Source organism: Gemmatimonadota bacterium (assembly GCA_022560615.1).
Classification (GTDB): Bacteria; Gemmatimonadota; Gemmatimonadetes; order Longimicrobiales; family Gaopeijiaceae; genus UBA1138.
Genome location: JADFSR010000015.1, coordinates 1 through 57,671 on the forward strand (window position 1 = coordinate 1; position 57,671 = coordinate 57,671).

Below are 57,671 nucleotides of genomic sequence, written 5' to 3' on the forward strand. Positions count from 1 at the left end.
CCGCTACCCTTCCATAAGCCCAATGCCCCTGACCGTAGCATTTTGCCACTGTTCCCGGGCGGACACCTTCCCATAGTTTTGCCGTGCAGGTCAACTCTCCTGTAGAAGATATCAACTTAATTTTGTCTCCTGTCTTTATACCCAGTTTACGGGCATCTACCGGATTTATCTTGGCTACATCGTCCCTTTTCTCATCGGAGGATCGGATGCGTAGAGCAATGGCGTTTGCGTTGTGCGGAGTGGCCGTTCTGGCGGCGACCGCAGTATGGGCTGGCGAGCCCGCCGGGCAGCCGGTGACGGAGGAGAGTGACGTCTACGCGCTGGGCATGCTGGGATACGAGCTGCTCACGGCGCGTCCGGGAAGCTTGGGGGTCGACCACCCCACAGCTGCCAGGCTGTGGAGCAACCGGACGCGCATCTCGGAGCTGAGGGGCGACGTAGACACCGGGCTCGAGGAGCTCATCTACCGGTGCCTCGCCGACAAGCCCACGCACAGGCCCACCGCGACGGACGTGGCGCACGAGCTCGTCTCGGCGACGCCGGCGGAGTCCGGCTCAACAGCGGTGGTGGAGACGGTGGACACAGAGACAGTCAGAGGTCTCTTCGCGGAGATGAGGAAGCGCAATGTCCCTGGTTTCGTGGGCGCATTCGTGGCTGCAGGGGCGATCCTCATCGGGACAGCCGAGGGTCTGACCAGCAACGGCTACATCCCCAGAATCGCTTTCCCCTTAGCCCTCGTCTTCTTCGTCGTGGGGCTTCCTGCCACGGCGGTAGTGGCGTGGTTCCACGGTGAGAGGGGACCCCAGCGCGCTTCCCTAGCCGAGGTGTGGCTCCTCAGCGGCCTGATGTTCATCTGGATCGTGGCGAGCCTCATGATCCTGATGAACTAGGCCGGACGGCACTGGGCGCTACTCCCCGTACGGCACCCAGATGTTCTTGACTTGGGTCGCCTCGCGCAGGAACTCCTGCCCTTGCCCCTGCCGGCGATCGAACCAGTCCCGCGCCCGTCCGTAGCCGACCCACGTGCGCTTCATGTTTCCGGTCGATGCGCTCTCGAGGGCGCGAGCATCTTCGGCGGTTCCGAAGTGCCAGATGCCGTCCACGTCGTCGTGGCTCGCGAGCGTCGGCACGACCTCGGACCTCAAACCTGTCACGATGTTCACCACACCGCCCGGCACGTCCGAAGTGTCCAGGATCTGATACAGGTCGGTCGCGAGTAGCGGACCGACCTCTGATGGAACCACTACGACCGCGTTTCCAACAGCGATGAGCGGCGCGATACACGAAACGAAACCGAGCAGGGGGTGCGCCTGCGGACATACCGCGCCCATGACCCCGATCGGTTCTTTCATCGCGAGCGTGACGTTGCGGAAGGGGGTGTGGTGTACCCGGCCCTCCCACTTGTCCGCCCACGCAGCGTACGTGAAGATCCTGTCGATCGTGGCTTTGAATTCCGCGCGCGCGCCCTCGGCGTCTCCGGAGAGCGCCGCCAACCGTGCGGTCAGTTCGTCGCGGCGCGCCTCGAGGTTCTCCGCAAAGTAGTAGAGAACCTGCGCTCGATTGTGTGCGGACCGGGCGGCCCATCCGGCCTGCGCCTTACGTGCTGCCTCCACCGCGTTCCGCACGTCTTTGCGGTTGCCTCGGCCAACCTCGCCCAGCGGGGAGCCGTCCGCCGCGTACACAGGCAAGCTGTAGTTCCCGTTTGGCCGGGTTTGCTTGCCACCGATGTACAACTTTGCGGTGCGGTCGATGGCCGGGGTGCCGTCCGTTGGCGCCTGCGCGACCCCGTCGTGCGGGACGGGTTCCTGTTCGAGCGGGGCTCGGTGCTCCCACGCGGGCCGCACGTAGTCCAGGAGCCCTTCCTCACCCCCTTCTCGGCCGTAGCCGCTCTCTCGGTAGCCACCGAAGCCGGAGGCCGCATCGAAGAGGTTCGTGCAGTTCACCCATACCGTTCCGGCCTTGATCTTCGGCGCGACATCGAGCGCGAGGTTGATGTTCTCGGACCAGATCGACGCCGCGAGCCCGTAACGGCTGTCGTTCGCGAGCGCGACGGCTTCCGAGGGCGTCCGGAACGTCATCATCACAACGACGGGGCCGAACACCTCGATCTGCGCCAGTGTGCCGGACGGCGCCACGTTCGTGCACAGCGTCGGGGGATAGAACCAGCCGTCACGGGGAGCACTCCACGAGGGCTGCCACACTTCTGCACCCTCTGAGCGACCCTGCTCGACGAGGCTCTCGATTCTCTCGAGTTGCACGGGGGCCACGATCGCCCCCATGTCGACGGCTTTGTCGAGTGGGTCGCCCATGCGTAGGGTCTCCATGCGTGCGCGCAGCTTCCGCTCCAGCGTCTCGGCCACACCCTCCTGGACGAGGATGCGTGAACCAGCGCAGCATACCTGGCCCTGATTGAACCAGATCGCGTCGACGACGCCTTCCACGACCGAGTCGAGATCGGCGTCTTCGAACACCAGGAACGGGGACTTGCCACCCAGCTCCAGCGATAGCCGCTTCCCGCTTCCAGCGGTTGCCTTCCGGATGATACGCCCCACGTCGGTCGAACCGGTGAAGGCGATCTTGTCTACGTCGGGGTGATCGACCAGAGCGGCGCCGGTTTTCCCGTCGCCGGTGACGATGTTCACGACGCCGGTGGGTAACCCCACCTCCTGGCACAGCTCGGCGAAGAGCAGTGCCGTGAGCGGCGTGAACTCCGCCGGCTTGAGCACCAGAGTGTTACCGGTCGCGAGCGCGGGCGCGATCTTCCAGGCGAGCATCAGCAGCGGGAAGTTCCAAGGGATGATCTGACCGATGACGCCTAGGGGTTCGTAGTCGGGGAGTTCATCCTCCATCAACTGCGCCCACCCGGCGTGGTGGTAGAAGTGCCGTGCGACCAGCGGAATATCGAGGTCACGGGACTCCCGGATCGGCTTCCCATTGTCCATGCTCTCGAGCACGGCCAGGAGCCGGGCGTGCTTCTGGATCCTGCGGGCGATCGCGTACAGGTAGCGCGCACGCCCGTGGGACCCGAGGTCCCACCAACCCGGCTGAGCGGCGCGGGCGGCGGCCACAGCCGCTCGGACGTGCTCGACGGTACCCTGGCTGACCCGAGCGATCGGTTCGGCGGTCGCCGGATTCGCGGTCTCGAACGACACGCCTGCCGAAGCGTCGGTCCAGCTGCCCCCGATGAAGTGCCCGAAGGCACGATCGTGCTTCTCGAGCCACTCGTTGACGAACTGGGCGTTCTCCGGAGCCGGACCGTATTCGAGCGTCTCGAAGACTTCGGAGACCTTGCTCATGCCAGCGGATGCCGATGGAGCGCGGAGTAGCGTCCGGTTACGTGATGTTCGAGCTGCCGTTCGATGTCCGCCAGCAGCGACGAGACGCCAAACCGGAACAGGTTGGGCTGCATCCACCCGGTGCCGAGCTCTTCCTTCATCAGGATCAGCCAGGTGAGCGCATCCTTGGCGGTTCTGATTCCACCAGCGGGCTTGAAGCCGATCGCGTACCCGGTGCGCTCAGCGTAGGCGCGTACCGCGCGCGCCATCGTCAGGCCCACGGGCAGCGTGGCGTTCACGCTCTCCTTTCCGGTGGACGTCTTCACGAAGTCCGCCCCCGCCATCATGCAGACGAGGCTCGCCTTTTGCACGTTGCGGAGCATCGCGAGCTCGCCGGTCGCGAGGATGGTCTTGATGTGGGCGTCGCCACACGCGTCCCGGAAGGCACGTACTTCGTCGTACAGCGCTTGCCAGTTCCCGGTGAGCACGTGCCCTCGGGTCACGACGATGTCGATCTCCTTCGCTCCGGCCGCCACGGACGCCTCGATCTCCGCGATACGCTGCGGGAGTGGGTTCAGCCCGTGCGGGAAGCCGGTCGATACGGCGGCCACCGGGATGTCACTTCCGGCGAGCGCCTCGACGGCGGTCGGGACCATCGCGTGGTAGACACACACCGCGCCCGTGCGCACCGAGTCGTCGCCCATGCCAAGCGCCTGAAGCAGATCGCGGCGCACCGGCTGTCGCGCTTTCGCGCAGAGTCTGCGTACACGACCGGGCGTGTCGTCACCCGCGAGCGTCGTCAGGTCGATCAACGTGATCGCTTTGAGCAACCACGCCGCCTGCCACTCCTTCTTCACGCTCCGGCGCGTGCCTAACGTTGCCGCGCGACGTTCGACAGCACTCCGATTCACGCGAATCTCCCGGATCCAGTCCAGCTCCAACGGCATTCCCGGGTTCCGTGTTCCTTCGCGTAGGTCTACCGGGCTCACCGAACCCGTGGTCGCCGCATATCTCGCGGCGCGGTCCCTCGCGATGGAGTCTGTAGTCTTCACGTCTGTCATGTGCGGTCAATCCGGCGGGAAAACTACCGACGAGGGGATGGGGATGACAGCCGAGAGCCTTTCCCGGGGCCCGCTTCGGAACCCATGTTCGCACCCGGTTGCGGAGAGACTTCCAAGGGGGAGTACGGTTGCTTCTGCCACGGGTCATCACGAAGCTGGTCGGTTGGGCCGTCTCGGTCTTCTACGACGTGGAGCGGACGGGGCCCCCGCTCGTGGACGGCCCAGTGCTCGTCACGGCGAACCACCCCAATGCTCTCGTCGATCCGCTGGTGATCTTCCGCACCGGCGGGCGCCCCTCGAGGCCTCTCGCCAAGGCCCCGCTCTTCGATCAGGCCCTCACTGGAACCCTCCTTCGCGGGCTCGGTGGCTTGCCCGTGTATCGGCGTCAAGACGACCCCGCCTTGATGCACCTGAATGAGCGCACCTTCGATGCCGCGATCGGCGCTCTCCAGGCCGGTGAGGCGGTGCAGATCTATCCAGAGGGACGAAGCCACTCCGAGCCCTCGCTCACGCCGATCCGGACCGGCGCCGCTCGCATCGCCCTCCAGGCCGAGGAGCGCTGCGACTGGGCGCTCGGAGTGCGCATCCAGCCCGTTGGGCTCACGTACACTCGCAAGCATCTCTTCCGGGGCCGGGTCGTAGCCGCCTTCGGTGAGCCGTTCTCGATCTCGGATCTCCGGTCTCGGTACGAAGAGGACGACCGGGCGGCCGTGCGCGAACTGACGGACAGGATCCGGACCGGACTCGAGTCGCTCACGTTGAACTTCGATCACCCGGACGACGGCGAGCTGGTCGAGGTCGCGGAGCGGCTGTACGCACGCCAGAAGAAACTGGTGCGCTGGCGCGAGAGAGAACGCATGGCCGACCGGCTACCGCGTCTGCGGGCGTTCGCCAGCGGGGTCCGCTGGCTGAGGGCCACCGACCCCGAGCGACTGACCGAGCTGCGCCAAGCGGTCCGGCGCTACCTGCGGTTGCTCACCCTACTGGGCGCGAGCGACGGGGATGTGCCGCCCACCTACCGGTTCGGAATCGTGCTCCGATACTCGGCGCGCCAGCTCTTCATGCTCACGTTGGTGCTGCCTGTGGCGCTACTGGGGGTGGCCATCTGGGGTCTCCCGTTCGTGCTGACGCGCCACGTCGCGCCGAAGTTTGGGGCCAAGCTCGATCAGGTCGCCACCTACAAGCTCGGGACGGCCATCCTCGTGTTTCCGCTGTGGTGGGGACTCTTGGCCCTGGCGACGTGGTTCCAGTGGGGGCTCGGCACTGCGGTCGCGGTCACAGCCGCGCTTCCCGTGGCGGGCCTTGCTGCGATCGCGTGGCTGGAGCGACAGGCCCATGTTCGCCAAGACATTCGCGTGTTCTTGCGCGCGATGAGGCACCGCCGCGGGCGTGACCGGCTAATCGAACAACGAACCGCGCTGGTCGAAGCCTTCGATGAGCTGACCGTGGCGTGGCAGGCCGACCGCGAAAGCGTCTGAGGCACTCAGGGCCACCGGGAAACCCACAGAGGCCCGACCGGCTTAGGTCGGCAGGTGCAGACACACATGGCAGGTGGGGGACGATGAAGACACGCGTACTTGGGCTCATGGTCGTGCTTTCTACCGCAATCGCGACCGCTGGTTGTGGGGACAAATCGCCGTTGGCCGACTCGGACGGGAATCCGATCTGTTCGCTCGATCCGAATCTTCTGTTTTCGAGCCTGCCGCCGGACGCGATTCCCGCATTGACGCTGCCGGAAATGGTCTCGCCCAACGATTCAGAGGCGCAGTATCTCTTCGACTTCGATCGCGTGCTGGGCGTCGTGGTCAACGGCGAGGCTCGCGCGTATCCGCACAACATCCTCTGGCATCACGAGATCGTAAACGACCGCATCGGGGACACCTGGATCTCTGCCACCTTCTGCCCGCTCACCGGCTCGGGGCTCGTCTTCGATCCCTTCGTCGATGGGAATCGCCTCGACCTCGGCGTGTCCGGGTTGCTGTTCGCGAATAACCTCGTGCTCTTCGACCGCATCACTGGCGGCGTGTACGGACCGCAGCTCTCCGTCGAAGGAAAGTGCTCGAACTTCCGTGGTGAGTCGATCGGCCTGCGGTCCGTTCAGGAGATGAGCTGGGGACGCTGGAAGGGGCTGTATCCGGACACGAAGGTCGTCGGTGGCAATACGGGCTTCGGGCGAAACTATCGCGCGTACCCGTATGGCTCCTACGACCAGATCACGAGCAACGACCTACTCTTCCCGATGGGCGGCGTGGACACTTCGCGCCCCATCAAGGAGCGGGTGCTCGCTATCCGAATCGGTGAGGGCGGGCGTGGCTATCCGTTCGGCGAACTCTTCGAGCTGGGAGAAACCTCCGTGGTCAACGAGTTGGTCGGGGGCGTACCGACCGTTGTCTTCTACGAGTCACGGGACGGCGAGACCGCTCTCGCCTTCGACGCGCGAGTCGGCGGCCAGACTCTGACCTTCAGCGCCGCCGAAGACGGCACCTGGCTCGACGAGCAGACCGGCTCCACGTGGACCGTCGACGGGTCGGCGATCGCTGGACCCATGGCCGGTGAGCGTCTGAGCGCGCGCGCGGACGCCTACGTGCTCTTCTGGTTCGCTTGGCGACACTTCCAGCCCGATGGGGATACCTTCCTCCGGTGAGCCTCGATGCCCCAGTTCGCGCTGCCGCGGCAGCGCTGGTTGCCGCGGCGGTGTTTTCTTCGCCCTTGGCGGCACAGTGGCCGGCTGGGCGGGGGAACTACTGGACCAAGATCTCCGTCTTCCACCACTCGACCACGGAGCAGTTCCGGGCGAGCGGCGAGAAGCGGCCGTTTCTGAACTCGAACGCGGAGAGTCGATCGAGCGCGCTCTTTGTCGATGCTCTGGTGGGCGTCACGGATCGCCTGGACCTGTGGCTCCAGGTGCCGTACTTCGACCTCAACTTCGACGACGACGCGGACGAGCGACACAGCTCCGGCATCGGCGACGTGCGTCTCTCGGCTCGCTACAATCTCTTTGGACTTCGTGGCGGGAGCGTTCAGGTCTCGGGCCGTTTCACGACGAAGGTCCCGGTCGTGGACTTCCCGATCGACGCTGAGGTGATTCCAGTCGGTGAGGGGCAGTGGGACTACGAAGCGTGGTTGGAGGCGGGCGTGAGCTTCTGGCCGATTCCCGCCTACGGAGTCCTTTGGATGGGGCGCCGCTGGCGAGCGATGAACACGGAGACTACGCGGGATCCGGGTGACGAGTTCACGTTCCTGGCGGAGCTCGGGGGCACGCTGGTGGGGCCACTCGGTGGAAAGATCGTGCTCGACGCGATCTTCGGCTCGAACGGCTCCGTTCAAGGCGTGAGGGTGAGCAACGACGAGCGCGAGATCGTGTATCTGCAGCCGACGGTCAACTACCAGATCACGCCCTCGTTTCTTCTCGAGGCTGCCGCTCGCTTGCCGCTGCGCGGCCAAAATTTCCCGGCCGGCCGGCAGCTCATGATCGCGGTATTTCACCGGCCGGCGAGCGGGGGCTAGCAGCCCGTGGTAGGAGCTAGAAGCCCGCGGTAGAAGCACGGGGGGCCGCCCCACCCGCAAGCGAGTACCCGGGGCGCGCGCGCGCGCGCGCCCTTGGCCGCGGCAGCGCTAGCCCCTATCGTCCGGCCCCGTCGCCAGTGCGTCACACGGCTGGCGACCACCCTGAAGGGGGGGCGGAGGGAGACTGGTGTCTTCGGCGGTCTTCAAAACCGTGCGGCCCGGCTAGAACCCGGGTAGGTGGGTTCGATTCCCACACGTTCCCGCCAGGGTGCTGTCACGCTCCTGCCGGCCTTCTAGCGACCCACCTTGATGCGAAATCCCACTTCGACGCGGCCGTTCCCCGCCGGGGCCGCCTGAATCTCGATGGGTGCGGGGAAATCCTGGAGGTGGGCGGAGACGTACGCGTCGGCGCCGCTCAGCAGGAGCAGGAAAATGCCGAGGGCGGCCCAATCTTCCCGCTGTTGGCGGCGGGACTCCTCCAGGTCGTGCAGCTCCCCCAGCGTCGCGTCGGCGTCCAGCGCGGACTCGATCTCATCGAAGTCGATGATGCCTTGGGCCGCGAGATCCTCCCGGAGGACGTTCTCCCGGAACTCGGCTCTCGCAGCGACCTCGTTGAGGCGTTTCCGGGTGCGGAGAAGGCCGTACGCGGTGGTTGCCTCGAGTGCGAAGTAGAAGCCGGCGCGCGTATGGGAACCGATCGAGGTGTGCCCCCAACCCGGCACGAGCACGGCCCGGAGGAAGGCCGTGCCTGGCGTCACTGGTATGAAGAGGGCCGTGGAGTCAGGCTCGTTCGCTTCGGGGGCTTCCTGGCCGGACAGGGGCCCGGATGCGACCATGAACGAGAGCGCGCACAGGAGGACGGCCGGGACACGCCGGACCAGAGAGGAAGCGCACGTCGTCACAGGATCGCGGTCTCCCACTGTACGAGTCTCGGATCGTCGCCGTCGCGCAGGATCACATAGCTGCGGTGGTACACCCAGTCTCCGGAGTTCACGTACCATCGGTTCTCGCCGACGCGCTCGCACGCCGGCACGTGCGCATGCCCAAGCAACACGAGATCCAGCTCCGAGCGTCTGCTCATCTCGGCGAGGGCCCACTTCCTTAGTGCTTCGGCCTTCTCGAGTTCCGCGGGTCCCGACGGCGTCCATCGCTCCTCGGTCTTAGAGATCCCCGCGCCGATCCGGTCGCCTAGGCGGCGGGGCAGCATGCCGAAGGCGAAGCGAGTCAGCCGACCCCGGAGGATCAGCCTGAGCGCGCGGTACGACAGATCACCCCTTCCGAGCCCGTCTCCGTGCGCGAGAAACGTGCGGAACCCCGCCATGTCCGTGGTGATGGGGTCTTGCAGGAACTCCACGCCCACCTCGTCACGCAGGTACGTGCCGCCCCACCAATCGTGGTTCCCGCCCATCAGCGTCACGCGCATGCCGGAATCGACGATTCGCCGGAGTTGCGTCAAAGTGGAATCGTAGCCGCGGCTGGTCCCCCAGCGGTACTCGAACCAGAAGTCGAAGATGTCGCCGTTCAGCACGATCCACGAAGCGACTTCGGCCGCCTGGTCGAGCCAAGTGGCGAAGGCGTTCTCCTGCTCGTCGGTGATGGTGCCGAGATGCACGTCGGAGGCGACGAGAACGGTCTGGGTGGGGTCGTTTCTTGGCACCTGCGAAAGTACTCGCGAACAGGGCGAGGCTGGAAGGGGTAGGACACGCATCTGAGCCCGACTAGCTTTGCTCATGCCGCTCTTCGCGATGTTCTACAGAACCCTGCGCGTGCTCCTGACCGTCCCGCTGGTACCGCTCGCGGTGTCGTCGTGCGCGGCGCGCCAGGTCGTGATCATCGCACCCGCTGTCGACGCGGAGCAGGCCGCGCTGAGGCTCGAAGATCACACGAGAGTGAGCGGTCCCGTCCGCATCATCTTCGACTGGGAGCTGAACGAGGCCGGTATCAGGGTCAAGGGGCGGGGCGTGCTTCGCATCGAGCCGCCGTACAAGGCACGCGTCGACCTTTTTCTCGGCAACGGGGAGCTGGTCCTCAAGGCCGCGCTGCTGGGCGGCACCCTGAACGTGCCTCCAGGGTCATTGCGCCAGATCCTTCCGCCGCCCGACCTTTTCTGGGGGACGCTGGGTGTCTTCCGACCCGACTACGGGGCGGAGTTCCTCGGCGGAGACGAGCTCGAGGGGGATGCGCTCCGACTGCGGTACCGCTATGAGGACGGTAAGGAGTTGCACTACCACATCGAAGGTGAATCGCTCAAGAGGCTGGAGCTGCTCGAGAGCGGTCACGTGGTTCAGTGGGTGGAGATCGAGCTGAACGCTGAGAGCAGATACCCTGTCCAGGCGACGTACCGTAACTTGGTGGCGTTCCGCGAGCTCAAGATGACGCGCGATCGACTCGAACGCGTGGAATCGTACCCACCGGACATCTGGGACCCCGTTGGCGAGCGGGGGCGGTAGAGCTCATGACCACGCGGCGGTTCACTTGGTGGCAGGGCGCGGTGCTCGCCTTTGTCATATCCGGGTGTCACTACTCGTTTCGCGCCGGTACGTTTCCGCCGGACCATATCCGCACCATAGCTGTGCAGCCGTTCGACAATGAGACGAATCGCTTTGAGATCGCGGGCGAGCTGTACGACCACCTGCTGCGCAACTTGCCGCGGGCGCTGGGGATCACAACCGCCGGCGAGGACGTGGCGGATGCCGTCGTGCGGGGCACGATCATGCGCTACGACGTCATCGCGCCCAACTACCGGGCCGCCCAGCGGGGGCAGGCCGCGCAGGTTCTCCAGCGCCAAGTGTCGATCGGCATCTCGGTCGAAATCGTCGATCTGGTGGAGAACGTGATCCTCTGGGAGTCCCGCGCTTTGGTCGCCCAAGGCGAGTTTCTGGAGGCTTCAGAGACCGAGGACGTGGGGCGCTTGGAGGCCATCGAGCTGCTGGTCCAAAAGATTGTGGACGGCGCTCAGTCTAATTGGTAGATTCGGCCGTCGTTCTTGCCGGATAAGGGTCCGCCAGCCGCCGACTCCACGAGGATCACTGCCTGGGAGACACATTGCTCCGAGCCTTCGGACTAGGCGCAATTCTCGTCGTTTTCTGGCTGCTTCTCTCGGGCCAATACACGCCGTTGCTCATCAGCTTCGGGGTCGGCTCTTCGGCACTCGTCGTCTATCTTGCGTTGCGCATGGACGTCGTCGACCAGGAAGGTGTTCCCCTCCAGTTGGGGGGACGCTTCTGGCTCTACCTCCCTTGGCTCATGAAGGAGATCTTCGTAGCCAACGTGGCGGTGGCGAAGATCATACTCGACCCCAAGCTTCCCATCAGTCCGATCAGGGTTGTCTTCCACGGGAGCCAAGAGACGGATATCGGACGTTTCATTTACGCGAACTCCATCACGCTGACCCCCGGCACGATCACGACGGGGTGCGACGGCCAGGACTTCGAGATCCACGCGCTCACGTACGCGGACGTCGACGGGCGCGAAGAAGACGAGATGGACCGTCGCGTGACCTGGGTCGAGCAGGGCTCCCCGCCAGAGCCCGCCAACTAGATGTTCGTCGCGGCCACGGCAGGGATCCTGATCAGCATGACGCTCGCGATCGTACGTGCGCTGCTCGGCCCGACGATGTACGACCGTGTGCTCGCGGTCAACACGTTTGGTACCAAGACCGTCCTGCTCATCGCGGCACTCGGCTTCCTCACTGAACGCCCTGAGTTCCTCGACCTCGCGATCGTATACGCGCTCATCAACTTCATCGGCACGATCGCCGTGCTGAAGTTCTTCGAGTACGGAGATCTCGGTCACGAGCGCCGCGACGAAGCGGTGGCCGACTGATGGAGATCGCGCTCGATGTTCTGAGCTGGCTGTCGATCGTGGGCGGGCTCTTCTTCATGCTCGTCGGGACCGTCGGCATCCTGCGCATGCCGGACGTCTACACACGTCTCCACGCCGCCGGGATGACGGACACCATGGGTGCCGGCCTGCTCATCCTCGGAATGTGCCTGCAGACCGCAAGCGGGATCATGGACGGGGACGGGCAGTATTGGTTCGTCCTGTTCCGGCTCGTGTTCGTATATGCGTTCCTGCTCTTCACGAGCCCGATCGCCACACATGCGGTCGCGCGTGCGGCGCTCCATGGCGGCTTGGAACCGTACCGCACGCCGAGGGAGTCGGCGGACTGATGGTCGAGCTCGTCGACGTCGCGCTGCTGCTACTGCTGGCTGTGACCGCGCTGACGATCATCCGTCAGCAGAACCTGTTCGCCGCCGTAATGATGGCGGGGATCTTCAGCCTGCTGTCGGCCGGGCTCCTGGTGGTGATGGACGCCGTCGACGTCGCATTCACCGAAGCTGCGGTCGGCGCCGGTATCTCGACCGTGCTCATGCTTGGCACACTCGCGCTCGTGGGTCACGAGGAGCACAAGCCGAAGCGCCGGCCCATCCTGCCGCTCCTGGTCGTCGCGGTCACCGGTGGAGTGCTCGTCTATGGCACCTTGGACATGCCTCCGTTCGGCGATCCCGCCAACCCCATCCACCACCACGTCGCGCCTCACTATTTGCAGGAGTCGGAGCACGAGATCGGGATTCCGAACGTCGTGACGTCCGTGCTCGCGTCATACAGGGGCTACGACACGCTGGGCGAGACGACGGTGATCTTCGCCGCGGTGGTCGGCGTGCTCCTGCTGCTCGCCCGAGGGCCGGGCCCGCGTCGCGTTCTTGTGAATGGGCGCTGGACCACCGTCGCACGCGAGGAGGATTCGCCTGAGATCGAGACCGACGATGGATGATCAGGTGATCCTCCGGGTCGGGGCCAAGATTCTGATCCCGTTCATTCTTCTCTTCGCTCTCTATGTGCAGTTCCACGGCGACTACGGGCCGGGCGGTGGATTCCAGGCAGGTATCATCTTCGCGGCGGGCTTCATCTTGTACGCGCTCGTCTACGGACTCGGCACCGCGAAGCGCGCTCTTCCGCCCAAGGCGGTTTACGCCTGCTCGGCGGCGGGGGTGCTGCTCTATGCCGGGGTCGGCTACCTGACGTTGGCTCTCGGCGGCGAGTTCCTCGCGTACAACGTGCTCGCGCACGACCCCGAACACGGCCAGCACCTCGGCATCCTGTTCGTGGAGCTCGGCGTCTTGATCACGGTCTTCGGCTCGATGGTCGCGATCTTCTACGCGTTCGCCGGACGCAGAAAAATCCAGACGTGATCGGGCTGGGACTCTTCAACTACTGGGTCGTCATCTTTCTGATGATGGTCGGGTTTTACACGCTCATCGCGTGCGGCAACCTCGTCAAGAAGATCATCGGTCTGAACATCTTCCAGACATCGGTCTTCATCCTCTACATCTCGATGGGGAAGATCGCGGGCGGGACCGCGCCGATCTTCGTGCACGGTGAGCAAGAGGTCGTGTACTCGAACCCCCTCCCGCACGTGCTCATCCTGACGGCGATCGTCGTCGGCGTGGCAACGTCCGCGCTCGGCCTCAGCCTGGTGGTGCGCATCAACGAGGCGTTCGGCACCGTCGAAGAAGACGAGATCGAGGACACGGCGCTGTGAGTCATCACCTCCCGGTCCTGCTCGTCGTCATCCCGCTCGCCGCGGCGCCGTTCGCAGCGTTGGTCAACCGGCCCCGCATCTCGTGGGCCATCGCGCTGGGCTCTGCGTGGTGGGCGCTGTACGCGGCGCTCGCTCTGCTCTCGCAGGTCATGGCCGACGGGCCCATCCACTACGCGTTGGGTGCCTGGGCGGCTCCCTACGGTATCGAATACGTCGTCGACCCGGTGAGTGCCTGGGTGGTGTTGATCGTCGCGTTTATCGGCGCGGTGGTGACGCCTTATGCCCGGCTGAGCATCGAGCGTGAGCTGTCCGAGGACCGGATCCCGCTCTTCTATGCGGCGTTCATCCTGTGCATGACCGGGCTGCTCGGCATCGCGATCACCGGCGACGTCTTCAACGTCTTCGTCTTCCTGGAGATTTCGTCGCTGTCCGCGTATGCGCTCATCGCGCTCGGGCCGGATCGCCGCGCGCTCACCGCATCGTTTCAGTACCTGATCATGGGAAGCGTCGGCGCGACCTTCATCGTGATCGGCATCGGGCTGATGTATGTGATGACAGGGACGCTGAACATGGCAGACCTCGCTCTGATTCTGCCGCAGCTCGAACCGAACCGCACGATTCCGGTGGCGTTCACGTTCCTGACCGTCGGCATCACGCTGAAGCTCGCGCTCTTCCCGCTACACCTGTGGCTGCCGAATGCGTACACATACGCGCCCTCCGCGGTGACCGCGTTCATCGCGTCGACGGCCACGAAAGTCGCGGTATACCTGCTCCTGCGCTTCTTCTTCACGGTCTTCGGCGCGGCGTTTTCGTTCGACGTGATGCAGCTCGACAAGATCCTCATGCCGCTGGCGCTCGTCGCGATCCTGACCATGTCGCTCGTAGCGATCTACCAGGAAAACGTGAAGCGGATGCTGGCGTACTCCAGCGTCGCGCAGATCGGATACATGGTGCTCGGCATCAGCTTCGCGTCGGTTCTGGGCCTGACGGCGGGCATTCTGCACCTGTTCAACCACGCGCTCATGAAGGGTGCGCTCTTCATGGCGATGGGTTGCGTGATGTACCGCGTGGGCTCGGTACGCATCGAGTGCATGAACGGCCTGGGACGCGCGATGCCATGGACGATGGCGGCCTTTGTCGCCGGAGGTCTCAGCATCATAGGCGTTCCGTTCACGGTCGGCTTCATCAGCAAGTGGTACTTGATTCAGGCGGCGCTGGAGCAGGGCTTGTGGCCGGTCGCCGTCGCGGTGCTCGTCGGATCGCTGCTGGCGGTTGTATACGTGTGGAAGGTCATCGAGGTTGCATACTTCCGTGACGTGGACCCCGACGCGGGCATCACGGAGGCGCCGCTCTCCTTGCTGATCCCGACGTGGACGCTCGTGCTCGCGAACTTCTGGTTCGGCATCGACGCGAGCGCGACCACCGGCGTTGCGAAGCGCGCCGCGGAGCTGCTTCTGGGGGTCGGATCATGAACCCCGGCATGCTGATCGCTCTCTGCGTGCTGCTGCCTGTCGTGGGCGCATTGGTGGCGCTCGCGTTGGGCAAGTGGCCGAACGTTCGAGAGGCCGCCACGCTCATCACGGGGGGCCTGACCTTCTGGCTCGTGCGGGGTCTGCTGCCCTACATGCGCGAGGGCGCCCGCCCGCGCCTCGACATCCTCGAGGTTGTTCCGGGCGTTCAGCTCGCGTTCGAAGTCGAGCCGCTGGGGCTGCTCTTTGCGCTCGTCGCCTCATTCCTCTGGATCGTGACGACGATTTACTCGATTGGCTACATGAGGGCGCACCACGAGGAGAACCAGACGCGCTTCTATTTCTTCTTCGCCATCGCGATCGCGGCTGCGATCGGAGTCGCGTTCAGCGCGAACCTGTTCACGCTGTTCGCGTTTTACGAGGTCCTGACGCTGTGCACCTTCCCGCTCGTCACGCACCACCAGACCGACGAGGCGCGCAAAGCCGGGCGGGTGTACCTGGGCATCCTGCTCACGACGTCGATCGCGTTCCAACTGCTGGCGATTATCTGGACCTGGCAGCTCGCGGGTACGGTCGAGTTCACGGAGGGTGGCATCCTTGCGGGCACCGCGTCGGCGGGCGTGCTGGGCGCGATCCTGGTGCTCTTCGTCTTCGGGGTCGGCAAGGCCGCGGTCATGCCGTTCCATCGCTGGCTTCCGGCCGCGATGGTCGCGCCGACGCCCGTCTCCGCGCTGCTGCACGCGGTCGCGGTCGTGAAGGCCGGTGTCTTCACCATCCTCAAGGTGTCGGTCTACGTCTTCGGTATCGATCTGCTCGGCACGCTCGCCGCGACGGCGTGGCTCGCGTGGGCGGCGGCGGCGACGATCATCCTCGGTTCGCTGGTCGCGTTCACGAAGGACAACCTCAAGGCCCGCCTCGCGTACTCGACCATCAGCCAGCTCTCGTACATCGTGCTCGGTGCGCTGCTCGCGAATCGGTGGGGCATCATCGGCGGCGGCATGCACATCGCGATGCACGCGTTCGGCAAGATCACGCTCTTCTTCGCGGCCGGTGCGATCCTGGTCGCCGCGCACGAGAAGGACATCAGCCGCATGCACGGGCTCGGCCGCACGATGCCGATCACCTTCGGTGCGTTCTTCGTCGGCGCTCTCTCGATTATCGGGCTGCCGCCGGGCGGCGGCAGCTGGAGTAAGTGGTTCCTCGGCATGGGCACGCTCGAGGCGGGGCAGGTGGGTTTGCTGGCCGTGCTCATGGTGAGCTCGCTACTCGGGCTCTACTACCTGCTCGAAGTGCCGGTGAAGGCGTTCTTCTTCAAGCCGCCCGAGGACTCGCACCACCCGGAAGGGATCCGCGAAGCGCCCACCGCATCGCTGATCGCGATGATCGTGACCGCGGCCGCGACGATCGGTCTGTTCGCCTACCCGGATCTGGCATACGAGCTCATGTCGATGGTCCTGCCGGGAGGCGCTCAGTGAGCCACGAGCGCCCCGACCAGGGGCCCAAGCAGCCGATCGGCTGGATGGATAAGCCGGATGTCGTGAAGCGGCTCTTCGGAGCGTTCTACGTGATCTGCGGCGTGCTCATCGTCGCGGAAATCGTATTCGGAAAGGCCACCGAGCACCCACACCCGTACGAAGGTCCGTTCGGCTTCTACGCCGTCTACGGCTTCATATCGTTCTGGTTCCTGGTGCTGCTCGCCAAGCAGATGCGGAAGCTGCTGATCCGCTCCGAGGACTACTACGCCGGGGACCAGCACAAGGGGGGCGACGATGCTGAGTAGCCTCCCACCATTCGTACCGTTCTTTGTCGGCGCGGTGGCCATCGGCTTCACGAAAGGACTGCCCCGCAAGGTCCTCCTGCTCGCGATCCCGCTCCTTGGCGGGTTGAACCTCTGGTTCGGCGTCGAGCCGGGTGTGCACCTGCAGTTCCAGTTCCTGGGCGAGTACACGCTGACGCCCTTCCGGGCGGACAAGCTGAGCCTGCTCTTCGGATACCTCTTCCACCTCGCCGCCTTCCTCGGATTCCTGTACGCGCTGCACCTGGGCGACGGCGACGTCGAGGGCGCCGTCGCCGAGGAGGATCAGACCGGTGGAGACAGGGCCGGCCTGCAGCACGTTTCCGCGATGCTGTACGCGGGCAGCGCGCTCGGCGCGGTCTTCGCCGGTGACTTCATCACGCTGTTCGTCTTTTGGGAGCTGCTTGCGCTGACGTCGGTTTTCCTCATCTGGGCGCGGGACTCCGAGCGATCGTACGCGACCGGGTTCCGGTATCTGATCATCCACGTAGTCTCCGGCGTGCTTTTGCTCTCGGGAGCGCTCATGCTCGCGCAGCGCACCGGCTCGATCGAGTTCGGGCACGTCGGGCTCGCGGATTCTGGACTGGCCGGGTGGGTCCTGCTGATCGCGTTCGGCATCAAGGCAGGCTTCCCGCTGGCGCACAACTGGATTACCGAGTCGTACCCCGAGAGCACGCCGACCGGCGCGGTCTTCCTGAGCGCGTTCACCACGAAGGTCGCGGTCTACGCCCTCGCGCGGAGCTTCGTGGGCGAGGACGTGCTGATCTACATCGGCACCGCGATGACGTTCTTCCCGATCTTCTATGCGGTGCTCGAGAACGACCTGCGCCGTGTGCTCGGTTACTCGATGATCAACCAGATCGGCTTCATGGTCGCGGGCATCGGCATCGGGACGGCGCTGGCGGTGAATGGTGCGGTCGCGCACGCGTTCGCGGACGTGATCTTCAAGGGTCTGCTCTTCATGTCGATCGGCGCCGTCATGACGATGACCGGGCGGACGAAGGGCACCGATCTGGGCGGGCTCTACAAGACGATGCCGTTCACGGCGACGCTGTGCATCGTGGGCGCTATGGCGATCTCCGCGTTCCCGCTCTTCAGCGCCTTCGTGACGAAGTCGATGATCATGGTTGCCGCGATCGAGGAGCATCACTACATCGTGTGGCTTTTCATGCTCTTCGCTTCGGCGGGCGTGCTCGAGCACGCGGGCATCAAGATTCCGTTCTTCTCGTTCTTCGCGCACGACTCTGGTATCCGTGCCAAGGAGCCGCCGAAGAACATGCTGGTCGCGATGTCGATCGGGGCCGTGCTGTGCGTGCTGATCGGCATGTTCCCGAGCCAGCTCTACGCGCTGCTCCCCATGGAGATGGAGTACCACCCGTACGACACGACGCATGTCCTGGTCCAGCTCCAGCTTCTGTGCTTCGGTGCCCTCGGCTTCATCACGCTGATGAAGACCCGCGTTTATCCCGACGAGAAGCGCGCGGTACACATCGACGCCGAGATCCTGTACCGGAAGCTGGGCCCCTGGCTGGTCCGCACGGTGGGAGGCGTCGTCGCGCGCATCGACGCGTACGTGCGAGCGTCGGTGCTCGAGCTCGTTACGTCCGTCCTGCACGTGGCAGCTAAAGCTCACGGTCCCGTCGGACCGCTCGCGCGTAGCTGGCCGACTGGCAGCATGGTGCTGTGGGTGGCCATACTGCTCGTCGCGTACCTGCTCTTCTACCTCTGACCATGCCTCCGAGCTGGGTAAACGTGCTCTCACGTGCGGAGTTGATCGCCCGCTACGGGCGACCCCGCGACAAGCCACTCGTGTTCACGAACGGGTGCTTCGAGCTGTTGCATCCGGGTCACGTGACCTATCTGGCCGCTGCGCGGGCGTTGGGGGGGCAACTCGTTGTCGCGGTGAATACCGACGACTCGGCGCGCCGACTAGGCAAGTCGGAGCGCCGCTTGGCCAAGAGTGACGACCGGCCGTTCGTAGGCGAGCGAGATCGCGCCGTCGTGGTCGCCGCGCTCGACTCGGTCGACGCCGTGTGCCTGTTCGACGAGGACACACCCCGCGAGCTCATCGCCGAGCTGCTCCCCGATGTGCTCGTGAAGGGCGGTGACTACGCGCTCGCAGCGGTGGTCGGTCGCGACGAGGTGGAAGCTGCGGGGGGGCGGGTGGAGCTCATCCCGTTGGTGGAAGGGTATTCGACCACCGCATTGCTCGACCGAATCCGAGGAGGCTCGTCGTGAGCAAGAGGAGCGGTGGTCGGCGGCCGGACCAGAACCGCCCGATCACCATCGAGACCGGTGTCTCACCGTATGCGGAGGGATCGTGCATCATCGCTACTGGCGCCACGCGCGTCCTCTGTACAGCCTCCGTCGTCGAGGGCGTGCCCCGGTGGCGCGAGGGCAGCGGTGCCGGATGGGTGACCGCCGAGTACGCGATGTTGCCCCGCGCAACGCACACTCGGACTCGTCGTGAGCGGAGCGGCCCGAAGGGTCGCACACAGGAGATCCAGCGCCTGATCGGGCGCTCGTTGCGATCCGTGACGGACATGAAGGCGATCGGGCACCATACCGTCACCATCGACTGCGACGTGTTGCAGGCGGACGGCGGCACGCGAACCGCCTCGATCACCGGCGCCTGCGTTGCGCTCTCGTTGGCTGGGGATTGGATGTTGAGCGAAGGGCTCGTCGACCGGAACCCGCTCAGGGAGCGCGTGGCAGCGGTGAGCGTCGGCATCGTCGGCGGAGAAGTGTATCTCGACCTCGACTATCCGGAGGACTCGGGCGCGCAGGTCGACATGAACGTGGTGGGCACCGAGAGCGGAGGACTGGTGGAGGTCCAGGGTACCGCCGAGGGCGACCCCTTCCTGCGCAGTGACCTCGACGCGCTGATGGACATCGCGCTGTCGGGCCTCGAGACGCTCTTCGCTGCCCAGGCCCGGGCGCTGCAAGGCGGCTGAGTGGACCTTCTCATCGCGACACGAAGCGTCGACAAGATGATAGAGATCCGGCGCATCCTGGGGGCTGTCCCCGGACTGCGCCTGATCGATCTGGACAGCGCGGGCATCACCAAGGATCCAGCCGAAGAGGAGCTCGAACCGTACGAGACCTTCGAAGAAAACGCTCGCTCCAAGGCGGAGTACTTCCACGCCAAGTCGGGCATCCCGACGGTCGCGGACGACTCGGGTATCGCCGTCGACGCGTTGGGCGGTGCGCCGGGCGTGCGTTCCAAGCGCTTTGCGCCCGACCGCGGTCTGGACGGCCGGGAGCTCGACCAGGCCAACAACGACCATCTCATGGCGCAGCTAGGCGATCTCGATCTCGCCGCCCGAACGGGCCGGTACGTCTGTGCGGCGGTGCTCGTCGGGGCCGCCGAGGTTCCCGTCGTCGTACGCGGTGAGGCCGAAGGCCTCATTTTGGGCGAGCCGCGCGGGCGCGGAGGGTTCGGCTATGACCCCTACTTCTTCGATCCCAAGATCGGAAAGACGTTCGCAGAGCTCGATGTCGTGCAGAAGAATGAGCGTAGTCATCGCGGGAGAGCCTTCCGGGCGTTGGCTGACGAGTTGATCGCGAGAGGGATCCGGTGAGCCCGGCGGACGAGATCGTACCGCTCGAGATCGGCCCGACCGAAGACGAAGCTCGACTGCGTATCGTCTGGAAGGACGGAGTGGCCTCGGAGTACGTGCCTCGGCAGCTACGGTTGCTCTGCCCGTGCGCCGGCTGCGTCGACGAGATGACCGGGCTGCGGACGCTGTCGGCCGAGCAGGTGGACGACTCCGTGTACCCGACGGCGATCCACTACGTAGGACAGTACGCGTTGCAGTTCATGTGGAGCGATGGGCACTCGGCCGGGATCTATACGTTCGAGTACCTGCGCGAGATGTCGGAAGGGGAAGGGGAGGGAGCGGGAGAGGGAGAGGGAGAGGAAGAGGGAGAGGGTTGAGAGCAGGCCTTGTGTGACGAGCTACCTGGCCTGCGTACGCGAATTACCGCGTGCAGGCTACCGCACCCGCACTGGTCGAGGTGGTCGAGCCAACGGTCGGGGTGCTCGCATTACCGTAGAAGACGACGCAACCTTCGCCGGTACCCATCCCGGCATGGCTGACGCTCGCCGACCAGCCGGAACTCGTGGCGGCCGAGCCCATGGTGATGCCAACGGAAAGGCTGTAGCCGAGGTCCGCAGTGACGGTTGTGTACGAGTACGTATCCTGCCAGTAGAGCTCCTGCTGGCCAGCCAGATTCTTGAGATCGGCCTTCATCGTGGCGTAGTATGCCTTCTCCCGAACGGAGGAGAACTTCGGAATGGCGATGGACGCCAGGATTCCGATGATCACGACCACGATCAGGAGCTCAATGAGGGTAAAGCCGTTGTTTTGCCGCATAGTGCCAGAGTGGGAGGGTGAGACCGGCTTCATCTAGGCCCCTATAAATGCAATAGGTGACACGCATTTGTCAATGCAACGATCCGATTCTTGCGCGCCCGCGTGTCATGCCGCTCACAGCGGCACCTCCTATCAATATGCTACTCGACGCAACGAACACACGACGCTGGCCATGGGGGTCTAAACCGACCCGCCACGGGATCGTAGCGAACACGTGGTCGGAGTTCGAGGAAGGTGAGTGGCGATCGGTCTACTCGATGGAGGACCTGAATCGATCGAACCTGGACCGTCGAGGTCTTCCAGATTGGATCATGGACGCTGATCCGGATTCGAGGGTGGTGTCGATCTCCAGGAAGGATCGGGCCGCGATTGGGCTCGCCGCGAAGGCTGCTGGGGATGTGTATTGGCTGGTCGACGGCGGGGGTGGCTGGCCTGCTCGCGGTTCGGTGATCCGCGCTGCATCTTGGGCGCATGAGTACCCGAAGCCATCACCCGCCTGAACGCAACCCTAGAGGGGGGAATGAGGAATAATGAAGACCATGATAGCTGAGCCTCGATCCCTCCCAACGCTGACTCTCGCGCACTGTTTCGGCGTCGCCTTCGCAGTCCTGATGGCGACGGCAGCGTCCACTTTCGCTCAGGGCCTGCCAGGGACCGAGAACGGCGAGTGGCGCTATCTGGGCGGCGACGCAGGGCACACGCGCTCCTCGCCGCTGGACCAAATCAACGCCGGCAACTTCGCGGACCTCCAGCAGGCGTGGATATGGAGGGGCGACAACTTCGGTCCGAACGTCGACTACTTCTCCCGGTCCACGCCGATCTACGTCGACGGAATGCTCTACACGGTGGCCACTCCGCGCCGGCAGGTGGTGGCGATCGACCCGGCCACGGGCGAGACGCTTTGGACCTTCCGCGAGCCCGAGACCGTCAGGCATTTGCGCTCGCCTAGACAAGCGTACGGGAAAGGCGTCGCTTACGGCGAGGTGAACGGTCGCGGAGTGATCTACGTCACAACCCCTGCGTTCTTCCTCTGGGCGCTCGACGCCAAGACTGGCCGGCCTCTGGAGAGCTGGGGCGCGCCGGTGCCGCTGGAAGGCTTCTCCCGAACGGGCGTCGTCGATCTGATTCCGGACCTCGTGGGGGACTGGGGGCGGTGGCAGGACCACCTGACCGAGGGCGGGACCTACGATCCCGACTTCGGGATCCCGAGGGAGCTCGGTATGGTCACCAGCTCGGCACCGCCGATCGTGGTGAACGGGGTGGTCGTGGTGCTCGTGGGCCACCAGCCCAGCTACGGCCAGACCCGGATCGAGAACGTTCCGGGCGACATCATGGGGTTCGACGCGGAAACCGGAGAGTTCCTCTGGAAGTTCCACGTGATCCCCCGACCTGGAGAGTTCGGCCACGAGACGTGGCAGAACGACGCCTGGCAGTGGTCGGGGGACATGTCGTCGTGGGCCCCCGCGTCCGCCGACCCGGCGCTGGGGCTCGTGTACATCGTGACGAACGCCTCGACGGTCCAGTCGTACACGGGCCATCGGCCGGGCGACAACCTCTTCGGCGGCAGCGTTCTCGCGCTGGACGTCCGGACGGGCGAGCGGAGGTGGCACTTCCAGATCCACCGGAGCGACCAGTGGAACTACGACCTTCCGACCCCGCCGATGCTGATGGATCTGACGGTGGATGGGGAGCGAATCCCCGCGCTGATCCAGAACACGAAGCAAGGCCTCATTTTCGCGTTCAACCGAGAGACCGGCGAGCCGATCTGGCCCATCGAGGATCGGCCTGTCATCCAGACGGAGGTCCCCGGCAACTACACGTCGCCCACGCAGCCCTACCCGACCTGGCCGGAGCCTGTGGACCCCATCGTGTTGAACGGGCTGACGGAGGAGTTCGTCATCGATTACACGCCGGAACTGAAGCGGCAGGCCCTCGACATCCTCAGCCGCTTCCGGATCGGGGGCCTCTACGTGCCGCCGCTTCCCTTCGACCACATGAACGACGTCTTCAACAATGTCGGCTGCCAAGGAGGGGGGAACGTCATCCCGCATCCGCCGGTCGCTGATCCCAGCACGGGGATGATGTATGCGTCGCACAGACGGACGTGCAGCGCTCCCGGGTTCATGCGGCCCACGGACGGCGTGGACGTGGATGAGCCGGAGTATGCCGTGCCAGGCGCTGACGGTGCTACGCCCAACAGCACGCCTACCACGGGCACCACTGTGTCAGAGTGGCTGCCCGGCGGCGGTGCCCCGGGCCTGCCGACGATCGATGGCTTGCGACTTTGGAAGCCCATGAACAACCAGCTCTCCGCCTTCCAGATGAACACCGGCGAGCGGATCTGGTCGACGCCGGTCGGCGAGACTCCCGAGCGGATCAGGAACCACCCGCTCCTGGCGGGAGTGGACGTTCCCAATGCGGGCGGCGCCGGCTTTGGGTCGGTCCAGATGGTCACGGGCAGCCTGCTGGTTCAGACCCGGTCGCTCAGTGAGGGCATGGTACAGGTTCGCCCTGACGCCCCCTTGCAGCTCCACGCGCGTGACAAGATGACGGGCGAGATCCTCGCGAGCGTCGAGCTTCCGGCCCCCGGCCAGTACGGGATGATGACCTACATGCACCAAGGCAAGCAGTACATCGTGGTGCAGATCGGTAGTATCCGAACGGGCTTTCCGGGCTCGCTGGTGGCGTTCGCGCTGCCGCTGCCGTGATAGAGGGCCGCTACGCGATCGAGCACGAGCGTAAGCTCGCGCTTTAGATCCGAGTGGCGCGGAGGTTGGTCCCTACTGGGGGCTGCCGCAGCATACGGTACCGGGAGAGACTGCAAGGGGGGGCGCTCGCGGTTTGCTCATCTGCGCCGCATCTTGAGCGCATCGAAATCTCGGCTGAGGAGCATGGACGATGAGCACTGTCACACTGCACGTGAACGGCGAGGCACACACTGTGGACGTCGACCCGTCGACTCGGCTGCTCTATGTCCTGCGAAATGATCTCGGCTTGCGAGGCCCGCGGTTCGGGTGCGGGCTGGGCCAGTGCGGAGCTTGCACGGTGATCATCGACGGGGTGGCGACCCGGTCGTGCGTCACGGTGACGTCCCGGGTCAGGGGCGAGATAACGACGCTCGAGGGACTCGCCAGGGACGGGACGCTAGATCCGGTGCAACAGGCCTGGATCGACGAGCAGGTTCCGCAGTGCGGTTTCTGCCAGAACGGGCAGATCATGACCGCCAAGGCCCTGCTGGACCGGAATCCGAATCCGACGGATGCCGAGATTCGCGAGGGGATGGCCCGAGCCCTGTGCCGGTGCATGACGTACTACCGGGTCCAGGCAGCGATCAAGCGTGTCGTGCAGGGGGCGAGGGATGGCGGAGGCGCCGCCGCCGAGGAGGTGGTCGGATGACAACGTTCACGAAGGTTCCCAAAGCGATCGAAGACATATTGGCGAACCGGAACCCTACGACCTCCCGAAGGGCCTTCCTCAAGACCTCGGGCGCTCTCGTCGTGAGCTTCAGCGCGGCAGCTGTCCCGGGCGCAGACTCACTTGCGGCAGCCGCCGGCGGCGACGAAGTAGCCGCGGCTCGGGCGGCAGGCCCGTATCCCGACCCCGACTTCAGACAGCTCGATTCCTGGGTCGTGATTCATGGCGACAACACGGCCACCTTCTACGTCGGTAAAACGGACTGCGGTCAAGGCACGGGAACGGCATTTCGGCAGATGATGTGTGACGAGTTGGATATAGCATACGACAGCACCAGCCTCGTCATGGGCAGCACCGACATCACCCCCGACCAGGGCGGGTCGGGCGGATCGGATGCGATACAGAGAGATGGCTGGCCGATGCGGCGCGTGGCCGCCGAGGCCCGGCGGATCCTACTGGAAATGGCCTCCGAGCGGTTCGCCGTGCCGATCGAGCAGCTCGACGTCAGCGACGCGGTGATCGCCCTGAAATCAGACCCCTCCAGGACGGTCACCTACGCGGAGTTGATCGGCGACCGGCGGTTCAACGTCACGCTGACTGGAGGCAACGTCAACGCGGTCTCAGGGGTGGCTGACGTCAAGCCGGTTCAGGATCTCCGCATCGTCGGCCAGTCGCCACAGCGCTACGACATTCCCCCGAAGGTGGACGGGTCGTTGACATGGGCGGTGGATGTCAGGCTTCCCGGGATGGTCCATGCACGCAACGTCAAGCCGCCGGTTGCGGGCGCCACACTCCGCGGCTTCGACGAGTCGTCCGTCCGGGACCTGCCGGGATTCATCCGAGTGGTCAGCAAGGGCAACTATTTGGCAGTGATTTGCGAGCGGGAAGAGCAGGCGATCGACGCCGCCAGGCGACTCCAGGTGGATTGGGCCGCACCGGCGGCCGCACCGTTTCCGGCGTCCGATGAGTTGTACACCTACATGCGCAGCGCGACGCCCACCTCGAGTGCCGATCCGCGCGTGGTGGGAAGTCCCGAGGCGGCGCTGGCGAGCGCGGCCCAGGTGATCGAGGCCGAATACGACTTCCCCTTCCAGGGACACACGGCCTTCGGACCGGCGCATGCCTTGGCCGACCCCTCCGACGGTCAGATGACGATCTACTCCAACGACATGAAGTCCTACGGCATGCGGAACGGGATCGCCGAGTTCCTCGGGATGCCCAGGGACCAGGTGCGCGTCGTCTGGATGGAAGGCCCCCAGGCGTTCGGCCGCACGGCCGCGGACGATGCGGGATTCGAGGCCGCATTCCTGGCGAAAGAGATCGGGCTGCCTGTTCGCATGCAGTGGATGAGGGACGAAGAAACGGCCTGGGACACGAAGGGGCCGGCGTTCACGTTCAGGTTGCGTGGAGGACTGAACGCCCAGGGCGAGCTGGTAGTGCTCGAGTACGACGCGCAGAGTGCCGACTACAACCATGTCGGGTACAACGAGGTCGAGACGGTCCTGATTTCACAGCTCATGGGCACGCGGCTCGCTACGCCGAACAGGGGCCGCGCCTCGACGCCGTCTGAGATGTATGCCGTTCCCAACCGGCGCACGACGACCCAGGTTGTCCGGCTTCCCTCGATTTGGGAAACGCCGCTTCGGACCGGCAACCTCCGGGATCCCAACGGACCGCAAGTGACGTTCGCCTCCGAATCGTTCATCGACGAGCTGGCGGCAGCAGCCAACGCCGACCCGGTGGAGTTCCGGCTGAATCTGCTCAACGGCAGAACCAACGATGACAGCGGGTTCAAACGAGCCCGCTCCATCGCCGTCATCCGCGCGGCTGCGGATACTTATGGCTGGGATACGCGGCCGTCGCCGAAACCGCGGGGCGCTGGAAGAATTCTGACGGGGCGCGGGATCGCGTACTCCTTCCGCAGCGAGACGGTCGTCGCGGAGATCGCCGAGGTCGAGGTCAATCGTGAGACGGGTCACGTCTGGGTGAAGCGACTCGTCTGCGCGCACGACTGTGGGTTGGTCATCAACCCCGAGGGGCTGCGCCGCACGATCGAGTGTGGAATGTTGCACTCGCTGAGCCGTGCGCTCCACGAGGAGGTGCAGTTCGACACGGAAAAAGTCACCAGTGTCGACTGGGTGTCTCATCCCAGCCTCAAGCACACCGACACGCCGGAAAAGATCGATGTGGTGATGGTCAACGGCGACCCCGATCCGGACCGGCCCGATCTGCCTCACTACGGAGCCGGCGAAGCGGTCTGCAAACCGCTGGTCGCGGCGGTCGCCAACGCCATCTTTGACGCGACCGGCGTTCGTCTTCGCCGAGTGCCCTTCCGAGACGAGCGTGTGCTCGCGGCTCTCCAGGCCGCAGGCGTGTAGGGCGAGTCGGTCAGGTCCGGGTCGAGGCCGTTAGGATGCAGTAGGTGGCGACCTCGTCAGAAGTCGAGAGGCTCTCTACCGGAGTATTCCGTTCCCGGCAGTGCCTGCCGGAAAGCCTGGTTCCAGCAACTTTAAGGTACACGGGTGGGCAATTGGCTCGCGGGATCCCCTGGCTTCGCCTCTTCGTGGAAGCCGTGGTGTAGCACAAGCGGTGGTGGTCGAATGGAGAGCGCTCTCGCAGGGCCTAGCGGTGAAGCAGTTTTTCGCACAGTCTTGAAAGTCTGAGACTACGGAGTGTTTATGTAAGCTGTTGTAGTACATCGACTTACGTGGCGTGGCGCAGTCCGGTCCCGCACCTGCTTTGGGAGCGACTTTCTGGCGTCGGTGGGCGTCGGTGGGCGTCGGTGGGCGTCGGTGAGCGTCGGAAACGCTGGGTTCTTACGTCAGTTGCGTCGGCCAGCGTCGGTGGGCGTCGACGCAGTTTTTGGCACAGTTTGAGATTGCTCGCCGTTTCGTGACTTGAACCGCATGTTGCGCGCATGTCTGCCAACCCCATTATCCGCCTAAATGCAGCCCTCCAAAGCCGCTCCCGCATCGAGCGAGAACTCGTTGAGGGCGGGATGGCGACGGTCTAGTGAATCTGACCCAGCTCGTTTCCCGCCACATCCCCAAGGAGCTTGTCGTCCCATGAGACTCCATTCGGTCACCCTCGCGTTTGCTGTGAGCCTCCTGCTGATCGCCTGCGGTCCGGCACAGGAGCAGACCGCTCAATTCCAGATCGAGGAAACCACGATCGCCGAGATCCAGGCAGCCATCCTGAGGGGTGAGCTCACCTCGACGCAGGTCGTCGAGCTCTACCTGGCTCGCATCAAGGCCTACAACGGAACGTGCGTCGACCAGCCCGAGGGGATTCTCGGGGCGATCACCACCATCCCGCGTGCGGGCAAGGTCAACGCGCTGATCACCTTGAATCTGCGACCAGCCGAGCGCCTCTCCCGAGGGTTCGACGAGCGCAAGGCGCGCAGCATGACGGATGCCGCGGATGACGATGTTGCGATGCCCGACGCGTTGGAGGTGGCGGCTCAGCAGGACGCCTACCTCGCCTCGACCGGCAGTCTCATCGGACCCCTGCACGGCGTGGTGATGGCGATCAAGGACCAGTTCGACACGTTCGACATGCGCACCACTTCCGGGGCCGATGCCTTCTATGCGAACGATCGACCTCCTCGGGATGCCGTGTTCGTGCAACGGCTCCGGGACGCCGGTGCGATCATCCTCGCGAAGGCGAACATGGGAGAATACGCCGCGGGAGGCGTCACGGGAGTCAGGAGCTCGTTCGGTGGGACGAACTGCAACGCCTATGACACCGAGCGCGATCCTGGAGCATCGAGTGGAGGCTCCGGCAACTCAGTTTCCGCCAACCTGGTCACGTGCGCCATAGGTGAGGAGACGGGCACCTCGGTGCGCGAGCCGGCCAAGAACAATGGTGTGGTCGGGCTCGCGCCGACGCGGGAGCTGGTCAGCGCCGACGGGATGATGCAGAGGGGCATCACGACCAGGGTCGGACCCATTTGCCGCACCGTGGAGGACGTGGCGCGAGTGCTGGACGCATACGCCGGCTTCGACCCCAGGGACGAGCTGACTGCCTTCAGCGTGGGCCGGCGGCCTTCACAGCCTTACCAGAGCTTCGCGCACGAGGAGCGACTCGACGGCGTGCGGATCGGGGTGGTACGAGAGTATATGGACCGGGACCTCTTCACGATCGCCGACGCGGAGACGATCGACATTGTCGAGCGCGCCATCGAAGATCTGCGCGCCCTGGGAGCGACGGTGATCGACCCGGGCCCGCAGGGTGCCCTGTTTCAGGACGCCGTCGACAAGTACAGCCCGGTGTGGCGGAACGAGCTCTTCATCCGCCAGTTCTCAGAGCAGTTTGCCGAAGGGTCAGATCACCTGCCTCTCCTGGTGGACATGTTCTTCGATCCGTCGCTCGTACCGCACGATTCGGTAGGGCGGCCGAGCATACGAAATCTGGGCCGGGGCCGTGGCGGTGCCGGAGGGACCCGGTACAACATGAACGTCTATCTTAGGGAACGGGGCGACGCGAACATCCGGAGTCTCACGGACCTGATCGAAAAGGCGAACTTCTGGGACGATCCCATAATCCGGAATCGGAAGGAGGGCCTTCAGAACGCTGACACGGCCAAGACGTTGGCTACTGCCCGCGCTCTACAGGATCGGTTCACGGTGCAGACCGTCGTCCTGCAGGTGTTCGCGGAGCTGGATCTCGACGCTGTGATCTATCCGACTGGCAACGTTCCCCCCGCAATCCTTACCAATCCCCAGGAGCCGAACAAGAACAACCGGCCGTCGGGGGTCTGGACCTACATCAACAGCCGCGGCTTCCCCGCGATCACGGTCCCGGCCGGGTTCACCACCCAAATCTACGACCGGGTGCGTGACTCCACCGCTACTGACAGCACTCGCCTGGTGGGGCCGGTGCGGGCACGGCTTCCCGTCGGGATCGACTTCCTCGCGCGACCCTTCGGCGAGCCGACGCTCTTCCGGATCGCTTCGGCCTACGAGGCGGGGACGAATCACCGCATCCCCCCATCCGACTTCGGGCCTCCTCCGGGGCGGTAGCGAAACGTGGCACGGCGACGGTCTACAGGGGCGGGGCTTCACGTTACTCCCGCCTATCGACCTCCCCCGGCCTGATCCTGGTAGAGCCGGAGCGCTTCCTCGAACGTGGCGAGGACTTCGTCCCTGTGGGCCGGGTCGTCCCAGCGATCCATCCTCCGGAGATCGCTCAGCGTCTCCTCGATCCAGACCACGAAGAACGCCGCGTCCTCGCTCGAGCGGATCGGCTCGCCGTCGGCGATCACGAACACCGGGTTCGTGTGCGCGAACAGGTAGCTGTCCATGGCGCCGTGCTGCGGCGGGCCGAGCGTGCGCGCTGCGATCCACACGCTGCCGTCGATCGGGACCTCGACGTCCACGTCGAACGACTTGCCGTCTCCGGTGGCTTCGAACGTGTGCGTGATCTCCCCGTTCTGGACGATCTCGAGCGTGTGCATCTCGAACAGTGACCGGGCCGTGACGGCGACGGAGACCGTCTCGCCTCCCGAGACCGTCAGCTCTTCGCCCATCCCCCGCCCCTCGACGTCGAGGGTGAGAATCGGTCCGCTGGTCACGAACGCCCGCCCGGCCGCCATCGCGTCGGCCCACTCGTCGTAGTCGAGCGTCTCGCTGCCGGTGTAGACGTACGAGCGCGTCGTCCCGACCGCCGGGTGCCTCCAGATGTCGGTCATGGCATCGGTGCCTGCCGTAGCCGGGATCCTCGAGCCGGTGTTGAGGAGCCGGTACCAGATCTCGGCGGTCCCGAGCTCGTCGCTCCAGATGCACGCGACGTCGATGAAGTCCGCCAGACCGAGGACAGCGTCGACGGGCAGCTCGCGTGCTCCGCTCGGTCGTGCGGGGTCGGGCGCGCGGTGGCTCAGCCCGAACGGGTGGACGTAGCCACCGATCCCGCCCTGCTCGTGCACGTGCTCGAGCACCGCCGCGTTCGTCGGGTACAGCTCGCGGTACGCCGTCCCTTCGTAGCCGATGTAGAATGGCGTCACCAGCGAGACGAGGTTCAGCAGCGCCATGTGCGCGAAGAAGTTTGGCCGGTACTCCTCGTTGTAGTAGACGATCGTCCGCTCGTCTCCGTAGGGGTGCGGGTGGCCGAGGAAGTGCTCGAGATCCTCGACCCGGCTGTTGGCCCAGTAGTTCGCGATCATCCCGTTGGCGACGTTGAGGTCTTCGGCCAGGGCCTTGTTCCGGAGATCGAGCGGCGTGATGCGCTCGTGACCCCCGTAGTTGGGGTGGATGTGGTTGTCGCCGGAGTACCAGCCGTTCGCGGCCATGTCGATCCAGCGATCGAGCTGGACCTCGACCGTCGTCCACTCGCCGGCCCGCACGTCGACCGTCCGCGTCTCGGGCTCGTACTCGAATCCGCGCCACACTTCGAGCTCGGCGTCGCCCACGGGGAGCGTGACCGCGAAGCTGCCGTCGGTGTGGAAGTAGTAGTCGTCACCGGCCGAGCTCAGGACGCGCGGGAAGCTCCCGCGCGGGAAGTAGCTGCGCCCGTCGGCGGCGCTGAGGTAGATGCGCGACGGAAGCAGACGCCCGTCCGCGGCGCTGACCCGAACCCGCACCTGCCCCACCGGCTCGGACCATGCGTACTCCTCGATCCGAATGCGGCGGGGCACGCCGCCGCCGCGCCCCACGGTGTACAGCTCGAAGCCCATCCCCTGGTCGGTGGTTCGCTCCTCTTCGGGTCGTCCACCGTTTCGGGAGTACACGAGCCGCTCGCCGTCCGGGGACCAGGCGGGGAAGTACTCGTCGGTCGGCGTATGCGTGAGCCGGACCTGCTGGATGCCGGGGCTGGAGCGGTCCTGCGCCGCCCGCGCCCGAGCGGTCGGGACCTGATAGATATCGTTGCTGCCCGAAGCGTCGGTGATGTAGGCGACCGATCCTCCGTGGGGAGCGACGACCGGCGAGGCCTGATAGTTGGTCTCGATCCGGATCAGAAGGCTCACCTCTCCCGTGGCCGCGCTCCAGCGCCACAGGGACCCGGATCCCAGGGCCGCCTCGCCGCGCTTGGAGACGAAGACGATGTCGCCCGTGTCGCCAATCCAGTCGCCCACCATGTCCTGTGCGCGGGGGTCGGCGATCACCGCCTCCGTGGATCCGCGCCCGAGGTCGTACGCCCACAGGTCGAAGGTGCCGTCGCGACCGGTCGTGAACAGGATACGCGCCCCATCCGGCGAGAACCGCGGCCTGAGGTCGAGGTGCGGATTCTCCGTCAGACGGCGCTCGACACCGCTCTCTAGATCGAGGAGGTAGATGTCGAAGTTCAGGTCCACGTCGGCGGCGAATGCGATCGATCGACCGTCGGGCGACCAGCTCGGCTGCGAGTGGTACCCCGGCCCGGAGGTCAGCTGGCGCGCCACGCCCCCTTCGACGGGCACCAGCCAGATGCGGCCCTGGTAGGCGAACGCGATCGACGCGCCGTCGGGCGACCAGGCCGGATACGTGGGCGAGGCCGTCACGGGCGGGGGAAAGTAGGCCTCCATGTACATTTTCCCCGCCCCGCCCCCGCTGCTCATCGAGGGATATCCTCCGGGAAACGAGCTCGGATACTCGCGCTGCTGCGCCGACGCGGGCGCCGCGACGAGGACGAAGCTCACGAGGAGCGGGGCCATCGCTTTCATGCTCAACCTCCGAGCGGTTAGGCGAAGGGAAGCCAATAGTGTGCCGACGCCTCCGGTTGCCGCCAGAGGGGGTGGCGGCGATCGGCGACCGGTGCGACCTCACGTCCGGCTTGCCTGAGCAACCGGTGGACGCATCTTCGGCGCATGCCGCACGCTGACGCCGTCCCCCGCCGGAACGCGGCGCTCGAGGGCCGCTACCGTGTCGAGCGCGAGTTCGGCGAGGGCGGCATGGCGACGGTCTACCTCGCCGCCGACCTGAAGCACGAGGGGAAGGTCGCGCTGAAGGTGCTGAAGCGTGACTCTGGGGACTACGCCTGATCGGAGGGCGCGGGGGACGACTTCGCAGTCCCGCTTTTCTTCCCGCTGTTCAGGTACGGCAGAGTCCGGCATCGCGTCACGGCAAGTGCGGCGGATCGTGTAGCCCAGTAAGGGTTTAGACGGTTCAACGCCGTGATTCGGCCCGTTCGTTCATCGAATGGGGTTCAGGGGGTCGCCGTTCGAATCCGGCCGTCCCGACTGTGAGGAAATGGGTGCTCTACTGTCCCGACCCCTCGATTCTCACCGGAAGCCGCCGGCCGGCGATGAGCACTTCTTCAGGCCGTTCGTCATAGCTTTCCAGCTCGATCCAGCCCTCGGGGTCCCGCTTTTTGGTGTCGGCTCGGGGCCCAGCCTGCCATCTTTGGCCCGCGTCAGTCGACTCGGCCCGTTTCAGTCGGAGGTCTCGATGAAGATGGTATTCAGTGTGTCTCAGATCGGTGGCAAGATGTGCCGCAATGCGGTCGGCGTCCTGGCACTTCTGACCATTGGGAGCCTTTCCGCCGCGGCGTCCGCACAGACGCTCACGCTCTCGTCAGCCACGATCGAGGATCTCAACGCTGCGTTCGATGCCGGAACACTCACGTCCGAGCGGCTCGTCGAGCTCTACCTCGCCCGCATCGAGGCGTACAACCAACAAGGGCCTGCGCTCAACGCGATCCTCTGGCTGAACGACGCGGCGCTCGCAACGGCTCGGGCGCTCGATGCTGAGCGCACGGCGAGTGGTCCGCGCTCGCCGCTGCACGGCATTCCCGTCGTGCTCAAGGACAACATCGACACGTTCGACATGCCGACGACGGCGGGCTCATTGCTCCTGGTGGGCTCCATCCCTCCGGACGACGCGTTCATCGTGAAGAAGCTGCGCGACGCAGGAGCGATCATCTTGGCCAAGGTCAACATGAGCGAGTTTGCTTCGGGTGTGACGATGAGCTCGGTGGGCGGCTTCATCCGCAACCCCCACGATCCCGCACGCTCGCCAGCCGGCTCGTCCGGCGGGACCGGCGCGGGTATCGCCGCGGCGTTCGCGCAGCTCGGCGTCGGCACCGACACGGGCGGCTCCGTGCGTGGGCCGACCACCGCCAACGGGATCGCGGGGCTCAAGCCCACACACGGCTTGTTAAGCCGTGACGGCATCGTCCCCTTGGCGCTGTCCTTCGACATGGCCGGCCCGATGGCGCGTCACGTCTACGACGTCGCCGTGATGCTCGGCGCGATGACCGGCGTCGATCCGGCCGACGCCGCGACGCTCAAGAGCGAGGGACGTTTCGAGACCGACTACACGCAGTTCCTGGATGAGGGCGCGCTGCGCGGCGCACGGATCGGGATCGGCCGCGACTTCCTCGGCTCGGACGCCGAGGTCGACTGGATCATCGAAGCATCCTTGCAGACCATGCGGGACGCCGGGGCCACTGTCGTCGATGTTCGCTTCCCGCAGTGGCTACTCGACGTGAAGGGCGACTGGTACACGACGATCCGCTGGCGCGAGTTCCGCGCACAGATTCCCGAGTACCTCGCTACCATAGGCCCGGAGTACCCCAAGACGCTCGCCGAGATGGTCGAACGCTCGCTCGAGATCACATCGACCACCCCAGACGGCGGAACCCCCAACCCGACGCGGTGGTCGCTCCTCATGCAGGAGGAGCGAAGCGGAACCCTCGACGACCACGAGTATGTCGCGATGCGGGACCACGGCATGCCGATGGTGCGGAGCATCGTCGAAGGTCTCATGGATGCCCACGACCTCGACGCGATCGTCTATCCGACGTCACCCACCCGGCCGTCACTGGTGGATGGTGGTGGCAGGGGTGGGGGCTCATCGGCGACCAACATCGCCAACCTCACGGGCTTCCCTGACCTGATCGTCCCGGCTGGCTTCACGAGCAACCGACTTCCGGTGGGGATCTCGTTCCTGGGGCGTCCCTTTAGCGAGCCCCGCCTGTTCGGGCTCGGCTACGCCTTCGAGGTGGCCACCAAAGTCCGCCGGGACCCGGTGGCCACTCCGCCACTGCGTGGGGAGGAGATCCGAAGGTAGAGGCGTACCCGAGTCCCGCTTGCCGGGATCACGAGCCACCCTCACAATGCTCTGCTGCGACGCGCTCTGATCCCCGTCGCCACCGGCCACGGCAACCGACCATCCTTTTGGAGTGGGCATATGTACAAGAGAGTTTCTGCGACCTTCGCGGCACTGATGCTTCTGTGCGCGCCAGCATCCGCGTTCGCGCAACGCGCGCCGATGATGAGCCAGGTCAGTCCCTCCTTCTTCGAGGGGATGCAATATCGTCAGGTGGGTCCGCTCCAGGGTGGACGTGTGACCACGGTAACGGGCGTACCCTCCCAGCCTCGGACCTTCTATATGGGCGTCGCTTCGGGTGGTCTGTGGCGGACCACCGACGGGGGTGAGAGCTGGGAGCCGATCACCGACGGGCAGGTGCCGGTGGGATCGAGCGGCTCGATCGCTGTCGCCGACTCCGACCCCGACGTCATCTACTACGGCACGGGCTCGGATGGCGTGCGCAGCAACGTCTCCACGGGACGTGGCGTGTACAAGTCGACGGACGGCGGCGAAACGTGGTCGTTCGCCGGTCTCTACGGAGTGGGGCAGATCGGCGCCGTGAGGATCCACCCCACCGATCCCAACACGGTCTGGGTCGCCGCGAACGGTGACATCTTCAAGCCCACTCCCGAACGCGGGATCTACAAGACGACCGACGGAGGCCAGACATGGCGCAACACGCTCTTCGTGTCGGACAGCACGGGTGCGATGGACGTGGAGATCCAGCCCGGCAATCCGGACGTGGTCTACGCCTGGATGAACCGCATCGAGCGTAAGCCGTGGACGATCATCAGCGGCTCACGTGAAGGTGGCTTTTACAAGAGCACCGATGGCGGCGAGAGCTTCGAGCACATCATGAACGGCCTGCCCAGCGAGTTGATCGGCAAGGCGAACATGGGCGTGACCGCGGCGAATCCCGATCGCATCTATGCGCTCGTCGAGGCCAAGCCCGGGGGAGGGTTGTATCGCTCCGACGACGCCGGTCAGAGTTGGATGATGGTGAATGACGACGGCGCCATGATCCAGCGGCCCTTCTACTACACGACGCTCGGCACCGACCCCACGGACGCCGACGTCGTCTATACCGGCGCGGAGCGTTTTTGGAAGTCGACGGACGGCGGCCGGTCGATGACCAGGATGTCGACGCCGCACGGCGACAACCATGACATCTGGGTCAGCCCGAACGACGGGAACACGATGATCCAGGCGAACGATGGCGGCGCCAACGTTTCGTACGACGGCGGCCAGACCTGGTCCACGCAGGACAACCAGCCGACCTCGGAGATCTACGGAATCCACACCGACGACCGGTTTCCGTATCGGCTCTATGCGGCGCAGCAGGACGACGGCACGCACATCATCTCGAGCGTCGCGGGCGGGGGAGAGCGGAACGTCGATTGGTGGTCCGGCCCCGGATGTGAGACCGGGCCGGTCGTGCCGCATCCGACGTACCCCAACGTCGTCTATGGATCCTGCAAGGGCCAGTTCTTCGTCCAGGACCGGGAAACGGGCCAGACTAAGCCGTATTGGGTGGGCGCACAGTCGCTCTACGGCAACGCGGGCCGTGACCTGATCCTGCGCTTCCAGCGCGTGTCTCCGATGGAGCTTTCTCCGCACGATCCCAGCGTCATCTACTACGGCTCGCAGCACCTCCATCGCTCGCGCGACATGGGCGTCACATGGGAGACGATGTCCCCGGATCTGACCGCCTTCCCCCCGCATGGTCAGGGTGCCAGTGGCGAGCCGATCACGCGGGACGTCACGGGTGAGGAGTTCTACAGCACGCTCTACGCCATCGAAGAGTCGCCCCATCAGGCGGGCGTCATCTGGACCGGCGCCAACGATGGTCCGTTCCACATCACCCGGGACGACGGGGAGACGTGGACGGACATCACGCCGCCCGACCTTCCCGAGGGTGGCCGCGTGGCATGGATCGACGCTTCGCCGCACCGGCCGGGCTCAGCGTACTATGCGGTCTATCGGTACCTGCTCGGCGACTACGCACCCTACATCTACCGGACCGACGACTACGGTCAGAGTTGGACGCTCCTAACGACCGGTGACAACGGCATACCTGCGGACTGGCCGACGAGAGTCGTGCGTGAAGATCCGGACCGCGAGGGGCTGCTCTACGCGGGCACGGAGTTCGGCCTCTTCATCTCGTTCGACAACGGAGGCAACTGGCAGTCGTTCCAACTGAACATGGCCAACGTGCCGATCAACGACATCCAGGTGAAGAACAAGGATCTGTTGATCGCGACTCAGGGCCGTGCGATATGGATTCTCGACAATGTCTCGGCACTGCATCAGATCACGCCGGAGACGAGGCTCGCCGAAGTGCATCTGTTCGCGCCGAGGGACGGATATCGTACTACGACGGCGGCTCAGCTGCTCGGCCCCAACATCGACTACTATCTGCCCACACCGAATTCGGGCACGGTGACGCTCGACATCCTCAACGAGGCCGGGAGCGTAGTGAACTCGTACAGCAGTGCGCGGCCCGCGAGGGGTGGAGGGAGCGATGGCCGTGGTGGTGGCGGCTTCGGCCGACGAGGTGGAGACGCGCCGCCACCGTCCGTTACGACCAACGCCGGATTCAACCGCGTCGTGTGGAACGTGAGGGACGCGGAAGGGCTGCCAGTACCACCGGGACAGTATCAGGCTCGACTTGATGTGGGCGGTGAGTCTCAGACCCAGCGGTTCAACGTCCTCATCGATCCGCGCGTCGAAGCGGGCGGTGTGACGGTCGCCGACCTCCGTGAGCAGTACGAGCACAACACGAAGATGAACGCGATGGTGGCCGAGGTGGACGCGCTGATCGAGCGGGTCCAAGCGGCGCAGGAGAGCGACGACGCCGGTTTGCAGCGTCGCATCGCACCGATTGCGGAGAAGCTCATCACCGCGCCGATCCGCTACAGCAGTCCGGGGCTGCGCGATCACATTACCTACCTCCGCGGGATGACCGCCCGAGTCGACATGAAGATAGGCCGTGACGCGATCGCTCGGCACGAGGTGCTTCGTAGTGAGCTGGATGAAGTCACTCGCCAGGCTGATGCGATTCTCGGGACCGGCAACTGAGGAGGCGATCCCTCGCGCGCAACCACGGGCTCAGCGAGCGAACCCTTGGAACGGCGTTGGCCTTCGTCGAGGAACCGGAAGATGAAATCAAGAGAGCCCGGCACGAGCACTTCGGGCGTTGAACTGTCGAACGGGTCGGAGCACGGGCTCTGGGTGCTCATTGATGGGGTGCAGCACTACTGCCGTTTGACGACTTTCCGTGGTTCCGGGAGGCGACGGTCGGGCAGTTGTGCCGGATCGAGCGACCTCGCTCGGGTCACCTGCGCTGGCCCGTGTTGGATGTCGTAGCGCCCCTCTAGGGCAGCGTTCAGGCGGGTGACGGCTTCGTTCATGCGCTCAAGATGCGGTGGAGGTCGGCAGAGCGCGAGCAGATCGGTCTGCACTTTCGGCGTGCCAAATCGCGCTGCAGGCCCCATTATCTCGTCGGTTCTGGCCCGGCATTACTTCCTTCGGTCATTCCTGACAACCCCGGCAGCTGGAGGTCATATGCTCCGCTCCAAGTCCTCGGCCCTCTCCTCCCTGATTCTCGCCGCCGTCTTGGCTGCCCCGATGTCCGCGCAACAGGGTGCGCTCACGTTCATGGACGTGCAGCGCATCAACAGAGGCGGGTCGTGGGCGCCGAGCCCGGACGGCGCGTTGATGCTGTATACGATCTCGACCCCCGATTGGCAGGAGGACCAGTCGCAGAGCGATATTCATGTGGTCTCGCTCTCGGAAGGCGTTGCGTCTAGCCGCCAACTGACCTTCACCGACGACAAGAACGAGTCTCAGCCGACGTGGGCACCGGACGGCTCGTATTTCGTGTTCGCGTCCAACCGGGACTCCGACGACAGCGAAAATCAGCTGTATCTGATGCGTCATGACGGCGGCGAGGCGCGCAAGATCACCGACGAGGAGCACGGCGTGTCGGGCTTCAGCTTCAGTCCGGTCGGCTCATGGCTTGTGTACCGGAGCGGTGACCCCGGGCAAGAGCAGCTTCATCGGCTGCCCGTTTCCGACCTATTCGTTGCGGACGCCGAACAGATCACCGCTGGGCAGGCCGGTGTCGAGCAGTGGGATTGGAGCCCTGATGGGGCCACGATCTACTTCGTTCGGCCGGACTCGTTCGACGAAGACGACAAGCGCCGCCGCGAAGAAGGATTCACTGTCGACGTGAAGAACGCGGTTACCCCGCTGTCGAGCCTGTGGTCGGTCGAGGTCGCGAGCATACGCGAAAGCCGGCTGACCCACGACTCAGGCTTCAGCGTAGACGCGTTCGTAGTCTCCGATGATGGTCGGTGGCTCTCCTTCACGGGCGGCTCGATCGAGCGGTACGATCGCAACATTACCGGCGCGCGCCTCTACGCGGACCAGTACCTCATGGATGTGGCCACGGGGGCGGTCGAGCGACTGACCGAGAACTACGAGGTCGGGGAGCGCGCGACCCAATTCTCGCCGGACGGGCGCTGGATCGCGTTCTCAGGGCCCGACGACCTGGAACGGTACTCGATGACCGAGAACCGAATCTATATCCGGGAGGTCGAGTCACGGGGTGGTGCGTTCCGCAAGCTCGGCTCGGCGTTCGACCAGAGTCTGTCGATCGGATTCTGGTCGGAGGATTCACGGACGATCTACTTCAATGCCGGGGTGAAGGTCACGAGCCAGCTGCATGCGCTCGACATCGAGCGGGATGAAGTCACACAGGTAACAGAGGAGCGGGCTTCGCTTTCGGTGACCCGCGACGACGATACCGGCGTGATCCTGATCAACTACTCCGATCCGCGTACTCCCCCGACCGTGTTCACCGTCTCCGACGTGCATGATGTGGACCGTCGATCCCGGTGGATACAACTGGTCGACCTGAATCCTCAGCTCGCCGACGTGGCGCTCGGCGAGGAGGTCGAGATCAACTGGACCTCGACCGACGGCAAGACGGTCGGCGGGGTTCTCGTCTACCCGGTCGGGTACCAGGAGGGCACACGGTATCCGCTGATCGTAGCGATCCACGGCGGCCCGGCCTCGGCGGACGTTCTTCGTTTCAGGGGTGGGTACTCCAGCGCCCAGGTCTATGCCGGAGCGGGCTACGCCACGCTGAAGCCGAACTACCGGGGATCCAGGAACTACGGAAACGCACATCGGACAGACATCGTAGGGGACTACTTCACGCTCGGTTACGACGACATCATGACGGGCGTGGATTACCTCATCGCGGAGGGCATCGTCGATGAGGACCAGATGGGCGTCCTGGGGTGGAGCGCGGGCGGGCATTGGTCGAACTGGATCCTTACCCACACCGACCGCTTCAAGGCGATCAGCTCGGGGGCAGGCACCATGAACTGGATCAGCATGTACGCCCAGAGCGACGTCCAGCGGAACCGCCAGTTCTACGTGGGAGACGGCTTCCTCTACGAGGACTTCGACACCTACTTCGACCAGTCACCACTCAAGTACATCACCAACGCCAAGACGCCGACCATGATTCACGTCGTCGAAGGTGATCCGCGAGTGCCGAGCCCGCAGTCGGTCGAGCTTCACATGGCTCTCAAGAAGCTCGACGTGCCTACCGAGCTGTTCATGTATCCCGGCCGCAGCCACGGCATCCCCGATGCGCGCAACCGGTTGGTGAAGGCGGTGAGCGAGATGGCATGGATGGATCACTACGTGCGCGGGATCGGCGACAAGTTCGAGTGGAAGCAGGTCCTCGAGACCCTCGAAGCCAAGGATCGCCCGCGGCCGATATCGGACCGCTGAGCGCGGACGATTGCTCATCTTGTGTCGCCCTCGGTGTCGGTCTCGATTGATCGGACATTGTAGAAATCGCCTCCCGGGAGAGACGCACGCCCCGGAGGGGGTGGGCAACGACGCAGTTCTTGGCACAGTTTCGGTCCGGAGGCCCCGTGCTCTAAGTTGCCGACCTAGCAGCTGCGTAAGCAGGTACCCTGCTGTAGCGGACGACTCCGGGCCCGTCTGACTAACGGAGCCAACGACTGCGGCAAAACGTGGCTTTCGGTCGCTTGCGCACGGGTCGTGCACGCGAGCGATAGATGCCTAGCCTACTCCGACGCGGAGACATCACCATGATCCGGCATCGTCGCCTCTTCCTTCTACTCAGCGTTGCGGTCGCTCCGGCCTGCTCGACGTCCGCGGAGACCTCGAGGGACTCTTGCGATGAGCCGGCCAACGAGATCGTTGCAGAGAACTGCCAGCCCGGAGATCCTCCCACCGAGTGGGACATCAACGGCTACGGGGACCCGAGCATCCAGGGCTTCGGCGACGACATCAGCGTGGCGCAGGGCGAAACGATCAACTTCAAGATCCGGACGGACTCGGACGACTATCGCATCGATATCTACCGAATGGGCTACTACGGCGGGGCGGGAGCTCGACGCGTCGACACGATCGAACCCTCGGCCGCGCTACCGCAGGACCAGCCCGACTGTCTGACCGGAGAGGTGCCCGTATTGGATCAGGCAGGGGCGTTGGTGCCTGCGGACGCGCCCCTCTTCGACTGTGGCAACTGGGCCGTCTCGGCCTCGTGGCAGGCGCCGCTCGACGCCACGTCGGGCATCTACTTCGCTCGATTGGTCCGCCAGGATCCTGTCGAAGGCGACTACTGGCGGAACGACCAGTTCCGTCCGTCGCAGTTGCCGCCCGGTGCGGAGGACGACCCGCTGTGGGAGGAGTACGCGGCGGTGATGGCGAATCCGCTACGTGAGCCCAGGGCGAGTCACATCTATTTCGTTGTTCGCGATGACGATGGAGACTCGGAGATGCTGTTCCAGACCTCGGACGTGACTTGGCAGGCGTACAACCGGTACGGGGGCCACAGCCTGTATGGACGGCTCAACCCCGAGAGGCTGCGCCTCCACGGCGGCCCGCCACGTGCCCACAAGGTGAGCTACAATCGCCCGTTCGAGACACGTCACTATCGAGCGGTCAACATGCCGCTCAACTCCGAGTACCCAATGGTCCGGTGGCTCGAGCGTAACGGCTACGACGTCAGCTACACGTCGGGCATAGACACCGACCGGCGAGGCGATGAGATCCTCGAGCACAAGATCTTCATGTCGGTGGGTCACGACGAGTACTGGTCGGGTGAGCAGCGCCGCAACGTTGAGGCCGCCCGACAAGCGGGCGTGCACGTGGCCTTCTTCAGCAGCAACGAGGTGTACTGGAAGGTCCGCTGGGAAGAGAGCATCGACGGCAGCGGGCAGCCCTACCGCACGCTGGTCACCTACAAGGAGGTGTCCCGCAAGATGGACCCCGCCGCCGACGTCTGGACGGGACAGTTCCGGGACCACAGGCCGTACAACCCGGAAGGGGCGTGGCCGGAAAACGCTCTGACGGGCACCATCTTCACGGTCAACGCCTGGCGTAACGACCCGCTCATCGTGGACGCCGAGTTCGCCAGCCTGCGTATCTGGCGCAACACGGAGATCGCGGAACTGCAGCCCGGCGAGCGCTATGTGTCCATCAAGGGCATCCTCGGCCACGAGTGGGACTCGGACATCGACAATGGCGCTCGCCCACCCGGTCTGTTCCGGATCTCGGCAACGACGGTCGACAACGTACTCTTCTGCCTGCACCCGGGGAGAGGGTGCGAATCGGGCACGGCGACGCACAACGCGGTGCTGTACCGCCACTCGAGCGGAGCGTTGGTCTTCGGTTCCGGGACGCTTCAGTGGGCCTGGGGGCTGGATGCGCATCATGACTCCGAGACCGGCGTTCCGCCCGAGCGAGCCAACGGATCGAACACTCGGGTCGGTGTCGACCCAAACGGGCCTGACAAGAATGTTCAGCAGGCCACGCTCAACCTGTTCGCCGACATGGGCGTTCAGCCGGCGACGATGCAGCCGGATCTGGTCGCGGCCACCGCCTCGACGGATGACACACCTCCCACCTCGTCCATCGACATGACTTCCGTCGCCGGCTCTGTGGGGAGTGTCATGACGATTCGTGGGTCGGCGTCGGACAGAGGTGGCGGGGTCGTCGCCGCGGTGGAACTGTCCGTCGACGGTGGAACGAACTGGCACCCTGCGATCGGTCGAACGAGCTGGAGCTACGAGTGGACGCCAGACCGGGCGGGCACGGTCTCGATCCTCAGCCGAGCGGTTGACGACAGCGGCAACCTGGGGGACCCGGGTGAAGCTGTGACGGTCAGGGTCGCTGGGGGCGATTAGAAACTCGACGTCTCCAGCGCCAAGGCCACGATGCCTTCTCCGGTTCGGCCGCGACCCACGGCGACCGCCAGGTACTGCCGGCCCTCATACATGTATGTCATTGGGTTGGCGTGTACGCCCGCCGGTAGCTCGAAGTCCCACAGCACGTCGCCGTTCGACTTGTCGTAGGCGTACAGACGCGGAGGCTCCGATCTCTGCCCGTCGACAGTGGTGAACAACAGCGTCTTCGTGAGAAGCGGGAAGCTCTCCCCGCTGCCAAGCCCCCTCCCCAGATCGCCCAGATCGAGGTCGGCAAGAGCCGGGTGATCTCGCGGCCCGCGGCCGTTCGCGACCTGCCACACGTGCTCGCCAGTGCTCATGTCGATGGCCGTGACTCGACCCCACGGCGGCTTGAAGATCGGTAGGCCATCCACCGTCGGGGTCCGAGCGCCTCCCCAGAGATAGTCGAAGTCCTCCGACGCCCCGGTGTCCGTCTTCCTCAGCGCGACGACTGTGTAGTCGGTATACGAAGGGATGTAGAGGTACTGGGTCTCCGGGTCGAACGCGGCCCCGTTCCAGTTCCCGCCGCCCGCCCACCCCGGGTTGACGATCGTGCCCTCGACGGAAGGCGGTGTGTACACAGGACCAGTACGATATCGCTGGAAGATTTCGAGCGCCCGTGCCCTAAGGTCCGGCGTGAAGTCGATCAAGTTCTCTTCGAAGGCTCCATTCGGTTCGAAAGGAGCCGGTTTCGTGGGGATCGGCTGCGTGGGATGGGTCCGCTCACCGGCTACGTCGGACTGCGGGACCGGCTGCTCATCGATGGGCCACACGGGCTCGCCTGTCACTCGATCGAAGACGAACAGAAACCCCTGCTTCGTGACCTGTGCGACGGCCCTGATCTCCCTGCCGTCCACGGTGATGTCGATCAGGTTCGGCGCCGCGACCGGGTCGTAATCCCAGATAGAGTGATGGACGAGCTGGTAGTGCCACACCGGCTCTCCAGTCTCGACATTGACCGCCACCAAGCTCGACGCGTAGAGGTTCGTGCCGAAGCGGTGGCCCCCGTACCAGTTGTGGGAGGGCGACCCCACGGGCAGATACACATAGCCGAGCTCGTCGTCGGCGCTCATCGGCGTCCAGACGTTGGTCGCTCCGGCGGCGCGCCAGGAGTCGTCCTCCCAGGTGTCGTTCCCGAACTCGCCCGGCTGAGGGATCGTGTGGAAGATCCAGAGCAGCTCGCCGGTCCGTACGTCATAGCCCCGGACGTGTCCGGGTGGGACGTCGCGGGTCTGGGGCGTGTCCCGAATCGCGGAGCCAACGACCACCACGTCACGGCTGATCGTCACGGGTGAGTTGACCCCGTAGCCCAGTATGAAGGTCTGGCGATCTTCGACGTCGACACCGAGTCCCTGGGTCAGGTCCACCCTTCCGGCATTCCCGAAAGCGGGATCCGGCTCCCCTGTTTCTACATCGAGCGAGATCAGGAACGCGTCGTTGGATCCGATGAGAAGTCGCTTCCTCTCCCCATCAGTCCAATAGGAGAGGCCGCGCACGATGAAGCCCAGGTTGACCGGCCGACCCGACTCCCAGGTCTTCGGATCGTAGGACCAAAGGGTCCGGCCGGTTCCTGGGTGAATCGCGGCGATCTGGCCCAGCGAGGTGATGGTGTAGAGCGTTCCGTCCACCAGGAGCGGCGTCGCCTCATACCAGAGGGCCCCGCCCATCCGGCGCGCTTCCTCATCGCGCTCTTTGAGCTCTTCGTCGATGGACTCCCAGTACCAGGCCACCTGAAGCTCTGCGACGTTGCTACGATTGATCTGACTGAGGGGAGCGTAGTGTGACGCGGCTGCGTCGCCCTGGTGCACGCGCCACTCGCTGTACTGAGCGCCGGGGGCCATGCCCGGTTCGGGCTGCGCGGGCGGAGCGCAAGAGGCGAGCGATAAGACGCAGACCAGGGAGAGCAGACTTCCCACACGAGTGCTCGACATTGCCAGGCTCCATCGCAACATGATGCCAGGGCGGCCGTTCGACCGGCACAAGATGGGCGGACATCGTAGGGGGCACCATGTGCCCGCTTACGATCCCTCGCCTCGCCGCCCTCCTGCGTCGTAGGTTGCTCGTGACTGCTCTACTCACGTTGCCGGCGAGGAGAGATCATGCGGCCGTCCCTGGCTGTACGACCAACTGAGACCTCGAAGAGTTCATCGAAGCTTGGCGTTGCTCCCGGCTGGCTTCGGGTGATGCTCGCATTGGGCCTCTTCTGTTGGAGCCCGGCGGGGAGCCCGGCGGCTGCGCAGTCAGGCGCGGCGGACGGTCAGTGGCGGAGCTACGGAGGGGATCCAGGACACACCAAGTACTCTGCCCTCGATCAGATCAACGAGGACAACGTCGGGAGCCTGGAGGTCGCCTGGACCTGGACGTCGGTGGACGAGGGGCTCAGAGCCCGTAATGAGGTGATGCGTGTACGTGGAGCTTTCCAGACCTACGCCTACGAGGTCACGCCTCTTTATGTGAACGGTGTGCTGTACACCACCACCTCTCTCGGTCAAATCGCCGCGATCGATCCCGGAACGGGCGAGACGCTGTGGAGCTACGATCCGGCTCTGTACCTGGAAGGCCGCCCGGCCGTGCATGGGTTCATGACCCGCGGGCTCGCCTATTGGACGGACGGCGCGGAGGAGCGGCTCATCTATGCGGCGGGGCGAGTGTACCTCGTCTCGATCGATGCGAAGACCGGGGAGCCCGATCTCACGTTCGGTCGGGGCGGACGAGTCGACCTCAAGGAAGGTCTCGGAAGAACGATCGACGCGCGCCGCTACACGGTGAGCTCACCTCCGTTGGTGGTCGGCGACGTCGTAGTGGTCGGCTCCGCAATGACCGAGGGCACCGGGTACCAGGAGGCGCCGCCCGGGCACGTGCGGGGGTACGACGTGAGGACAGGCAAAATGAAGTGGATCTTCCACACCATTCCCCAGATGGGCGAGCTTGGATACGAGACCTGGGAAGACGATTCGTGGAGGCTCTCCGGAGGTGCCAACGTCTGGACCCTGATGAGCGCCGACGAGGAGCTCGGCTACGTCTACCTCCCGGTCGGATCGCCGGTCACGGACTTCTACGGCGGACATCGACTCGGCGACAATCTGTTCGCCAACTCCCTGGTATGCCTCGACGCCGAAACCGGTGAACGCGTGTGGCACTTCCAATTCGTCCACCACACGGTGTGGGACTACGATCCTCCGGCGGCACCCAACCTCATCGACATCACCGTCGACGGTCGCCGGATCGAAGCCGTCGCTCAGATCACCAAACAGGGCTTCACGTTCGTTTTCGATCGGGCGACGGGCGAGCCGGTCTGGCCGATCGAGGAGCGACCCGTTCCACAGAGCACTCTGGTAGGCGAGCGGACATCGCCTACGCAGCCATATCCCACCAAGCCCCCACTCTTCCTCACGAACGGAGCGACCGAGGACGACGTCATCGACTTCACTCCCGAGTTGAGAGCGGAGGGGCTAGCCATCTTTCGTGAGCACAATGCCGGACCCCTCTATACGCCCCTGACGCCGGGGACCAACATCGTGCGACCCGGCTGGAGTGGCGGCGCCAACTGGTGGGGTGCGGCGTTCGACCCCGACACTGGGCGACTCTATGTGCCTAGCTGGGCTCACTTCTCGCTCGTCCGGATGGAGCCCGGGGATCCCGAGCGCTCCGACATGATGATTCGGCCTCAGGTACGGGACCTGGTCGGCCCGCGGGGCCTTCCACTCTTCAAGCCCCCATACTCGCAGCTCACGGCCTTCGACATGAACGCGGGCGAGAAGCTCTGGAGCGTCCCCGTCGGGGACGGACCTCGGGACCATGAAGCCCTGCGGCACCTGCAGCTACCACGGCTCGGTAGCTTTCAGAAGCTCGGGGGACCGCTTCTGACGAAGACCCTTCTGTTCATCGGACAAGGGATGAATACGAACCGGATCGGGGCATACGACAAGGAGACCGGCGAGGAGCTGTGGAGAATGGACGTGGGGGGCCAGTTCCACGCCGCCCCAATCACATACTTGCTCGACGGTAAGCAATACATCGTGCTTGCCGTCGGCGGGAGCGGCGAGCCGGAGCGGCTCGTTGCGCTGGCGTTGCGTTGAGCCGGAGGTCATCCACCAGCCGGACCTCGGGCCCTCGAGTCAGACCGTGTCACAGCGCTTGAGCGAAGAGGGGGACACGACATGAAGTTCAACATCACGCCGGCAGCGACGGCGCTGATGATGGCTATCGTTTTTGGACCAGTCGGCTGTCGCCCAGTGGGTGCCCAAGAGCTCGAGAGGGAGTTCATCGACCCGGCCGGCGGGTTCACCCAGGTCGTGACCGTGTCGGATCATGGTGTCAAGACGATCTACGTGTCAGGACAGGTCGGCCGTGGTGACGATCTCCGAGCGCATGTCGAGACGGCGTTTCAGTCGGTTGTGCGACGTCTCGAGAGCGCCGGCGCCTCGGCCTCAGACGTCGTGAAGATCCGGATCTTCGTGAAGGACTTCGACCCAGAGGAGTATTCGATCATCCGCGAGGCACGACTCCGGACGTTCAATGAGGACTCGTGGCCGGCCAGCACGATGGTAGGCGTCCAGTCATTGTTCCTCGAGCAGTTCCGTGTCGAGATCGAGGCCGTCGCGGTCATCGCGGATCCTGAAGTCCCGGGAGCGACCGTCACGATCGAACGCGTCGGACCCTCGCGTGGCTTCAGCCAGTCCGTGGTGGTCACGGCCAACGGGATCAAGACGATCTACGTCTCGGGTCAGGTCGGCCAAGGCGATGGACTGGCCGAGCAGTCGACGTCGGTCTTGGCGGCTGTGGCCCGGCGACTGGAGGCATCAGGTGCCACTCTCGACGATCTCGTCAAGATCGTCACGTACATCGCCGAGTATGCGCCGGAGGACCGCCGCACGTTCAGTGAGGCGAGAACGCAGGCACTGGGTAGCGAAAATCTACCAGCGAGTACGTTGCTCGGGGTGCAGTCACTCGTTACCGATCAATATGAGATCGAGATCGACGCCGTGGCGGTCGTGAGCGATGGCGGGGGTGGCGAGGCCGACACGGAGTTCATCGGTCCCACATCAGGCTTCACACAGGTCGTCACCACGCAGGGGAGCGGTGCGAAGACGATCTATGTATCAGGTCAAGTCGGGCGCGCAGGTGAGAGCCTCGAGACCCAAGCGGATCAGGCCTACGCCAACCTGAAGCGGCGGCTCGAAGCGGCTGGTGCGACCACAGCGGATCTGGTGCAGCTCAACATCTACATGGCCGATTATCATCCCCAAGATGCGGCGGTGCTCGCGGTCGCCCGCCGGAATAATGGATTTTCCGACGAGAATCTCCCGGCCACGACGCTGATCGGCGTCGAATCGCTCTACTCGGACACCGCGCTCATCGAGATCGAGGGCGTGGCGGTCGTGCAGGGCCGTTAGGAGGAGCAGTCGTGAATCGGTTCACGTTGTGCACACTCTTCATGGCCTTGGGCCTCTTCACGGGGTCAGGCCTCGCACAGCAGGGCGCGACGGGCGCAGAGTGGCGGAGCTACGGGGGAGACATCGGGAGCACCAAGTACTCGCCACTCGACCAGATCAACCGGGACAACCTCGGAGACCTTCGGATCGCTTGGCAGTGGGAGTCGGTCGACGGGCGATTCGATCTGGACCGACTCAGGGAGGACTATCCGAACCTCCAGGTCCCCAACGACATCGCGGCTGTCCGCATCTCGAATCTCAAGGCGACGCCTTTGATGGTGGGCGGCGTCCTCTACATCTCCACCCCCTTGTCCCAAATCGCGGCAATCGAAGCTGCCACCGGTGAGACGCTCTGGGTTCACGATCCGCGGAGCTATGTGTCGGGCATTCCAATCATGCTGCTCGGCTTCAGCAACCGTGGGCTAGCCTACTGGACCGACGGAGAGCGGGAGCGGCTGATTCTGGGGACCGGAGACGCTTACTTGATCGCCGTCGACGCCAGGAGCGGGGATGCAGTTCCCGGCTTCGGCGATGACGGTCGGGTCGACCTGATGGACGGCATACCGAGGGCCCGCAGGGCTCCACCCCCCATGAATTACTCGATCACGTCGGCCCCGGTCGTGTGCGGGGACGTGGTCATCGTAGGATCGGCCATCTCCGACCAACCCCGGTTCCGGGAGGCTCCACCCGGGCACGTCCGCGGCTTCGACGCCCGCACCGGCGAGCTGCTCTGGACGTTCCACACCATCCCCCAACCTGGAGAGTTCGGTCACGAAACGTGGGAGGACGGCTCGTGGAGGTACACGGGGAACACCAACGTTTGGACGCTCATGAGCGCCGATGAGGAGCTCGGCTACGTCTACCTCCCGGTCGGCAACGCGACGAACGATCACTATGGCGGGCACCGGCCAGGCAACCTTCTCTTCGCGAACAGCCTCGTCGCCCTGGAATGTTCGACCGGAAGGCGCGTCTGGCACTACCAGCTCGTACATCACGATCTGTGGGACTATGATCCGCCGGCCGCTCCCAACTTGATCGACATCACGGTGGACGGGAGAGCGATCAAGGCTGTCGCGCAGGTGACCAAACATGCCTTCACGTTCGTCTTCGATCGCGAGACCGGCGAGCCCGTCTGGCCAATCGAGGAACGACCGGTTCCCGCCTCCGATGTGCCGGGTGAGTGGACGTCCCCAACACAACCCTTCCCGACGAAGCCCCCTCCATTCGATCGGCAGGACGCCACCATCGACAATCTCATCGACTTCACGCCCGAGCTGCGAGCCGAGGCGATCGAGATCCTGGGGCAGTATCGAAGCGGCCCCCTCTTCACGCCGCCTTCGCTCATCGACGCCGGGCCGGACGGGACCCGAGGCACGATCGCGCTTCCAGGCTACACGGGCGGCGCGAACTGGAGCGGCGCGGCCGTAGATCCGGAAACGGGCATTCTGTATGTGTCCTCGGCGACGCAGCCGATCATCCCCCGCCTGGTGGAGCTCGGGCCGGAGCGCTCCACCCTTCGGTACTCGCGTGGCCCGATGCGCGCGCCGCCGGGCCCGGACGGTCTGCCACTCTTCAAGGGGCCGTACGGGAGGATCACCGCGATCGACCTCAACGAAGGAGAGATCGTCTGGCAGGAATCCAACGGGCCCGGGCCGGCCAGCATCCGGGATCATCCACGGCTGGAGGGTCTGGAGTTGCCAGCGCTCGGTGGTGGCCGGGACTTCTTGTTGGTTACCGAGACACTCCTGTTCTCAGGCCAGCAACGGCCGAACGCGGAGGGGTCTTACGTACTGACTGCGCGTGACAAGGCGACCGGCGAGGTCCTCGGGGAGGTCCCGTTGCCCGGGAGAGCGATCGGCGCCCCCATGAGCTACATGGTCGAAGGCACGCAGTACATCGCCCTCACCGTCCAGGGTAATCCACCCCGACTCGTTGCATTGGCCGTGCGTTGAGTGCTCTACGCGGCCGTCGACCACCGAGACCATGAGAAATCGAATGAAACTCTTCAGCGCTGCAGCCTTGCTTTTCATTACCGTCGCTTGCGACTCTCAGACGCCTCAGCCGGCACCGGAGCCGACATCGGGCACACTGCCCGAGTGGGAAGTGGACCCGACGTGGCCACCGACGCTGCCCAACGACTGGATCCTCGGCGACATCAGAGGGCTCTTCGTTGATGAAAACGACCACCTCTGGGTAGTTCACATGCCGTCGAGCCTGACCCGTCAGGAGATCGGAGCCGCACAGGATCCACCGATTGCGGATTGTTGTTTTCCCGCGCCCCCCGTTCTCGAACTGGATCCCGAGGGCAACGTCTTGCAAGCCTGGGGTGGGCCGGGCGAGGGGTATCACTGGTTCGACCAGGAGCACGGGATCTATATCGATCACAACGGGTTCGTCTGGCTCGGCACGAGTAATGGATTCCACGTGATGAAGTTCACGAAGGACGGCAACCACGTTCTCACCATCGGTGAGCCTGGCGTGAACAAGGGCAGCGACGATCCGACTCATCTGGGCGGCCCGGCGAATTTCTTCGTGGAGCCCAGTACGAACGAACTCTTCATCGCGGATGGATACCGCAACCGGCGCGTGGTGGTGTTCGATGCGGCGACCGGCGAATACCGGCGTCATTGGGGTGCGTACGGCAAGCCACCGGACGACACCTACCGATATGAGTATCCAGTCAGGCCAGACGACCCGCCACAGCAATACTCGACCGTCCATGGCATCGTCGGCTCGAAGGACGGCCTGGTCTATGTGTCCGACCGCCGCGGAAACCGCATTCAAGTCTTCCGCCAGAACGGCGCATATCTGATGGAGCGGTTCGTCCTTCCAGAGACCCGCGGATCGGGGACTGGCTTCAGCCTTGGGCTGTCGCGGGATCCCGAACAGAGCCTCCTCTATCTGATCGATGGCACGAACGAACGTGTCTGGATGCTGCGGCGCTCCGACCTGGAGATCCTTGGCAGGTTTGGCAGGCCCGGGCGCCAGGCGGGCGAGTTCATCCGAGCGCACATGGTGGTGCTGGACTCCCGGGGCTACCTCTACACCGGAGAGGCGGGGAACGGTAGACGGATGCAACGGTTCAAGCTGAAGGCTGCCAAGTAGATCGGCGGGCTTGATGGGCGGCTAGAGTCCCCAAAGCGGCGGCCGCGGTAGCTGTCTTTGTAGGGGCACCGCCCGCGGTCCATTTGACCAGACGCCGGCGGGAGCGTAGCCATCAAGACACTTTCCGTCTTTTCCGTTCCCCGCGGGTTCCTGCCCGCGGGAGATGCGCAGTGGTTCACCTTACATTCCTACCATTCCTACGGGGGACGTCGTGAGAGCAATCCTCTCCTTCCTGGGGCTCACCCTCCTGCTGACCGGCGGAGTCTCAGCCCAACAGGCGACCCGGACCGAGCCCGTGACGGGCATCCGGGACAACGGCATCGGCTTCCACGCGCTAGTGGGCGCACGGGTCGTGACGGCTCCGGGGCAGGTTCTGGACGGCGCCACGATAGTCATCCGAAACGGACTCATCCAGCAGGTCGGTCGCAACATGGAGCCCCCGCCCGGCGCGCGCGTCTGGGACCTGGCGGGCCACACGATCTATCCGGGCTTCATCGATGCCCATGCGGACCTAGGGATGGACGCAGTCCCCGAAGGCGGCGACGTGGGGCCAACCCATTGGAACCCACAGGTTCGGGCCTGGTTCAGCACCACGATGAACTCCCAGGACGACCCCGACCGCCGGGCGGCGCTCCGCTCCCAGGGGTTTGGGACGGCGCTGGTCGTGCCCAAGCAAGGCATCTTCCGAGGCACCGCTTCGGTCGTGAACCTGGGCGACGCCGGGGTCCGGGACCGGGTGCTCCGCCCCGACCTGGTCCAGGCCGTGGGCTTCCAGCGCTCCTTCGAGTTGGGTGGAGCCTACCCCAACTCTGCCATGGGGACCATTGCGCTCATCAAGCAGACCTTCATGGACGCCGACTGGTACATGAGGGCGTGGGGCGCCTACGAAGCCAGTGGCCGCGCATTCCTACCGCCCGAGACCAGCGAGGCGTTGGCGGCACTCGAGGACGCGGTGCAGGGCAATCAGCCGATCGTCTTCGAGACCGGCAGCGAGGAGGAGTACCTACGGGCGTACAAGCTTGCCGCGGAGTACGGCGTGGACGCCTGGTTCCGGGGGAGCGGTGAGGAATACCGCATCATCGATGTGCTCCGGGGACGCACCGATCCGCTCATCATACCTCTGAGCTTCCCTGACGCGCCCGATGTCGATGATCCGGAGTCGGCGCTGAACGCCAGTTTGGCCGACCTGCGCGATTGGTATCTGGCGCCTACGAGCCCTGCCCAGTTGGCCGCTGCCGGCATCCGCTTCGCCATCACCTCCGACGGGCTTTCGTCGCTGAACGAGTTCCTACCCAACCTGCGGATCGCGGTGGCACGGGGGCTCTCCACGGACGACGCCCTGGCGGCGCTCACCACCACGCCGGCGGCATGGCTGGGACTCGAGAACACCCACGGCACCATCGAGGAGGGCAAGATCGCCAACCTCGTCGTGAGCGAAGGCGACCTCTTCACCGAAGAGGCCACCGTCCGCGACGTCTGGGTGCACGGGCAGGTTTACGAGGTCACTCGCCCGCCCGAGATCGACCCCCGAGGCACCTGGCAGATCACGTCCGACGACGAGTGGGGCTTCGAGGCGACGCTCCGTCTCGAGGGCCCACTGAACCGCCTGCGCGGGTCCATCGATATCGCGGGCCCCGACGGCGCCACCATCGACCTGGCCTCGGCAGAGGTCGTAGCCGAGACCGGCCGTATCGTGGTGCGCTTCGACGGGGAGGACCTGGGATACGAGGGCGTCGCCCTCCTGGCGGGTTCGGTACGGGGTGAGGAGTTCTACGGCTGGACGTCCCTCCCCAACGGGGCAAACCCGTCCTTCCGCGGGTTCCGCACAGAGGCGTACGAGGGACCCGTACGGGGCACGGTGGCCATGAACGTCCCCGAGATCGACCTGCCGTTCATCCGACCCATGATGGAGTACGGGCGGAGCGCCATCCCCGAGCAGCCCGCTGCCGTGGTGGTGCGCAACGCCACCGTGTGGACCCAGGGTCCTCAGGGGCGGATGGAGAATGCCGATCTCCTGGTCCAGGCCGGTAAGGTGGTGGCGGTGGGTCCTGATCTCGACGCGCCCAGAGGCGCGATGGAGATCGACGCCACCGGCAAGCACGTGACGCCTGGGCTCATCGACCCCCACATCCATTCCGGGGTGAGTTCGGTCAACGAGAGCGGTTTCGCCATCGTTCCCGAGGTTCAGATGGGCGACGTGCTGACCCACAACAACATCTGGATGTACCGCCAGCTCGCCGGCGGGCTCACGACCGCTCACATCAAGCACGGCTCCGCGAACCCCATTGGAGGAGAAAACGTCTTCGTGAAGATGCGTTGGGGCTCTCTGCCCGAGGACCTCAAGCTGGAGGACGCGCCCCGCACGGTGAAGTTCGCGTTGGGGGAGAACCCCAAGCGGCGTCAGGGGCGTTACCCGGACACGCGAATGGGGACGCAGGAGATCATCCGCGACCACTTCCTGGCCGCGCGTGACTATGAGCGGGAGTGGCAGCGCTGGGAGGCCAGCGGGGAGGGGATTCCCCCGCGCCGCGACCTGCGCATGGAGGCGATCCTCGACATCCTGAGCCAGGAGCTGCTCATCTCGTCGCACGGCTACCGGGCCGACGAGTTCCTGGCCCTGGTCCGCCTGGCCGAGGAGTTCGGCTTCCGGGTGCAGACCCTGCAGCACGGGGTCGAGGCCTACAAGATCGCCCCCGAGCTGGCAGCCTCTGGCGTGGCCGCAGTCGTGTGGAGTGACTGGGGCGGGTTCAAGCTCGAGGCGTACGACGCTACGGTGTACAACGCCCGCATCCTGATCGAGGCGGGCGTGGTGACGGCGCTCCACTCCGACAACAGCGAGATCGCCAGCCGCATGAACTGGGAGGCGGGCAAGCTGCTCCGCACCGGCCTTACACAGGAGCAAGCGCTCTCGACGGTGACCAACCAGGCCGCGAAGGCCGTGGCCATCGACGCCCGTGTGGGCTCGCTCGAGGCGGGCAAGGACGCCGACTTCGTCATCTGGAGCGGCAACCCCCTATCTCAGTTCACCCGGGCCGAGCAGACCTGGGTGGACGGCCGACGTTACTTCTCCATCGAGGAGGATGCGGCCATGCGGGAGCAGATCGATTGGGAGCGCACGCAGCTCATACAGGCCATCCTCTCCGTCGCGGAGAACGGGGACGAGGACATGGGCGAGGGGCGCGGGAGCAACTGACCATGCCTACGACCATGACCATGACCATGACCATTACGAAGCGAGGAGCCATGACGGGTATCCTGTCCCGGGCCGGCGGTGTGACCGCAGTGACCCTGGCCGTTGCGATGGCAGCTGTGGCCGTCCCCCTGCTGTCGCCGGCTTCGGCGAGGGCGCAGGTGCGGATGACCGTCCCGCCCCAGTCCCAACCGGTGGCGCTACGGGGGGCCACCATCCACACCGTGACGAACGGGGTGATTGAAGACGGCACGATCTTGTTCGAGAACGGGGTGATCGTCGCGGTCGGCACCGACGTTGAGATTCCCTCGGGGACTCGGGTGGTGGACGTCTCCGGCAAGCACATCTATCCAGGCCTCATCGACGCCTACAGCACGGTGGGCATCAGCGAGATCGGCTCCATAGGCGTCTCGAGTGACGTCAACGAGCTGGGCGACTTCAACCCCAACGTGCGAGCCGAAGTGGCCTTCAACGCGGAGAGCCGCCATATCGGCACCTCCCGCTCCGCCGGCGTGCTCGTGACCCTCACTACACCGGGGGGCGGCCTCATCTCCGGCATGTCTTCGGCAATGAGCCTCGAGGGGTGGGACTGGGAGGAGATGTCCATGAAGTCGGCAGCGGCCCTGAACGTGAACTGGCCCAACCCCAACCCCCGCCGGGGCCGGGGCCGGGGGGGCCGGGGCCGTGGCTTAGGGCCCGACTCGCAGGACACCCCCCCCACCTACGCCGAGCAGGTCGAGCAGCTCAAGGACTTCTTTGCGGAGGCGCGTGCATATCGCGACGCCACCGCTGCGGGTGAAGAAGTGCGGACCGACTCGCGCTACATCGCCATGATTCCGGCCCTCGACGGGGAGATCCCGGTAGTGGTGTCAGCGGACGGTGCGGCCCAGATCAACGATGCCATCACCTGGGCCCAGGAAGAGGGAGTGTGGCTCGTGATACGTGGAGGGCGCGACGCGATTCACGTGGCGGACCGACTGGTGGCCAACGATATCCCGGTGATCCTCACCTCGACCATGGCGGCGCCAGGCCGGGCATACGAGGGGTACGACGGAGCTTACTCCATGCCGGCCCGCCTTCACGAAGCGGGAGTGAGGTTCGCCATTTCCGGCGGCTCAGGGTCGCTCTACACGAACCGATTGCCCTGGGAAGCAGGCGTCGCCGTGGCCTTTGGGCTCCCCGAAGAAGAAGCCCTCAAGGCTGTCACGATCAACGCCGCAGAGTTCATGGGGATCAGCGACCTTGTGGGCTCACTGGAGCCCGGAAAGCAGGCGACGCTCCTCATCACCACCGGAACCCCGCTGGACATGACCAGCGACATCGAGCAGATCTACATCCAAGGCCGCGAGATCGACATGATGGACATCCAGAAGTTCTTCTTCGAGAAGTACATGCAGAAGGTGCTGCAGAAGAGGCGGGTAGTGAGCTAGAGGGCTGCGGCGGCGCTCGGTCTACAGTCCGGGCAGATCTCCGGCGGTCCCGACAGAATTGGTCCGCGACGCGTAGGCGTCGCGGACCTTTCTGCTTGCGCGGCCGGACCTGCTCCTCCGATTCCGGCTCCCGCGAGCTCGTGAATCCAAATCGGCTCTGCTGCTTCACAGGCAGGTGTGCTTTGCCGCATGAGGGCCTAGCCCTGACACGGTTTTTGGCACAGTTTTCAGAGTTCGTCGACCACAGTCATATCCTATAAAAGACTGCAGTACAATAACTTACGGGGCGTGGCGCAGTCCGGTAGCGCACCTGCTTTGGGAGCAGGGGGTCCCCGGTTCAAATCCGGGCGCCCCGATTGGTTGCAACACAACGACTTATTGGGAACGGTCGTGCTAGGAGCCGCTCAGGAATACGCGGCGGGCTTCCGCCGACGTTCGGGGCGTCCCCTTGCTCCGTCACCGTTCCTCCAGGATAGACTCCTGCCCCGTCCACAAATTGAAGAGAGCACGACCCGACACGCGTAGCGCGTCTCGACCCTGGGAGGTGACCGTGAAATGACGCTTCGCACGGCCACCACGCTCAGGGGTGGGGTCGCCCAGCGTCCAAGTAACGTATCCCTTGGCGAGCAGGCGCTCGAGTGTCGTGTACATCGCGCCGCGGCTCACACGCCGTTCGGCTTGCGACACAATCTCTTCGCGGATCGCCATCCCCGGTGCATGAATCAGAACCGGAGGTGCGAAAGATGGCGGTCCAATGGATGATCCGAGGGACGGAGTTCGCAAACTGTAACTGCAACTACGGGTGCCCCTGCCAGTTCGGCTCCCCTACGACCCATGGCAATTGTGAGGGCGTCATCAGCGGTCACATCGAAGAGGGCAACTTCGGCGATGTCCGGCTGGATGGCCTCGCCTTCGCGATGCTCTTCTGGTGGCCGGGAGAGATCGCAGCAGGCGACGGGCGGCTTCAGTTCGTCATCGACGAGAGCGCCTCTGACGAGCAACGAGACGGGCTGGGCCAGATCCTACGCGGCGAGAACACTGCTCGCCGGTGCGACGCACTTCTTCGTATACAACAGCATGGCGTCCGAGGTGCTCGATACCGTCTACGCGCCCATCGACCTCGAGATCGATATCGAGGCCAGAACCGCACGGCTGAGCGTAGCTGGGGTGGTCGAGTCCACCGGCTCGCCAATCATCAATCCACACAGTGGCGAGCCGTCGCGCTCGCGCATCAACCTCCCGAACGGATTCGAGTACACGGTCGCGGAAATGGGCTCTGGCTCGTCCAAGATCACTGCCGGGATCGAGCTGGAGCTGACCGATAGTTAAGGGCAGTTCAACATCCTGCACATGAACCAGGACGGGGTGATCCGGTAGGGGGGGCCTGGAGGACCGTGCCGAAGCGCGACCTGCTTGCGGTCGTGGCCGCGCTCGGCGGCACGACCGCGCTCGCCTGGATTTATCTGGTACGTGCTTCCGGCGGCATGCCGGAGTTGTCGGTGTCGATGGAAATGGTGCGCATTCGGGCTTTGGACGCTGGCGACTTCGTTCTGATTTTCCTGATGTGGGCGATCATGATGGTCGGCATGATGGTGCCTAGTCCTAGTGCAGCGCCCACGACCATGGTCTACGCCGCGGTGGCCCGTAAGGCGGGTCGGCAAGGGTCCGTTGTTGCACCTACCGTCGTTTTCGTCTCTGGCTACGTCGCGCTATGGACTCTGTTCAGCGTATTCGCGACCGTGGCGCAATGGGCGCTCGATCAAGCGGCCCTTCTGTCACCCATGATGGT

At 65.0% G+C, this 57,671-nt stretch carries 45 protein-coding genes, 2 tRNA genes and 1 pseudogene (1 of these 48 running past the window's edge); 39 read left to right on the forward strand and 9 right to left on the reverse strand.

The window, feature by feature from the left end:
• Nucleotides 1-220: hypothetical protein (locus IIB36_10125; GenBank protein ID MCH7532096.1), on the reverse strand; the 220-nt coding region annotated here is incomplete at its 3' end.
• Between IIB36_10125 and IIB36_10130 the strand changes: the two genes are divergently transcribed.
• Complete coding sequence (locus tag IIB36_10130; protein MCH7532097.1) at nt 207-890, forward strand: protein kinase; 684 nt, start codon at nt 207-209, stop codon at nt 888-890. The two genes, IIB36_10125 and IIB36_10130, sit on opposite strands and share 14 nt — an antisense overlap.
• A gap of 18 nt (nt 891-908) precedes the next feature.
• On the opposite strand, the gene IIB36_10135 is transcribed toward IIB36_10130, so the two are convergent.
• On the reverse strand, nt 909-3,296 hold the full coding sequence (locus IIB36_10135; GenBank protein ID MCH7532098.1) for an aldehyde dehydrogenase family protein: 2,388 nt from the start codon (nt 3,294-3,296) through the stop codon (nt 909-911).
• Nucleotides 3,293-4,336, reverse strand: a complete 1,044-nt coding sequence (deoC, locus tag IIB36_10140) for a deoxyribose-phosphate aldolase (protein ID MCH7532099.1) — start codon at nt 4,334-4,336, stop codon at nt 3,293-3,295. The genes IIB36_10135 and deoC overlap by 4 nt, the downstream gene beginning before the upstream one ends.
• A gap of 128 nt (nt 4,337-4,464) precedes the next feature.
• Here deoC and IIB36_10145 point away from each other — a divergent pair, with 128 nt between their 5' ends.
• The 4 genes from IIB36_10145 (at nt 4,465) to IIB36_10160 (ending at nt 8,109) form a co-directional block, all read left to right on the forward strand.
• Nucleotides 4,465-5,814: a 1-acyl-sn-glycerol-3-phosphate acyltransferase gene (locus IIB36_10145; protein ID MCH7532100.1), complete on the forward strand. Its 1,350-nt coding sequence runs from the start codon at nt 4,465-4,467 to the stop codon at nt 5,812-5,814.
• 83 nt (nt 5,815-5,897) lie between these two features.
• Complete coding sequence (locus IIB36_10150; protein MCH7532101.1) at nt 5,898-6,980, forward strand: DUF3179 domain-containing protein; 1,083 nt, start codon at nt 5,898-5,900, stop codon at nt 6,978-6,980.
• A complete protein-coding gene (locus IIB36_10155) occupies nt 6,977-7,843 on the forward strand; it encodes a transporter (protein MCH7532102.1) in 867 nt (288 codons plus the stop codon). The genes IIB36_10150 and IIB36_10155 overlap by 4 nt, the downstream gene beginning before the upstream one ends.
• Nucleotides 7,844-8,012: 169 nt before the next feature.
• Nucleotides 8,013-8,109, forward strand: a tRNA-Sec gene (locus tag IIB36_10160).
• 27 nt (nt 8,110-8,136) lie between these two features.
• Here the strand turns inward: IIB36_10160 and IIB36_10165 are convergent.
• Nucleotides 8,137-8,745, reverse strand: a complete 609-nt coding sequence (locus tag IIB36_10165; GenBank protein ID MCH7532103.1) for a hypothetical protein — start codon at nt 8,743-8,745, stop codon at nt 8,137-8,139.
• Nucleotides 8,742-9,500, reverse strand: a complete 759-nt coding sequence (locus IIB36_10170) for a UDP-2,3-diacylglucosamine diphosphatase (protein MCH7532104.1) — start codon at nt 9,498-9,500, stop codon at nt 8,742-8,744. Before IIB36_10170 ends, IIB36_10165 begins: the two co-directional genes overlap by 4 nt.
• Nucleotides 9,501-9,573: 73 nt before the next feature.
• Here IIB36_10170 and IIB36_10175 point away from each other — a divergent pair, with 73 nt between their 5' ends.
• The 16 genes from IIB36_10175 (at nt 9,574) to IIB36_10250 (ending at nt 20,589) form a co-directional block, all read left to right on the forward strand.
• Nucleotides 9,574-10,293 (forward strand): hypothetical protein, encoded by a 720-nt coding sequence (locus IIB36_10175; GenBank protein MCH7532105.1) that lies wholly within the window; start codon nt 9,574-9,576, stop codon nt 10,291-10,293.
• Between the two features lie 5 nt (nt 10,294-10,298).
• On the forward strand, nt 10,299-10,814 hold the full coding sequence (locus IIB36_10180) for a hypothetical protein (GenBank protein MCH7532106.1): 516 nt from the start codon (nt 10,299-10,301) through the stop codon (nt 10,812-10,814).
• Between the two features lie 74 nt (nt 10,815-10,888).
• On the forward strand, nt 10,889-11,383 hold the full coding sequence (locus IIB36_10185) for a Na+/H+ antiporter subunit E (GenBank protein MCH7532107.1): 495 nt from the start codon (nt 10,889-10,891) through the stop codon (nt 11,381-11,383).
• Complete coding sequence (locus IIB36_10190) at nt 11,384-11,668, forward strand: pH regulation protein F (GenBank protein ID MCH7532108.1); 285 nt, start codon at nt 11,384-11,386, stop codon at nt 11,666-11,668.
• Nucleotides 11,668-12,015 (forward strand): monovalent cation/H(+) antiporter subunit G, encoded by a 348-nt coding sequence (locus IIB36_10195; protein ID MCH7532109.1) that lies wholly within the window; start codon nt 11,668-11,670, stop codon nt 12,013-12,015. Before IIB36_10190 ends, IIB36_10195 begins: the two co-directional genes overlap by 1 nt.
• Nucleotides 12,015-12,620 carry a DUF4040 domain-containing protein gene (locus tag IIB36_10200; protein ID MCH7532110.1) on the forward strand — a complete coding sequence of 202 codons (606 nt, stop codon included), beginning with the start codon at nt 12,015-12,017 and terminating at the stop codon, nt 12,618-12,620. The genes IIB36_10195 and IIB36_10200 overlap by 1 nt, the downstream gene beginning before the upstream one ends.
• Nucleotides 12,613-13,038 carry a Na(+)/H(+) antiporter subunit B gene (locus tag IIB36_10205; protein ID MCH7532111.1) on the forward strand — a complete coding sequence of 142 codons (426 nt, stop codon included), beginning with the start codon at nt 12,613-12,615 and terminating at the stop codon, nt 13,036-13,038. Before IIB36_10200 ends, IIB36_10205 begins: the two co-directional genes overlap by 8 nt.
• A complete protein-coding gene (locus IIB36_10210) occupies nt 13,038-13,388 on the forward strand; it encodes a cation:proton antiporter subunit C (protein ID MCH7532112.1) in 351 nt (116 codons plus the stop codon). Before IIB36_10205 ends, IIB36_10210 begins: the two co-directional genes overlap by 1 nt.
• Nucleotides 13,385-14,860: a monovalent cation/H+ antiporter subunit D family protein gene (locus IIB36_10215; GenBank protein ID MCH7532113.1), complete on the forward strand. Its 1,476-nt coding sequence runs from the start codon at nt 13,385-13,387 to the stop codon at nt 14,858-14,860. The genes IIB36_10210 and IIB36_10215 overlap by 4 nt, the downstream gene beginning before the upstream one ends.
• Nucleotides 14,857-16,332: a monovalent cation/H+ antiporter subunit D family protein gene (locus IIB36_10220; GenBank protein ID MCH7532114.1), complete on the forward strand. Its 1,476-nt coding sequence runs from the start codon at nt 14,857-14,859 to the stop codon at nt 16,330-16,332. The genes IIB36_10215 and IIB36_10220 overlap by 4 nt, the downstream gene beginning before the upstream one ends.
• Before the next feature lie 44 nt (nt 16,333-16,376).
• Nucleotides 16,377-16,637, forward strand: coding sequence for a hypothetical protein (locus IIB36_10225; protein ID MCH7532115.1), 261 nt, complete (start codon nt 16,377-16,379; stop codon nt 16,635-16,637).
• Complete coding sequence (locus tag IIB36_10230; GenBank protein MCH7532116.1) at nt 16,627-18,381, forward strand: Na(+)/H(+) antiporter subunit D; 1,755 nt, start codon at nt 16,627-16,629, stop codon at nt 18,379-18,381. Before IIB36_10225 ends, IIB36_10230 begins: the two co-directional genes overlap by 11 nt.
• A 2-nt stretch (nt 18,382-18,383) precedes the next feature.
• Nucleotides 18,384-18,890: an adenylyltransferase/cytidyltransferase family protein gene (locus tag IIB36_10235; GenBank protein MCH7532117.1), complete on the forward strand. Its 507-nt coding sequence runs from the start codon at nt 18,384-18,386 to the stop codon at nt 18,888-18,890.
• A complete protein-coding gene (gene rph / locus IIB36_10240) occupies nt 18,887-19,606 on the forward strand; it encodes a ribonuclease PH (GenBank protein ID MCH7532118.1) in 720 nt (239 codons plus the stop codon). Before IIB36_10235 ends, rph begins: the two co-directional genes overlap by 4 nt.
• A 36-nt stretch (nt 19,607-19,642) precedes the next feature.
• The gene (locus IIB36_10245) at nt 19,643-20,233 is read left to right on the forward strand and encodes a non-canonical purine NTP pyrophosphatase (GenBank protein ID MCH7532119.1); all 591 of its coding nucleotides are present in this window, start codon (nt 19,643-19,645) and stop codon (nt 20,231-20,233) included.
• Nucleotides 20,230-20,589 (forward strand): DUF971 domain-containing protein, encoded by a 360-nt coding sequence (locus IIB36_10250; protein ID MCH7532120.1) that lies wholly within the window; start codon nt 20,230-20,232, stop codon nt 20,587-20,589. The genes IIB36_10245 and IIB36_10250 overlap by 4 nt, the downstream gene beginning before the upstream one ends.
• Nucleotides 20,590-20,914: 325 nt before the next feature.
• On the opposite strand, the pseudogene IIB36_10255 reads toward IIB36_10250, so the two are convergent.
• A pseudogene (locus tag IIB36_10255) lies at nt 20,915-21,028 on the reverse strand (prepilin-type N-terminal cleavage/methylation domain-containing protein).
• 530 nt (nt 21,029-21,558) lie between these two features.
• Here IIB36_10255 and IIB36_10260 point away from each other — a divergent pair.
• The 4 genes from IIB36_10260 (at nt 21,559) to IIB36_10275 (ending at nt 29,463) form a co-directional block, all read left to right on the forward strand.
• Complete coding sequence (locus IIB36_10260) at nt 21,559-23,736, forward strand: PQQ-binding-like beta-propeller repeat protein (protein ID MCH7532121.1); 2,178 nt, start codon at nt 21,559-21,561, stop codon at nt 23,734-23,736.
• A 190-nt stretch (nt 23,737-23,926) separates the two neighbouring features.
• A complete protein-coding gene (locus IIB36_10265; protein ID MCH7532122.1) occupies nt 23,927-24,424 on the forward strand; it encodes a (2Fe-2S)-binding protein in 498 nt (165 codons plus the stop codon).
• On the forward strand, nt 24,421-26,820 hold the full coding sequence (locus IIB36_10270) for a xanthine dehydrogenase family protein molybdopterin-binding subunit (GenBank protein ID MCH7532123.1): 2,400 nt from the start codon (nt 24,421-24,423) through the stop codon (nt 26,818-26,820). The genes IIB36_10265 and IIB36_10270 overlap by 4 nt, the downstream gene beginning before the upstream one ends.
• 687 nt (nt 26,821-27,507) lie before the next feature.
• Nucleotides 27,508-29,463, forward strand: a complete 1,956-nt coding sequence (locus IIB36_10275) for an amidase (GenBank protein MCH7532124.1) — start codon at nt 27,508-27,510, stop codon at nt 29,461-29,463.
• A 53-nt stretch (nt 29,464-29,516) separates the two neighbouring features.
• On the opposite strand, the gene IIB36_10280 is transcribed toward IIB36_10275, so the two are convergent.
• Nucleotides 29,517-32,078, reverse strand: coding sequence for a CehA/McbA family metallohydrolase (locus tag IIB36_10280; GenBank protein ID MCH7532125.1), 2,562 nt, complete (start codon nt 32,076-32,078; stop codon nt 29,517-29,519).
• 144 nt (nt 32,079-32,222) lie between these two features.
• Between IIB36_10280 and IIB36_10285 the strand changes: the two genes are divergently transcribed.
• The 5 genes from IIB36_10285 to IIB36_10305 all read left to right on the forward strand — a co-directional run bounded on the left by IIB36_10285 (nt 32,223) and on the right by IIB36_10305 (nt 42,683).
• The gene (locus IIB36_10285; GenBank protein MCH7532126.1) at nt 32,223-32,396 is read left to right on the forward strand and encodes a hypothetical protein; all 174 of its coding nucleotides are present in this window, start codon (nt 32,223-32,225) and stop codon (nt 32,394-32,396) included.
• 445 nt (nt 32,397-32,841) lie between these two features.
• The gene (locus IIB36_10290) at nt 32,842-34,425 is read left to right on the forward strand and encodes a glutamyl-tRNA amidotransferase (GenBank protein ID MCH7532127.1); all 1,584 of its coding nucleotides are present in this window, start codon (nt 32,842-32,844) and stop codon (nt 34,423-34,425) included.
• 156 nt (nt 34,426-34,581) lie between these two features.
• Nucleotides 34,582-37,524, forward strand: a complete 2,943-nt coding sequence (locus IIB36_10295; GenBank protein ID MCH7532128.1) for a hypothetical protein — start codon at nt 34,582-34,584, stop codon at nt 37,522-37,524.
• A 486-nt stretch (nt 37,525-38,010) separates the two neighbouring features.
• On the forward strand, nt 38,011-40,254 hold the full coding sequence (locus tag IIB36_10300; protein MCH7532129.1) for a S9 family peptidase: 2,244 nt from the start codon (nt 38,011-38,013) through the stop codon (nt 40,252-40,254).
• Nucleotides 40,255-40,547: 293 nt separating this feature from the next.
• Complete coding sequence (locus tag IIB36_10305; GenBank protein MCH7532130.1) at nt 40,548-42,683, forward strand: hypothetical protein; 2,136 nt, start codon at nt 40,548-40,550, stop codon at nt 42,681-42,683.
• Here the strand turns inward: IIB36_10305 and IIB36_10310 are convergent.
• Entirely contained in the window at nt 42,680-44,653 is a 1,974-nt protein-coding gene (locus IIB36_10310) for a PQQ-binding-like beta-propeller repeat protein (protein ID MCH7532131.1), read from the reverse strand. The genes IIB36_10305 and IIB36_10310 overlap by 4 nt on opposite strands.
• A 252-nt stretch (nt 44,654-44,905) precedes the next feature.
• Between IIB36_10310 and IIB36_10315 the strand changes: the two genes are divergently transcribed.
• The 7 genes from IIB36_10315 to IIB36_10345 all read left to right on the forward strand — a co-directional run bounded on the left by IIB36_10315 (nt 44,906) and on the right by IIB36_10345 (nt 56,238).
• A complete protein-coding gene (locus tag IIB36_10315) occupies nt 44,906-46,801 on the forward strand; it encodes a pyrroloquinoline quinone-dependent dehydrogenase (protein ID MCH7532132.1) in 1,896 nt (631 codons plus the stop codon).
• Between the two features lie 81 nt (nt 46,802-46,882).
• Nucleotides 46,883-48,118, forward strand: coding sequence for a hypothetical protein (locus tag IIB36_10320; GenBank protein MCH7532133.1), 1,236 nt, complete (start codon nt 46,883-46,885; stop codon nt 48,116-48,118).
• Between the two features lie 11 nt (nt 48,119-48,129).
• Nucleotides 48,130-50,109: a pyrroloquinoline quinone-dependent dehydrogenase gene (locus tag IIB36_10325; GenBank protein ID MCH7532134.1), complete on the forward strand. Its 1,980-nt coding sequence runs from the start codon at nt 48,130-48,132 to the stop codon at nt 50,107-50,109.
• A 43-nt stretch (nt 50,110-50,152) separates the two neighbouring features.
• Complete coding sequence (locus IIB36_10330) at nt 50,153-51,262, forward strand: hypothetical protein (protein ID MCH7532135.1); 1,110 nt, start codon at nt 50,153-50,155, stop codon at nt 51,260-51,262.
• Between the two features lie 211 nt (nt 51,263-51,473).
• Nucleotides 51,474-54,455: an amidohydrolase family protein gene (locus IIB36_10335; protein ID MCH7532136.1), complete on the forward strand. Its 2,982-nt coding sequence runs from the start codon at nt 51,474-51,476 to the stop codon at nt 54,453-54,455.
• A gap of 2 nt (nt 54,456-54,457) precedes the next feature.
• Entirely contained in the window at nt 54,458-55,882 is a 1,425-nt protein-coding gene (locus IIB36_10340) for an amidohydrolase family protein (GenBank protein ID MCH7532137.1), read from the forward strand.
• Nucleotides 55,883-56,164: 282 nt separating this feature from the next.
• Nucleotides 56,165-56,238 (forward strand) — tRNA-Pro (locus IIB36_10345).
• Nucleotides 56,239-56,338: 100 nt separating this feature from the next.
• On the opposite strand, the gene IIB36_10350 is transcribed toward IIB36_10345, so the two are convergent.
• Entirely contained in the window at nt 56,339-56,590 is a 252-nt protein-coding gene (locus IIB36_10350) for a helix-turn-helix transcriptional regulator (GenBank protein MCH7532138.1), read from the reverse strand.
• Between the two features lie 35 nt (nt 56,591-56,625).
• Here IIB36_10350 and IIB36_10355 point away from each other — a divergent pair, with 35 nt between their 5' ends.
• Together IIB36_10355 and IIB36_10360 are read left to right on the forward strand one after the other, a co-directional pair.
• Complete coding sequence (locus IIB36_10355) at nt 56,626-57,207, forward strand: DUF1326 domain-containing protein (GenBank protein ID MCH7532139.1); 582 nt, start codon at nt 56,626-56,628, stop codon at nt 57,205-57,207.
• A 69-nt stretch (nt 57,208-57,276) separates the two neighbouring features.
• A protein-coding gene (locus IIB36_10360) for a DUF2182 domain-containing protein (protein MCH7532140.1) crosses the window boundary here: on the forward strand, nt 57,277-57,671 show its 5' portion. 91 nt of this gene lie beyond the right edge of the window; only the first 395 of its 486 coding nucleotides appear in the window; the start codon lies at nt 57,277-57,279; the stop codon falls past the right edge of the window.

Excerpts from the sequence above, each read along its gene's own strand:
- IIB36_10130 (MCH7532097.1), top strand. The coding sequence starts at position 207 with ATGCGTAGAGCAATGGCGTTTGCGTTGTGCGGAGTGGCCGTTCTGGCG.
- IIB36_10135 (MCH7532098.1), bottom strand. The coding sequence starts at position 3,296 with ATGAGCAAGGTCTCCGAAGTCTTCGAGACGCTCGAATACGGTCCGGCT.
- deoC (MCH7532099.1), bottom strand. The coding sequence starts at position 4,336 with ATGACAGACGTGAAGACTACAGACTCCATCGCGAGGGACCGCGCCGCG.
- IIB36_10150 (MCH7532101.1), top strand. The coding sequence starts at position 5,898 with ATGAAGACACGCGTACTTGGGCTCATGGTCGTGCTTTCTACCGCAATC.
- IIB36_10175 (MCH7532105.1), top strand. The coding sequence starts at position 9,574 with ATGCCGCTCTTCGCGATGTTCTACAGAACCCTGCGCGTGCTCCTGACC.
- IIB36_10180 (MCH7532106.1), top strand. The coding sequence starts at position 10,299 with ATGACCACGCGGCGGTTCACTTGGTGGCAGGGCGCGGTGCTCGCCTTT.
- IIB36_10190 (MCH7532108.1), top strand. The coding sequence starts at position 11,384 with ATGTTCGTCGCGGCCACGGCAGGGATCCTGATCAGCATGACGCTCGCG.
- IIB36_10195 (MCH7532109.1), top strand. The coding sequence starts at position 11,668 with ATGGAGATCGCGCTCGATGTTCTGAGCTGGCTGTCGATCGTGGGCGGG.
- IIB36_10200 (MCH7532110.1), top strand. The coding sequence starts at position 12,015 with ATGGTCGAGCTCGTCGACGTCGCGCTGCTGCTACTGCTGGCTGTGACC.
- IIB36_10205 (MCH7532111.1), top strand. The coding sequence starts at position 12,613 with ATGGATGATCAGGTGATCCTCCGGGTCGGGGCCAAGATTCTGATCCCG.
- IIB36_10220 (MCH7532114.1), top strand. The coding sequence starts at position 14,857 with ATGAACCCCGGCATGCTGATCGCTCTCTGCGTGCTGCTGCCTGTCGTG.
- IIB36_10225 (MCH7532115.1), top strand. The coding sequence starts at position 16,377 with ATGGATAAGCCGGATGTCGTGAAGCGGCTCTTCGGAGCGTTCTACGTG.
- IIB36_10230 (MCH7532116.1), top strand. The coding sequence starts at position 16,627 with ATGCTGAGTAGCCTCCCACCATTCGTACCGTTCTTTGTCGGCGCGGTG.
- IIB36_10235 (MCH7532117.1), top strand. The coding sequence starts at position 18,384 with ATGCCTCCGAGCTGGGTAAACGTGCTCTCACGTGCGGAGTTGATCGCC.
- IIB36_10245 (MCH7532119.1), top strand. The coding sequence starts at position 19,643 with ATGATAGAGATCCGGCGCATCCTGGGGGCTGTCCCCGGACTGCGCCTG.
- IIB36_10260 (MCH7532121.1), top strand. The coding sequence starts at position 21,559 with ATGAAGACCATGATAGCTGAGCCTCGATCCCTCCCAACGCTGACTCTC.
- IIB36_10265 (MCH7532122.1), top strand. The coding sequence starts at position 23,927 with ATGAGCACTGTCACACTGCACGTGAACGGCGAGGCACACACTGTGGAC.
- IIB36_10270 (MCH7532123.1), top strand. The coding sequence starts at position 24,421 with ATGACAACGTTCACGAAGGTTCCCAAAGCGATCGAAGACATATTGGCG.
- IIB36_10275 (MCH7532124.1), top strand. The coding sequence starts at position 27,508 with ATGAGACTCCATTCGGTCACCCTCGCGTTTGCTGTGAGCCTCCTGCTG.
- IIB36_10280 (MCH7532125.1), bottom strand. The coding sequence starts at position 32,078 with ATGAAAGCGATGGCCCCGCTCCTCGTGAGCTTCGTCCTCGTCGCGGCG.
- IIB36_10285 (MCH7532126.1), top strand. The coding sequence starts at position 32,223 with ATGCCGCACGCTGACGCCGTCCCCCGCCGGAACGCGGCGCTCGAGGGC.
- IIB36_10290 (MCH7532127.1), top strand. The coding sequence starts at position 32,842 with ATGTGCCGCAATGCGGTCGGCGTCCTGGCACTTCTGACCATTGGGAGC.
- IIB36_10295 (MCH7532128.1), top strand. The coding sequence starts at position 34,582 with ATGCTTCTGTGCGCGCCAGCATCCGCGTTCGCGCAACGCGCGCCGATG.
- IIB36_10300 (MCH7532129.1), top strand. The coding sequence starts at position 38,011 with ATGCTCCGCTCCAAGTCCTCGGCCCTCTCCTCCCTGATTCTCGCCGCC.
- IIB36_10305 (MCH7532130.1), top strand. The coding sequence starts at position 40,548 with ATGCCTAGCCTACTCCGACGCGGAGACATCACCATGATCCGGCATCGT.
- IIB36_10310 (MCH7532131.1), bottom strand. The coding sequence starts at position 44,653 with ATGTCGAGCACTCGTGTGGGAAGTCTGCTCTCCCTGGTCTGCGTCTTA.
- IIB36_10315 (MCH7532132.1), top strand. The coding sequence starts at position 44,906 with ATGCTCGCATTGGGCCTCTTCTGTTGGAGCCCGGCGGGGAGCCCGGCG.
- IIB36_10320 (MCH7532133.1), top strand. The coding sequence starts at position 46,883 with ATGAAGTTCAACATCACGCCGGCAGCGACGGCGCTGATGATGGCTATC.
- IIB36_10330 (MCH7532135.1), top strand. The coding sequence starts at position 50,153 with ATGAAACTCTTCAGCGCTGCAGCCTTGCTTTTCATTACCGTCGCTTGC.
- IIB36_10340 (MCH7532137.1), top strand. The coding sequence starts at position 54,458 with ATGCCTACGACCATGACCATGACCATGACCATTACGAAGCGAGGAGCC.
- IIB36_10350 (MCH7532138.1), bottom strand. The coding sequence starts at position 56,590 with ATGGCGATCCGCGAAGAGATTGTGTCGCAAGCCGAACGGCGTGTGAGC.
- IIB36_10355 (MCH7532139.1), top strand. The coding sequence starts at position 56,626 with ATGGCGGTCCAATGGATGATCCGAGGGACGGAGTTCGCAAACTGTAAC.